Here is a 57,671-nt window from a genome sequence, read left to right as displayed (position 1 = left end):
CCCGGTGGACGGCGAGGTTATCAGCGGCCGCGGCGTCGTGGACATGGGGCCGGTCGGGGGAGTGGATCGCAAGAAGGAGCTCGTGGTCGGCGATCGGATTTACGCCGGGGCGACGAATCACGGGCAGACGCTCAAGGTGCGCGCCTACGCCACTGGCTCGCACACCCGCCTGGCCGCGATGGGGCGCTGGTTCACCCACGCCGCGCAGGACGAGAACCGGATGGCGCAGATCACCAACCGCTCGGCCGGCCTGCTGGTGCCGTGGGCTTTTGCCATCGCGGTGGTGAACTTCTGCATGTGGCTGATCTTCAACGGCTCCCTAGACGCGGCCGTGGCGACCAGTCTTTCTGTCCTCGCGGCGGTGGGTCCGGTGGCGCTGGCACTCTCCGCGCCTCTGGCCCTGCGCCTGGGCCTGGCTCGGGCGGCGAATTACGGCATGTTGCTGCGCGATAGCGCGACGATCCACCGGCTCTCCGGCGTGGACTCGATCATCTTCAACCGGCTGGGCACGCTCACCCGGGCACCGATGAACGTGGTGAACCTGACGGTCGCGCACGGGGAGCACCCGGAGCTGGTGCTGCGCGTCGCGGCCTCGCTGATGATGGAGTCCGAGCACGCGGTCTCCAAGGCGATCGTCCGCGCGGACCGCGAGACCCGCGACGCGAACTCCGGCTTCGACACCATCCCCGTGTGGCTGGAAACCGGCGAGGTGAAGGTGAACGCCGAGGGCACGTTTGTGGGCTCCATCGACGTCCCGGTCCCGCCGAAGGGGAAGAACTATAAGGACGTGGTGCGCCGCGACCGGCACGAGCTGCCGGCCTCCCCGGAGCTGACGGATGACGAGAACGTCCGTCGCGTCACCGCCCGGGTCTGGCGGCCAAAGGACCTGGGCGAGGTGCGCGACCCGCACCTGGCCTCCGCGGCGCTGTCCGGTGGCAGCCCCGTCGTCGTGTCCTGGAAGGGTAAGGACCGCGGCGTCATCAACGTCGCCGATGCTTTTAAGGACGACGCCGCCCTCGCGATCGAGGAGCTGGAATCGATGGGGGTGGAGACGCTGATGATGTCCCGCGACATGTACCCGGTGGCCCGCCACCTGGCGGATTCCATCGGGGCGTCTACCGTGCTGGCCGGCGTGGTGCCGGGTAAGAAGGCCAAGGCCGTGCGCGGCGTGCATGCCCGTGGGCACCGGGTGGCGATGGTTGGCGATCAGGATTCGATCGGCGCGCTGCGGGTGGCGGATGTGGGCATCCTCATGGGCTCCCCGAGCCGGACGGAGGCCGATAGCGCGGACGTGGTCCTGCTTCGGGACGACGTCATGGCGATCCCCACCCTGATTAACTTCGTCCGCCACGTGCGCAACACCGTGGACTGGAATGTGTGGCTGGCCTGGGCGTATAACGCTATCGCGATCACCCTGGCGGTGGCGGGCGTGATGAACCCGATGGCCGCCACGGTGGTCATGCTGCTGAGCTCCACCGTCATCGAGTGGCGCAGCTCCCGCATCCTGCGGCATAACTACAACGCCGCCACGATGCGGCACACGCACACCTGGCAGGGCTGGGTCGAGCGGCTGCGCAGCCGCCGGGAGCGCCGCCGTCGGGCGGAGCAGCGCGAGCAGTTCGTGGAGAGCGCGCGCCTGAACGCCACGGAGGATGGCCGGGAACTGCAGGAACACATCACCGGTCCCGGCGTCGCCGGTCGCTAGGGGTCGAGATGTTCGCGCGCCGGGGTGAACAGCCGCGCCCGGCGCAGTCGGCTTGCTAGGCCAGAAGCCTGCTCGCCAGCCGGCCCCACGGGCCGGCAGGGGTGTCCGGGGCCATCGGTAGGATGAGGGGCATAGTGCATGAAACCCACGAGGATCTTTAAAGAAAGGGCGATGTAGGCGATGGCTTCGACCAACACCAACGTCAACGCGGCAGCCGAGGAGCGCCACCACGAGAGCGCGGCGGCGATGGAGCGGGCACGCCGCTTCATCCCAGGGGGTGTGAACTCCCCGGTGCGCGCCTTCGGCTCGGTCGGTGGAACCTCCCCCTTCATCACCTCCGCCTCCGGCTCCCAGCTGCAGGATGCCGATGGCCTCAGCTACGTGGACCTGGTGTGCTCCTGGGGGCCGATGATCCACGGGCACGCCCACCCGGAGATCGTCGAGGCTGTGAAGTCGACCGCCTCCCGTGGCCTGTCCTTCGGCGCCCCGACCTCCCTGGAGGTCGACCTGGCCGAGGAGATCGTGAACCGCACGAGCGTGGAGAAGGTCCGTCTGGTTAACTCCGGCACCGAGGCCACCATGTCTGCCGTGCGCCTGGCCCGTGGCTTCACCGGTCGCGACAAGATCCTGAAGTTCGAGGGCTGCTACCACGGCCACGTGGACTCCCTGCTCGTTGCCGCCGGCTCTGGCGTGGCCACCTTCGGCCTGCCGGACTCTCCGGGCATCACCAAGGCCGCCGCCAGCGATACCGTCGTGGTGCCGTACCGCGACATCGAGGCCGTCAAGAAGGCATTTGCGGAGAACGAGGGCCAGATCGCCGCCATCATCACCGAGGCCACCCCGGGCAACATGGGCACCGTTTCCTCCATCACCGCGGACGGCACCAGCTTCAACGCCCAGCTCAAGGAGGTCGCGCACGCCAACGGCGCGCTGCTCATCGTCGACGAGGTCATGACTGGCTTCCGCGTGGGCTACCAGGGCTGGTTCGGCAAGGACGGCGTGGCCGGTGACCTCACGACCTTCGGCAAGGTCGTCTCCGGTGGCCTGCCCGCCGCAGCCTTCGGTGGCCGCGCCGAGATCATGGACCACCTGGCCCCGGTCGGCCCGGTGTACCAGGCCGGCACCCTCTCCGGTAACCCGGTCGCGATGGCCAGCGGACTGGCGTCGTTGAAGCTGGCGGATGAGGAGGCCTACCGCACCCTGGACGCCAACGCCGAGCGCCTGATCGGGCTGATCACCGAGGCGCTGGACCGGGAGTCCGTGGAGCACCACATCCAGCGCGCCGGGACGATGTTCTCCGTGCGCTTCGCGGACGGCGAGGGCACCAACTTCGAGGAGATGAAGGCCGCGGAGACCTTCCGTTACCCGGCCTTCTTCCACGAGCTGCTGGACAACGGCATCTTCGCCCCGCCGAGCGTGTTCGAGACCTGGTTCGTCTCCACCGCGCTGACGGACGCGGACTTCGAGCGTTTCGAGGCCGCCCTCGTGCCAGCCGCGAAGGCAGCCGCCGCCGCGGAGGCTTAGGCGCAGGCCGGGTCGGCCGGTAAGCTCGACAAGCATGACAACCATCGTGCATTTGGTTCGCCACGGCGAGGTCCACAACCCGGATCGGATCCTCTACGGTCGCCTCCCCGGCTACCGGCTCTCCGCCCGCGGCGAGAACATGGCTCATGCCACGGCCGCCGACCTGGCCGACCACCACGTCACCCACCTGGTGGCCTCCCCGCTGCAGCGCGCGCAGGAGACGGCCCGGCCCTTCGCCGAGAAACTCGGCCTGGAGATCCAGACCGATGAGCGGGTCATCGAGGCGGGCAACGACCTCGAAGGCCTGCACATCAAGGGGGTGCGCTCCGCGCTGTGGAACCCCAAGCGCTGGCACATGCTGCGCCGCCCGGCCGAGCCGAGCTGGGGCGAGCCCTATACCGAGATCCGCGACCGCATGTGGGAGGCCGTGGAATCCGCCCGCGCTGCTGCCCGCGGTTCCGAGGCCGTGATCGTGAGCCACCAGCTGCCGATCGTGATGATCCAGCGCGACGTGCGCGGCCAGAAGCTGGCCCACAACCCGGCCGCCCGCCAGTGCAACCTCGCCAGCGTGACCTCCCTGATCTTCGAGGGCAAGGAGCTGGTGGACATGATCTACTCCGAGCCCGCAGCCGATATTTAACGGGTCGCAACCCAAGCGAATAGCAGCAGAAAGGTAGGTAGGCCCCATGTCGCGACGAGGCGCCCATCTGAGGAGCACCCGTCCCAACCTCCGGTCACGCAGCCGCGCCGCACTGGCCGCACTGCTCACCGCCGCCGTCTCCCTCGGCGGGCTCACCGCCTGCGGGGAGGGCGCGACCGGCGACGACGCTGTCGCGGTCGGTGGCACCTTCGAATTCGTCTCCCCAGGCGGGCAGACCTCCATCAGCTACCCGCAGGAGGAGCGCAAGGAAGTCGCCAACCTCACCGGCGAGTCCCTCATGGAGGAAGGCGAGCAGATCAACCTGGAGGACTACGCCGGCAAGGCCGTCGTCCTGAACACCTGGGGCCAGTGGTGCGGACCGTGCCGCTCCGAGGCAGATGACCTGGAGCGCGTCCACGAGAAGCTGGTCAAGCGCGGCGACGGCACCGTCCTGGGCATCAACGTCCGCGATCCGTCGCGGGAGAAGCCGAAGAACTTCGTGCGCACCTACGGCATCACCTACCCGTCCATTTACGACCCACCGTTCAAGTCCGCGCTGCGGCTGGGCGGTATCCCGGCGTCCGTCATCCCGACGACGATCGTGCTGGATAAGCAGCACCGTCCGGCCCACATCTTCCTCAAGGAAGTCACCGACGATGAGCTGTGGAATGTCTTGGAGCCCATCCTCGACGAGGAAGACGGCGCCGGGGACGGGGAGGGTGCTTAAGTGCTGAGCCCGGAGCAGGCTGTGTTGACCCTCGCTGCGGGGGATATCGGCCAGCGTTTCGCGGATACGGTCTCCGCCGGTCCGCTGGTTCTTGCGATGCTGGCGGCCGCGCTGGCGGGCCTGGTCTCCTTTGCTTCGCCGTGTGTGATTCCGCTGGTGCCGGGCTATATCTCTTATCTCGCTGGCGTGGTCGGCGCGGACACCGAGTTCACCGAGCAGGGCACGAAGGTCGCGAATAAGAGGGGACGCGTGGGCGCTGCGGCGCTGCTGTTCGTCGCCGGTTTTACCGTGATCTTCCTGCTCGCCGCGGTGACGGTCTTTGGCCTGATCAGCACCCTGATGATCAACCAGCAGCTGCTCATGCGCATCGGTGGCGCGGTGACGATCCTCATGGGCGTGGTCTTCATGGGCTTCATCACCCCGCTGCAGGCCGACACTCGCATGGCGCCGAAGCGTTGGACGACCCTGGCGGGTGCCCCGCTGCTCGGCGGAATCTTCGCTTTGGGTTGGACGCCCTGCCTGGGCCCGACGCTCGCGGCGATCATCTCCGTCTCCACGGGTACCGAGGGCACGACCGCCGCGCGCGGGGTGCTGCTGATCATCGCCTACTGCATCGGCCTGGGGCTGCCTTTCATCTTGCTGGCTCTGGGGTCGCGCCGGGCGCTGGCAGGTGTTGGCTTCCTGCGCCGCCATTCGCGCCGCATCCAGGTGGTCGGCGGCATCTTGCTGGTGATTGTTGGGATTTTGCTGCTCACCGGGCAGTGGGCAATATTTGTGGAGTGGATCCGGGACGCGTTCATCAGTGATACAACGCTGCCGATCTAACGGGTGCGTAGAGCGTGTGCGCGAACAATGTGAAAGGGCATTTTCATGACTGAGCACAAGGCCGGTACGAAGCCAGGCGGCGGGAAGAACCCCGCTCGGCTGATCCTGGCTTTGCCCAAACGTGCCTGGCAGTGGCTCACCAAGATGAAGACGGCGCTGGTGCTGCTCTTCCTGCTCGCCCTCGCCGCGATCCCCGGCGCCCTGCTGCCGCAGCGCTCGCTGAACCAGGACAAGGTGGCCGACTACATCGCCGCCAATGGCAAGACCGCAGAGGTCTTCGACAAGCTGGGCCTATTCGACGTTTTCAGCTCCTCGTGGTTCATGGCGATCTACGTGCTGCTGTTCATCTCGCTGGTGGGCTGCATCCTGCCACGCAGCTGGGATCACTACCAGGCGCTGCGCTCCACCCCGCCACGGGCGCCGAAGGTGCTCAAGCGGATGCCGAATCACATCTCCGGCACCGTGGACACCGAGCCGGAGGCGATGAAGCAGCTGCTGCGCCGCGAGTTCAAGGGCTGGCACATCGCGGAGACGTCCGCTGAGGACGACCGCGCGGGGCGCTGGTCCATCTCGGCGGAGCGCGGCTACCTGCGCGAGTTCGCGAACCTCGTCTTCCACCTCGCCCTGGTGGGCATCCTCGTGGCCGTGGGTGTTGGCCGTCTCACCTACTACGAGGGCCAGGCGATCGTCATCGCCGATACGGAGAACTCCGAGTTCTGTAACTCCGCGGTCGGTAACTTCGACTCCTTCCGTCACGGGCAGCTCTTCGACGGCACCGGCCTGCACCCGTACTGCATCAACGTCAAGAACTTTAAGGCGGAGTACCTGCCCAACGGGCAGGCAGTGGACTTCCAGTCGGACATTGATTACGCCGTCGATGACGCCGCATACGAGCCGCACGAGGAGTGGGAGAAGACCACCCTGAAGGTCAACCACCCGCTGCGCCTGGAAGGTGACCGCATCTACCTGCAGGGCCACGGCTACGCGCCGACGTTCACCATCAAGTGGCCGAACGGCGAGACGGTGACGGAAACCACCCAGTTCCGTCCGGACGACCAGATCAACTTCCTCTCCTCTGGAGCGATGCGCTGGGACCCGCCGGCGGACATGTTCGACACGGAGCTGGAGCGCCGCAATAACCAGGTCGCCATCCAGGGCCTGTTCGCGCCCACTGCGGAGTTCACCGGTGAGAAGGGTGCGCTGCTGACCTCTCGCTACCCGGCGATGACGGACCCGGCGGTGGCCATCGACGTCTACCGCGGCCAGACGGGCCTGGACGCCGGCACCGCGCAGTCCATCTTCTCCCTGCACCCGGAGCAGATGCACAATGGCCTTCTGGAGAAGCTGGACCGCGTGAACCTGCGCGTCGGCGAGAAGGTCACCCTGGACGACGGCACCGAGATCACCTTCGACGGCGCCAAGGAGTTCATCAACATCCAGGTCGCCCACGACCCGAGCCTGTACTGGGTATTCATCTTCTCCATGCTGATGCTGGGATCCCTGGTGGTGTCCCTGGCGATTAAGCGCCGCCGCCTGTGGGTGCGCCTGGCGCCGCGGGAGGACGGCCAGCCGGGGACCGTGGTCGAGATCGCGGGCCTGGCGCGCACCGACTCCGCCGGTTGGGGTACGGAATTCAACCGCACCGCGGAGCGCATCCTGGGCCTCGAGGAGGAGGACCTGGACGATGAGCACAGCGTTTCCAGCGGTAGCTGGGAGGAGGATTTCGGCGACGGACTTGACGAACAGCTCCGCGATCGCTAAATCGTTTTTGCTGGTCGCTCCCACTATCCGGTGCCGCTGGAGTGTTGGATTTCCCGCTAGCCGGGGATAATCTTAGATGTGCAAGAGATGCGCCTTGGTCGGCGCATGCCTTTAGTCCGTTGAGGAATCGAAAATAATCCATGCAGATTAATCAAGATCTCGCGCAGTTTTCTGACCTGGCGTACAAGACCACGGTGGTGCTGTACCTGCTCGCCCTGGCGGTGTCCCTGTTCTACTACGGGCTGGTCCGCCTGGCGAACGACGCCCGCCGCGAGCGCGCCCGGGTGCTGAAGAACGAGGCCACGCCGCAAGAGTCGAAGCGTCGCCAGAAGGTGGCGGTGGGTGCTGGCGCATCCGGTGCGGACGCCACCGACGTCGCTGCCAATGAGGTGGGGGACGACGGCGTGGCCGACGTGTCCGGTATCGCGACCTCCTCCCTGGACGAGGCGGACCTGCCGGATAGCTTGAGCGCCGAGACAATCCTGCAGCGCGTGAACCGCGCGGATACCTTCGGTGGGATTACCCAGGCGCTGGTGTGGCTGGCCATCGCCGTGCACGCCGCATTCCTGGTGCTGCGTGGCATGTCCGCGAACCGCTTCCCGTGGGGCAACCTCTTCGAGTACGTCGCGGTCGTCACCCTGTTCGCCATGGTGGCCGCAGCTGTGGTGATCAACCGCCGCTCGATGCGCGTGATGTGGCCGTGGGTGCTGACCCCGGTGACCCTGCTGCTGTTTTACGGTGGCACGAAGCTCTACGCGGAGACCGCCCCGGTCGTCCCGGCTCTGCAGTCCAATTGGTTCGTCATCCACGTCTCCACCGTCTCCATCGGTGGCGGCATCGGTCTGCTCTCCGGCATGGCTTCCCTGATGTACCTGCTGCGCCGCTGGCACCCGAAGGGTCAGGAAAAGGGCTTCTTCGGAGCCATCGCCTCCCCGCTGCCGGATGCCTCCAAGCTGGACGCCCTGGCCTACCGCAGTGCGATCTGGACCCTGCCGATCTTCGGCCTAGGCATCATCTTCGGTGCGATCTGGGCCGACGCCGCCTGGGGCCGCTTCTGGGGCTGGGACCCGAAGGAGACGGTGTCCTTCATCACCTGGATCCTCTACGCCGCCTACCTGCACGCCCGCGCAACCCCGGGTTGGCGTGGCACCAAGGCTGCCTGGATCAACGTCATCGCTTTCGCGACGATGGTCTTCAACCTCTTCTTCATCAACATGGTGGTCTCCGGTCTGCACTCCTACGCTGGCCTGAACTAAACCACCGACTAGAACCCACGCTTGGAGTGTGACGCTTCCTCGTGACCGCTCAAACCGCTGACCAAGCGGCAGCGCCCCACCGCCGGTTGACCCACGTGCTGGTCACCGGCGGTGCCGGTTTTATTGGGGCGAACTTCGTCCACCGCACGCTAGCCACCCGCCCGGATGTGCACGTGCACGTCGTGGACGCGATGACCTATGCCGCCAATCCGCTGAACCTGCGCTCTACGGACGGCACCCCGTTGGAGGATGCCTATCCGGGGCGGTTCCGATTCACGCAGCTGGACCTCGCGGACCGGGATGCGGTGCTCGCCCTGGTCGACGAGGTCGCCGCCGAGGTTCCGGACGTCGACGGGCTGGCCATCGTCCACTTCGCGGCGGAGTCGCACAACGATAATTCGCTGCTGGACCCGGCGCTGTTCGTTCGCAGCAACGTGGATGGGACGGTGCACCTCGCCGAGGCGGCGGTGCGTCACGGTGTCTACCTGCACCACGTCTCTACGGACGAGGTCTTCGGGGACCTGGCACTGGACGAACCGCAACGCTTCACCCCGACGACCCCCTACCAGCCCTCCTCTCCCTACTCGGCGTCCAAGGCGGCGGCTGACCACATGGTGCGCGCCTTCGTCCGCAGCCTGGGGCTGAAGGCCACGATCAGTAACTGCTCGAATAACTACGGTCCGCGCCAGCACCCGGAGAAGTTCATCCCGCGTCAGATCACCGGCCTGTTGCAGGGGCAGCGGCCGCGGCTGTATGGCAAGGGGGATAACGTCCGCGACTGGATCCACGTCGACGACCACAACGACGCGGTCTGGGCGATTATGGAGCGCGGCGAGCTGGGGCAGACGTACCTCATCGGCGCGGACGGGGAGCGCAATAACCTGCAGGTCGTGCGGGACCTACTGGCGGCCTTCGGCCGGGAGCCGGATGACTTCGACTGGGTGAGCGACCGCCCCGGGCACGACCGCCGCTACGCGATCGACCCGTCCTCGATGCGAGGCCTGGGCTGGCAGCCGCGGTATACCGACTTCGCCGCGGGCCTGGCGGCGACGATCGATTGGTACCGCGAGAACCAGCAGTGGTGGGAGGACACCCGCGCGGCGGCGGAACGCCGCTACGGCCAAACGGAAAAGCTGCTGGGATAGAAAAACCCCGCAAGCTCGTGGCTTGCGGGGCAGGTAGCCGGTGCGCTTTAAAGCTCGGCGTCCGCGAGGTTACGGGGTGTGCGCAGCAGCGCGATCACGGAGATCAGGCAGATCACCATCAGGTAGATTCCGACCGTCCAGATCATCCCGGTGCGGTTGAAGAGCATCTGGGAGATCATCGGTGCGAAGGCACCACCCAGGATGGAGCCCAGGGCATAGGCCACGGACACACCGGAGAAGCGCACTTCGCGGGGGAACATTTCCGCGTAGAGGGCGGACTGCGGGCCGTAGGACAGCGCCAGGCCCGGGATGAACAGCAGCATGCCGATGCCGAAGATCCACAGCGAGCCGGAGTCGATGAGGAACCACACCGGCACCGCGATCACGATGAGCATGCCGTAGCCCCAGAGGAAGGTCTGCACCCGGCCGATGCGGTCGGAAAGCCCGCCGGAGTACATCGTCAGCACGATCCACGCCAGGGCGGCGACGACCACCCAGAGGAACACGCTGACCTGATCGTGGCCCAGCTCCTTCGTGGCATAGGAGCCCATGAAGGCGATGATCATGTAACCGGAAGCGTTGTTACCGGAGAAGATCAGCGCCGCGCGGATCACGAGGCGCCAGTGGTCGCGCAGCAGCACACCCAACGGGGCGCTGGACTCAGCGGCACGCTCCCGCATTTCCTGGAACACCGGGGACTCGGCGACCTTGGCGCGCACGATGACGCCCACGATGACCAGCACGAAGCTCAGCAGGAATGGAATACGCCAACCCCAGTCGAGGTAGGCCTCCTGCCCAATGATCGCGGTGATGGCCAGCAGCACCACGGTGGACAGTGCCAGGCCGGTGGGCACGCCGATCTGCGGATAGGAGCCGAAGTGCCCGCGGCGGCCCTTCGGTGCGTGCTCCACGGCGAGCAGAGCGGCCCCGCCCCACTCGCCGCCCGCGGACAGTCCCTGCAGGATGCGCAGGAAGACAAGCAGCAGGGGAGCGGCGATGCCGATGGCGGCGTAGGTCGGCAGCACGCCGATCAGTGTGGTGGCCATACCCATGAGGATCAGGGTGCCCGCGAGCACCTTCTTGCGCCCGATGCGATCGCCCAGGTGGCCCGCGATGGCGGCGCCGAGCGGGCGGAAGAGGAAGCTGATGCCCAGCGATGCCCAGGCGAAAACCTGCGCGAGGCTGGGGTTATCGCTGCTCGCGGGGGCGAAGAACTGCGTACCGAACACGAGGCCGGCGGCTTGAGCGTAGATGAAGAAGTCGTACCACTCGATGGTCGTGCCGACGAGGGTGGCGCCAAGAATGCGCCGGTCTTCTGAACGGTTGGGAGAATCCATGCGCTGAAAGTTAGCAAAGGCTAAACACTTCGGAGAGGTTATGGAAAAATTCGCGCGTGCGACAACACGGGGGCGCTGCCTGGCGCGCACCGCACCGGCTGTCTGTCCGGGCTGGGCGCTAAAGTATGGGCTATGAGTACCGCAGAGCTGCCTGTTGACTTGCGTCCCCTGGACTCGGCCACCGAGCCAGCCATCGTCGACCTCCCGATCGCCGGCGCCTGGCTCTTCGCCCCGCGGGTTTTCGGGGACGCTCGCGGCAGTTTCCACGAGGGCTTCCGCGCCGCCCAGTTCACCGAGCACCTGGGCTACCCCTTCGACGTCGCGCAGGCGAATGTCTCCCGCAGCAGCCGGGACGTGGTGCGGGGCATCCACCTGGCCGAGGTGCCACCGGGGCAGGCGAAGTTCGTCAGCTGCCTGGCCGGGGAGGTTGTGGACGTGCTGGTGGACCTGCGGGTCGGTTCCCCGACCTTCGGCAAGCACGTCAAGATCACCCTCAGCGAGGAGAATAACTACGCGGTGCACGTGCCGATCGGGGTGGGTCACGGCTTCGCCGCCCGCTCCGAGACCGCGGTGCTGAATTACCTGGTCACCGAGGCCTATAATCCGGATCGGGAGTTCGGGGTGGATCCCTTCGACCCGGAGTTGGGCATCGACTGGGGCGTGGAGCGTGCCGATGCGGTTCTTTCCGATAAGGACGCCGCCGCCCCGGCCCTCGCAGAGGTTCACGCGCGCCTGGCTGATTGGCAGGAGGCACGTGGCTGGGAGCAGCAGCTGCGCCGGGAGTGGTCCGAGGCTCTCGATTTCGCCGATAGCTACGGCGAGCACGGGGAGGGCTAGATAATCATGCGCGGAATCATTCTGGCCGGTGGCACCGGTTCGCGGCTGTGGCCCATCACCTTCAGTGTGTCGAAGCAGCTGGTGCCGGTCTACGACAAGCCGATGATCTACTATCCGCTGTCCACCCTGATCCTTGCGGGGATCACCGAGATTCTCGTGATCACCACGGAGCGCGACGAGCGGGCCTTTCAGGAGCTGCTGGGGGATGGCAGCCGCTTCGGCGTGAGTATCGAGTACGCCACGCAGGAAGCCCCACGCGGGTTGGCGGAGGCCTTCATCATCGGTGAGGAGTTCATCGGCGACGAACCGGTCGCGTTGGTGCTGGGCGACAATATCTTCTACGGCTCCGGCCTGGGCACCCAGCTGCGCCGCTTTAACGAGCCGGATGGCGGCGTGATCTTCGGCTACGCCGTCGCAGACCCCACCGCCTACGGGGTGGTGGATTTCGACGAGACCGGGAAGGCGATCTCCATCGAGGAGAAGCCGGCGAAGCCGCGCTCCCCATACGCGGTGCCGGGGCTGTATTTCTATGGCCCGGACGTGGTGGAGATCGCCAAGCAACTTCAGCCCTCCGAGCGCGGTGAGTTGGAGATCACCGGCATCAACCAGGCCTATCTGGAGCAAGGCCGCCTGCACGTGGAGGTGCTGCCCCGCGGCACGGCCTGGCTGGACACCGGCACGATCGACGACCTCAACGGCGCCAGCGACTTCGTCGGCGCGATCGAGAAGCGGCAGGGCTTGAAGGTCGGCTGCCCAGAGGAGGTCGCGTGGCGCATGGGGCTGATCAGCGACGAGCAGTTGCGGGATAACGCCGACGCGCATGGGGCCAGCCCCTATGGTCAATACCTGAGGCAATTGTGCGCTCAGGCGGAATGGGAAAAGTGAGGCAACGAGAGTGACAGAGCAGCAGGACGGCTTTTCTTCTGGGAACTTCCAGCCCATCGGCAAGCTGAGCGCGGAGGATATCCGCACCGGGAACATCGACCGGACGGAGGTCGCGCACGACTACAGCCGCGAGGACCTGCGCCCGGAGACCCTGCCGATCTTCATCAAGCTGATCTGGCAGGACCTGGCCTGGGAGAACATCCTCCTGCCGAAGCAGGGCATGGACCACGCCGTCATCTTGCTGGAGGGGGTACGCAGCGACGAGGGAGAGTTCGCGGACATGGTCCCGAACCGCGTCATCGTCCGCGCACCCTACACCGAGGCCTACCGCCTGCAGGCCTCCCGGGAGTCCGGGGTGATCGCGGCGCTGGGGCACCGCTCCAACGCCCGCCTGCCGCAGACGGTGCGCCAGGCCCACGTGCCGCGCCGCTTCACTGGCAACCAGCGGCGTATCCGGGTGACTCTGCTCTCCGTCATCGACGGCACCCCGTTGGACGCGAACGTCTGGCAGCAGATGAACGCGGAGCAGCAGGAACTCGTCATCGAACAGCTGGGCAGCCTGCTGGCGGCGATGCACACGATGAACTCCAGCCTCCCGCCGGCCAGCAACCTGGAGAGCTGGTGGGCCGACGGGCCGGGGCAGAGTGACGCGACGGGTGTCCACGAGGTCGGCGGGGTGCCGATCAGCCCGGCCACCGAGGGGGCGCAGCACGGGCTGAACTACACGGAGCGAACCCTGCCGGGCAAGCACGAGGTGATGCGCCACCGCATGGTCGAGGTGCTGAAACCCGAGCTCTCCGCGGCGGAGTACGCCCGCGCCGAAGGCATCATGGCCGAGGTGGACGACATGCTAGCCCGCACGGACCTGCGGCGCTGCTTGACCCACGGTGACCTCTCGCGGGAACACCTGCTGTGGCTACCCGACCAGGGCGTGGGCGTGTTGGACTTCTCCGATATGACGGTGGGGGACCCGGCGCTGGACTACGCCCACTTCGAGACGATCGCGCCGGGGCTGACGAAGCGGATCTTCGACCACGCCGGGGTGGCCGCGGAGGACGTGGCAGATCCGCAGGTGGTCTTCGAGGATGAGGACCTGCTGGAGCGGGCGAAGCTCTACAAGCGCTGGGATAACCTGTTCCTGCTCATCGACCACTACCGCACGGGGCGCTCCCCGCGGGTGGAGATTTAACGCGGCCGGGCCTAGTCCTGGGCGGGCGGGTCCTGCTGGTCCTCGTCCCGCTGGCGGCGGAGGCGCTCCCGCTTCTCGCGCTCGGCCTCTTCTTCGGCCAGGCGTTCCTGCTCGCGGCGCTTCTTGAAGCGTTCCTTCTCGATATTCCACAGGAAGTCCGGGTCGTCGTCCGGCCCCTTCGCCCGAGGCCGCTGCTCGAGCTGCTTATTCTGCCGGCGGCCCAGCTGGCCCACTGAGGAAGAATTGCCGCTGCCCGGCCCGAAGGCCTTCCACAACATCACGATCGTGATGATGACGAGGATCAGGATAATGAGGCGACCCAAGGGTGCGATGCTCCTTCAAGGCATAAAAATCGGCGTAGTTTCTCCCCTCGACTCTAGCCACCTCACGGGCTCGGTGGGTAGGAGAACAGCGGCGGGAATACGGTGGCGGGCCGGAGTGACGTCCTAAAAATAAAGCGCAATTGGTGCCCAGCGAAGCAGTGACCGTAGGCTGGACGGCGTGACTAATAAGCAGAATCCACAAGACCCCTCCCAGGTTGAACCATCGCTGCCGGGGCCGCCCGGGCAGAAGCCGAAGCTCGGCTCGAAGGCCTGGCGGGATGTTTTGCTATACGGATTCCTGCGGCTGGTGCTGTTCCTGGTGCTGACGTTCGTGATCCACTCGATCGTGATTCTGCTGGGGATGGCGAACTTCTTCCCGCTGCTGATGAGCGCGCTGCTGGCGCTCATCCTCGCGCTACCGCTGTCCATGATGATGTTTAAGAACCTGCGGCTGCGCGTGACCGCGCAGATGGCGGAGTGGGATTCCGCGCGGCGCGAGCACAAGCGCCAGCTGCAGGAGCAGCTGCAGGACCGCCTGCACGACTAGAGCGGCGAGAATCAGCGGGGGCGGCCGAGGGACATGTGCTACGGCTGGAGCTGCGCAGGTGAGTGCGCAGCGGGGGAGCAGCGTCGGCGTGAATTAGATGGCTAGATAAACGCTGCGACCAGCATCATCACCGACCACAGCAACATGCCGCGGCCAGTGAGTCCCAGTACCGGGATCAGGCCCTTGCCCTGCGCGCCCTTGCGCACCGGACCGGAGGCCAGCACCCACAGCGGCACTGCCAGCAGGCCCAGCAGGGCAGCGAGCTGACCGAGTGCCAGCGCGATGGTGAGCACCACGGAACCGCCGACCAGGCTCAGCCACAGCGCGCGGGTGCCCGCATCTCCCAAGCGCACGGCGAGGGTGATCTTGCCGGTGACCGAGTCGGTGGGGATGTCGCGGAGGTTATTGGCCAGGTTCACGGACGAGGAGAGCGCGCCGATCGTCACTGCCAGTCCGAGCCCGCGCCAGGTAATCTGCCCGGACTGCGTGAACTCTGTGCCGAGCACCGCGACGAGGCCGAAGAAGATGAAGACCGCAACCTCGCCCAGGCCCCGGTAGCCATAGGGGTTTTCACCGCCGGTGTAGAACCAGGCCCCCGCGATGCAGGCCGCGCCGACGAGGATCAGCCACCAGGCGCTCAGCAGGCTGAGTAGGATTCCGGCGACCCCGGCCACACCGAAGCAGGCGAAGGCGGCGTACTTCACGAGCTTGGGCTCCACCAGGCCGGAGCCGGTGAGGCGTAGCGGGCCGGAGCGGTCGTCGTCGGTGCCACGGATGCCGTCGGAGTAGTCGTTCGCGTAGTTCACGCCGATGATCAGCGCGAGCGCGACAACGAGGGCGAGTAGCGCCCGCGGGAAGGACGCCCCGCCGGTGGTCACCGCGGCTGCTGTTCCGGCCAGCACCGGGGCGATGGCGTTAGCCCAGGTATGCGGGCGGGCGCCCTCGAGCCAATCGGCGGCGGTGGCGGTGTTGGTGGCAGACATACGCGGTGAAAAACCTTCCTTCGGGCAGGGGGCGGATGCAAACTGTTTACTCTACTCGCTTGGGCGCGGGGGCTGAGCAGCCAGGCTTGTCCGGGATAAACCGTAGGGTGGGGCCATGAGCAGTATTGAGCGCAGGATCGCGATCATCGGGGCCGGGCCGCGCGGAATTTCCGTGCTGGAGCGGATCGTGGCCACCTACCGGGAGCTGGCGGAGCAGGGTACCGACCCTGAACGCCTGGCCGTGGCCGTGGTGGACGACGTCCAGCCCGGTGCGGGACGCATCTGGCGCACTGACCAGAACTTCGACCTGTGCATGAACACGCTGGCCGACGCGGTGACCCTGTTCCCGGAGCCCGGCTCCAGCGTGCATGCCCCGGTCCTCGAGGGCCCCACCATGTACGAGTGGATCATGCTGGTTCGTGGTGAGGAGCTGGGTGAGCAGCGCGACCCGCGCGGGGCGAAGGCCGCGCTGTTTTCCCGCCACCCGGTCCAGCCCCTGGGCCACCGGGCGCAGGACATCCAGCAGGCCGAACCGAATACGCACCCGCCGCGGGGCCTGTACGGCGAGTACCTGCGCTGGGCCTTCTCCGCGGTGCTGGGCATGGTTCCCGAGGCCATCGAAGTGACGGTGCACCGCTCGAAGGCGGTGGGCATCGAAGCAGCGGCTGACGGCACGGACGCCATCGAACTTGCGGACGGCACCCGCCTGCGCGCACACGCGACGGTGCTCGCCCTGGGCTGGTTGGACACGGATCTCGCCCCGGAGGAGCAGGAACTCGCGGCTGCCGCGGCCAAGCACGAGCAGCTGGAGTGGGTTGCGCCGAATAACCCGGCTGATCAGGACTTCTCTGCCATCCCCAGCTGGGAGGAGTCCGGCCAGGAGATCCTGATCCGGGGCTTGGGCATGGGATTTTTCGACGCCATGTCCATGCTCACGCTCGGCCGTGGCGGGGCCTTCATTCCGGACGCCACCGCGCCGGCGGGATTGCGCTATCAACCTTCGGGCCGGGAACCGCGGATCCTGGCGATGGCGGGCCGTGGCTACCCGCATCAGCCCCGCCCGGAGTTTTCGGGCATGCCGCCGCGCGCGGAGCTGCGCCGCCTGGACGAGGCGATCTCCCAGCTCGATACTCCACTGCCTGCCAATAGCCTGGACTTCGGGGAAACGCTGTGGCCAGCACTGCTGCGCGACGCGCAAGAGGCCTACTACCGGGTGCTGCTGGCGGCCGAACCTGACGTCCTGAAGAAGGTCACCGAGGTCATCGACGACCCGGCCACCGACCCGCTGAACATGCACGAGGACACCCGCCTGGACGGGCTGGTGGACCCGGAAAAGCGATTCAATATCCCCTGGGAGAACAACCCGGTCGCCCGGCTGGAGGACAAGGCGGAGGCAGCGGGCGAGGAGCTGAGCATCGACTCCTTTACCCGGAGCCTGTTCGAACACCTCCTCGGCGACTGGCGGGAGGCGCAGCGCGGCGAGGAATCCCCGGTGAAGATGGGGCTATTCAGCTTCGGGGCGGCGATGAAGCGGATCGCCCTGGTCGACGAGCCGGGGCGGTTCACGCAGGCCTCCCGCGAGGAGGAATACGCGCTTTTCGGCAGCATCGCCCAGATGGTGAGCGTGGGCCCGCCGGCCTTCCGCACCGCCGAGCTGCTCGCGCTCATCGACGCCGGGCTGGTGCGCTTCCTTGGCGCGAAGCCGGAGCTCACCGTGGACGAGGAGACCCCGGCGTTTCGGGTCAGTTCCGCGACGACGGGGGAGGAGGTGTGCGCGACTGCGCTGATCGAGGCGTTGATCCACGACCCTGATGTGCGGCACACGGACTGCCCGCTGAGTACGCAGCTGCTGGCACAGTCCCGGATGCGGGCTTGGGCCTGGGGCGATGGTTCCCCGTCCGGGGCCCCGGAGGTGGACCGGGAGACCGGCCTGCTGATCGGCGCGAGCGGTCAGCGCGACACTCGGGTGCACATGCTGGGCGTGCCGTTGCGGGAGGTGCGGGCAGATATGACGAACTCACCGAAGGTGGGCGAGGACCCGGTGATCTTCCAGGAGACGGACGCCGCCGCCCGCTCCGCGCTGCGGATCGCCATGTCCCGACCCTAAAGCCCCAGGTTGAACACGCCTTCGCGGTAACGCTGGCCCGGGATGGCCCGCAGCAGCTCCCGGGTGAACTCGTGCTCCGGATCGTTGAAGATCTCCTCAGTGAAGCCCAGCTCCACCTGGCGGCCCTTGCTCATCACGCTGACCGTGTCGCTGATCTCCCGGACGACGGCCAGGTCGTGGGAGATGAACAGGTATGTCAGGTCCAGTTCCTCTTGCAGCTCGTTGAGCAGCTCCAGGATGCGGGCCTGGACGGTGACGTCCAGCGCGGATACGGCCTCGTCGAGAACCAACAGCTCTGGCTCCAGGACCAGCGCGCGGGCGATGGCCACGCGCTGGCGCTGCCCGCCGGAGAGCTCACCGGCACGCCGGTTGGCCAGGGCCTCGGGGAGGCTGACCTGGTCCAACACCTGGGTGACCTTCGCGCGGATCTGGGTCCGCGAGAGCGAGCTGAGGTTTCGCAGTGGCTCGGCGATCGCCGAACCGATGGACTGGCGCGGGTCGAGCGAGCCATAGGGGTTCTGGTAGACCATCTGCAGCCTGCGGCGCAGTTGGCGCGGGTCTTTGTCTACGAGCTCGCTGATGGCAGCGCCCTCGAGGTAGGCGGTGCCCGCGCTGGGCTCCTCGAAGGCGCAGATCATGCGCGCCAGGGTGGACTTGCCGGAACCCGACTGCCCGACGATCGCGTGCGTGGTGCCGCGGGCGACGGAGAAGCTCACGCCGTCGACCGCGGTGAATGCTTCTTGGCCACGGGCGGGGTGGAACTGCTTGCTCATCGAGCTGACGCGCAGCAGCGGGGGAGTGGGCTCCTCGGAGCCGCGTGCCTTAGCGTCGTGTGCCACGGAGCCGCGTGCCGCGCCGGTGGCGGGGCTCTTCCCCTCGGAGTCCACCCCGCTGCCGGGCGCACCCGTCTCGGGGTCAGCGGTCCCAGGGGTGCTGGCTGCCGCATGCTTCCGGGCGCGGGCCGGTTGGCGCACGGGGTTGGTCAGCCCCGGCGCGTCAGCGAGCAGCCGTCGGGTGTAGGGGTGCCGCGGATCGCCGAGGATGCGGCCGGTGAGCCCGGCCTCCTTGACCTGGCCGGATTGCATGACCACCAGCTCGTCGGCCCGGTCGCTGGCTACGGCCAGGTCGTGCGTGATGAGCAGGACGCCAATGCCGCGGTCCTCCCGCAGCTGGTCGATGAGGTCCAGGATCGTCTGCTGCACCGTCACATCCAACGCACTGGTGGGCTCGTCGGCGATGATGAGATCCGGTTCGGTGGCCAGCGCGGCGGCGATGAGGGCACGCTGCCGCATACCGCCGGAGAGCTCGTGCGGATACTGGTCATAGCGCAGCTCGGGGTTGTCGATCCCCACGGCCTCCAGGAGCTCGATGACGGTTGCGCGGCGCTCCTCCTTGCTGGGATTGCCCAGCGCCTGGCGGTGAATGCGCAGCACCTCGCCGACCGAGTCGCCGATGGTTTTCACGGGGTTCAGAGAGGTCCCGGGGTCCTGCGGGATAAGCCCGATCTTCAGGCCGCGGACGCCGCGCCACTGCTGTTGCGTGATTCGGTTCAGGTCCTGCCCATTGAGCTCGATTTTTCCGGACGCCGACGCGTTGGCAGGCAGCAACCCCATGGTTGCCATGGCGGAGGTGGATTTTCCGGAACCGGATTCTCCCACGATGGCGGTAACCCGCCCGGGTGCGACGGAGAAGGACACGTCCGTCACCGCGTGCACGGGGCCGTGCGCGGAGTTGTACGTGACCGCGAGGTCGGTGACCTTCAGCAATGGGGTGGTCATGAGCGGGCTCCTTCCCGGTCGCGGAGGACGGTGCTGAGGTGGTTGGTCGCCAGGACGACGAGGACGATGGCCAGGCCCGGCAGGACGGTCAGCCACCAGGACGTGGCGATGAAGTCCCGGCCCTCGGCGATGATCAGGCCCCACTCGGGCGTCGGTGGTGGGGCGCCGTATCCCAGGAAGCTCAGGGTGGACAGCTGCAGGATGGCGCTGCCGAACTGGAGGGCCGCCAGCGCGAGCACGGGGGTCAGCGAGTTCGGCAAGACGTGGTTCCACAACACGGAAGCGCGGGTGCCGCCGGAGGCGTAGGCAGCCTCGACATAGTCAGAGGAGGCGACGCCCAGCACCTCGGAGCGGGCGAGGCGGGCGAACATCGCGACGTTGGTGACACCCACGGCGATGGCCGCGTTGATCGAGCCGTAACCCAGCACGATGATCACCGAGAGGCTAAGCAGCAGGGCCGGGATGGCGAGCAGGACGTCCACGATGCGCATGATCAGCGTGTCCACCCAGCTGCCCTTGCCGCCTGTGCTGGAGCCGCGCCGGGCGCGGGAGGAGCCGGCGATCACACCCAGCAGGGTACCGATGATCATGCCGAGCAGAACCGCGACAAGCGCCCCGAGCAGCGACTGCCGGGTGCCCCACACCACGCGGGTGTAGAGGTCGCGGCCGACGGCGTCGGTGCCGAACCAGTGCTCGGTGCTGGGCGGCAGCAGCGGGGCGGTGCTACCGGAGTTCACGGGGTCGCCCGAGGCGAACAGCCCCGGCACCAGCGCCCAGGCCAGTGCGATGACAACGATGAGCCCGGAGACCACCGCGCCCCAGCCCGCCTTCCGCGGGCGGGGAAGGTTGCGGCCGGTCAGCCGGGAGCGCAGCGAGGACCGAGGGGTGAGTTTGGTGGTCATGTTTTAGTCCCTCCCATTCGCGGTGGCGGGTTGTGCGCTGCGGCTGCGCAGCCGGGGGTCGAGCACCGGGTAGAGCAGATCGACGGCCAGGTTGACCAGCACGTAGACCGCGGCGCTGATGACGACGACGGCCATGAGCACCGGGGTATCGCGGTTAGATACGGCGTCCACGGTCATCGCGCCGATGCCGGCGCGGCTGAACACGGCCTCGGTGACCACGGCGCCACCGATGAGCTCACCGAAGGTCAGCCCAGCGATGGTCAGTGCGGGGAGCATCGCGTTGCGCAGGACATTGCGCCACAGCACCCAGCGGTGGCTGGCCCCACGGGCCCGCACCACGGTGACGAAGGGCTGGGCCGAGGCGTCCTGAATCCCGCGGAGCAACACCTGCGCCATCGGTGCGGACAGCGGCAGGGCGATGGCGATGGCGGGCAGGATGATCGACTCGGTGGGGGAAGCGTCGATGACGGGGATCCACCCCAACGTGAAGCTGAACACCTGGATCAGGATGATGCCCAGCCAGAACGCGGGCAGCGCGACCAGCAGGGAGGGGACGCTCGCCAGGGCATTGGCCAGCCAGCGGCTGACACGGTTGTTGCGGCCCGGGGCGGCGAGCGTGGCCAGGGCCAGGGCGATCAGGCTGGCGAGCACGAAGGCCACGAACGCCAGCGCCAGCGTGTTTGGCAGGGCAGCGCCCAGGGCGCTGGTCACGGACTCGCCGTTCATTAGGGAGTTACCGAAGTCCCCGCGCAGCGCCCCGGTCAGGGAGTTGATGTAGCGCACGAGGATGGGCTCGTCGGCGCCGTACACATCGCGCATCTGCTGGATCTGCGCCGGGGAGAGCCCGAGCTCGGGGTCGGCGTAGCGGGTGGCCACGGCGTCCCCAGGCAGTGCGGTGAGCAGGATGAATGCGAGGGTGAAGGTGGCCCACAGCACGAGGATCGCCTGGCCGATGCGGGCGAGGATCTGGCGTCCGGTCATGGCTGGGCCTCCTTTCGGGTCAGGTAGAACCAGGGTCGGCCGATGCTCTCGGCGCGGAAGCCGTGGACGTGTGGGTGCACGCCGAAGACCTGCGGTTCCTCGAAGAAGGGCAGGACGTAGGCGTTATCGGTCAGGTGCTTCTGCACCGCCTTGGAGGCCTTGGCACGCTCTGCCTCGGTGGGCGACTGGGCGACGTCGAGCAGGAGCTGCTGGAGTTTCTCATCGCCGATGGATTCGTCGGGGTGCATGTTCAGCAGCGCGTTGCGGTTCTCGGAGTAGTACTGGCTTTTAATGACGTCGTAGTCGGCGCGGCCCACCATCGTGAGGTTGAGCTGCACCTGGTTCTCGTCCGTCTGGGCTGCCTTTTGGGCGGCGACGTCGCCGGGGTGCAGCTGCGCGTCGATGCCGACGGCACGCAGTTGTTGCTGCAGCATCGTGACGACCTCCCGGGTGCGGGGTTGCTGTGGGGCGTCGTTGACGACGAGGCGCAGGCGCTTGCCGTCCTTGGTACGGATGCCGTCGTGCCCGACGGTCCAGCCGGCCTCGTCGAGGAGCGTGCGGGCCTTATCCGGGTTGAACTCGTAGGCACCCTTCTGCGCCTCGTAGCCCTGCGCGGTGTGGGCGAGGGTGGAGGTGGCCAGCGGGTAGGAGTCGGAGAACAGGGTGCGCAGGATCTTCTCGCGGTCCACGCCGGCGATGATCGCCTGGCGCACCCGGATGTCCTGCAGCAGCGGGTGGCGGAAGCGGAAGGCCAGGCCGTTGTTCACGCCGTTGGTCGGTGCTGCGTGGATGTTGATTCCGGCCTTGGCGAGGTGCTTTTCCTCCGGGGCCTCGATTTGGCGGGCGATGTCCGCCTGCCCGGCCTTGAGTCCACCGACGCGGACGCTGTCCTCCTTGGCGACGACGACGCGCACGGTGTCCAGCTCCGGACGCCCGGTGTTCAGGCCGCGCTCGGCGAAGACCGGTGGCGCCCAGTCGTAGTCCTCCCGGGCGCTCAAGGTTAGTTCGCGGTTCCGTTTCTCGCCGGTGATGACGAAGGGGCCGGAGCCGATGACCTTGCGGGCAGAACCAGGGGCGAAACCCTCGTCCGTCATATCCAGGGAGGCGTTGGCCAGCAGCCCGGCGTTGATGGAGCTGGCGGCCTGGGGGAAGCCGGGCTCGGGCTCGCTGAAGTGGAAGCGGACGGTGGAATCGTTGATAACCTCGCCGCGCTCGTAGGAGCTGATCTGTTCGGAGGCGGTGAGCTTGTTCTCCGTGTTCCCGAGGCCGAAGAGGTCGAAGTTCTTGACGACGTTCTCCGCGTCCATCGGGGTGCCGTCGGAGTAGGTGACCCCGTCGCGCAGGCGGAAGGTGAACTCGGTGGCGTCCTCGTTGACTTCCGGCAGGTCGGTGGCGATCCACGGGTGAAGCTCGAGGGTGTCCGGGTCCTGCCACAGCAGCCGGTCGGTGATGTTGTTGACGACCCCGCCGTTGGGGTAGAAGCCCGCGGTCGGCGGGTAGAGGTTATTGAAGGGGAGGGAGTCGAGGTAGGTCAGCTCGGCGGGGTTGTCCTCGGAACCACCGGCGCTGCTGCAGGCGGTGAGTCCGCCGAGGCCAAGGACGACGGCGGTGAGCAGGGTGATCACCGATCTGATGGGGCGCCGGGTGTGGTGCCTGGACGTGCCCTGGGTGCGGGGCAAGCCGGGGGACATAGGTATTCCCTCCTGTGGATAAAAATGAACAGATCTGTCTATAAGGGGTGAGGGCTAGGGTATCACGGGAAAACCTTCACGATAAGATGGCCTACATGACCAGCCCAAGGACCATGACCGATTCAACGCCCACCATCGCGATCATCGGAGGTGGCCCGCGAGGCATTTCCATCCTGGAGCGCCTCGCCGCCGAATACCGCCAGCTCGATCCGAGTAAAACCCCCGCTCACCTGGACATTCATGTGGTTGACGAGGTGCGGCCGGGGGAGGGGAAAGTCTGGCGCACCGACCAGACCAAGACCCTGTGCATGAACACTCTGGCCGATGCGGTCACCCTCTTCACTGAGCCCGGAGCAACCGTTACAGCACCCGTGGTGGAGGGGCCGACCATGCACGAGTGGATCATGCTCATCCGCGGCGAAGAGCTGGACTCAGAGCGGGATCCGGGCGGAAAAAAGACAGATCTGTTCACTCGCCTTCCGCTGAGTGTTGGGGCCGAACGCAACTCGTTGACCTCGGATAATGATGGGGTCCAGGCTGCGGAGCCTCTGCCGGAGGCAACCTCGGAGGCCGGAGAATCCGCCTCAACCGTGGGTGCTGGGTGGTCCCTGGCGGGATACGCCACGGAGATCGCCGAAACCCGGCCCGAATCCCACCCCAGCCGAGCCCTTTACGGCGAGTATCTGCGTTGGGTTTTCAGCGTGGTGTTGGGGCTGCTCCCGGAGGGGATGTCGGTGCACCAGCACCTCGCCCGCGCCACCAAGATCGAGGAGGTGCCGGGAGGGTCCGCAGCCGGGGCCGGCGCCGGAGCGGGAAACGGCGAAGGCCATCCCACCCGTGACCGCATCACGCTGGACAACGGCACCACGATCCTCGCGGATGCCACCGTGCTCGCCATCGGCTGGGCCGACACCACCCCGGATGCGTTGGAGAGCTTCACCGCTTCCGCCGTGGACATGCACCCAGCCCTCACCTGGGTTCGCCCCGGCAACCCCGCCGACCAGCAGGTCAGCCAGATCCCCAGCTGGGAGGAATCCCAGGAGGAGGTACTGGTCCGCGGCCTGGGGATGGGCTTCTTCGACCTCATGGCCATGCTCACCATCGACCGTGGCGGGCGGTTTATTTCGGACGCCGACGCCCGCTCGGGGCTGCGCTACGAGCCCTCTGGCCGGGAGCCGAAGCTCGTGGTCACCTCCCACCACGGCTACCCGTACCAGCCGAAGCCGGTCTTCGGCTCCCTGCCACCAGCGGCCTGGCTGCCTCGCTTCAAGGCCGCCGTCGCGGAGCTGGATCTCGCACAGATTCCGGCGAATAGCCTGGACTTCGGCGAGACCCTGTGGCCGGCGATCCTGCGGGACTCACAAGAGGCCTACTACCGGGTTCTGCTGGCAGCCGAACCTGACGTCCTAAAAAAGGTCGGCGAGATCATCGACGACCCGGACACCGACCCGTGGCGGCTGCACGAGGACACCCGACTGGACGGGCTGGTGGCGCAAGAAAACCGCTTCGACCTGCCGTATCACGCCGACCCCGTCGCGCGTTTCGCGGAGCAGGCCGGGGAGGCGGGCCAGAGCATCGACGAGCTCACCGCGTGCATTGCCGATGGTTTGGCCGCGGATCTTTCCGAGGCTCAGTCCGCGCGCGAGTCGGCGGTGAAGATGGGCCTGCAGGTCATCGGCTCGGCCCGCAAGCCCGCTGCTGTCGTGGACGAGCCCGGCCGGTTCACCACCGAATCTCGCCGAGGTGCCTATGCGGAGCTCAAGCGCGTGGGCCAGATGGTGGGCTCCGGGCCGCCGGCCTTCCGCACCGCAGAGCTGCTGTGCCTGGTGGACGCCGGCTACGTCCGCTTCCTGGGCGCGCACCCGACGATGGTGATCGACCCCGAGACGCCTGCGTTCGTCATGACCTCCCCGGTGACCCGGGAGGAGCCGGTGGAGTCCCGCACCCTGGTGGATGCGTGGCTGCACAAGCCGGACGTGCGCAGCACCGCGGATCCGCTGAGCCAGCAGCTGAAGGACGCCGGCCGGATGCGCACCTGGCTGCGCGGCGATGGCACCGCCTCCCGCGCCCCAGAGGTCGAGCTGGCGACGAGCCGGCTGATCCACGAGGACGGGCAGGTTGATCCGCGGGTGCACATGGTCGGCATCCCGCTGCAGGACATGCGCGCGGATATGACGATTTCCCCCATGCCGCGCACCGACCCGCTGATGCTGCAGGAGACGGACGGTGCGGCAGTCTCCGCGCTGCGGGTGGTGACGGACAACCGCTAGTTCGCGGCGCAGGCCTGGCGGGCGAGCTCCGCGATCGCGATGCGATCCAGCTTGCCCGGGCCGGTCTTCGGCAGCTCCGCGACAGCGAAAGCGCGGCGCGGGATGAGGTAATCCGCGCAACCGGCCTCCCGCATGGAGGAGCGCACGGCGTCGGTGACCTCCACCGGATCGCCGGAAGCCTCAGTACCAGCGGTGCGCAGCACGGCGACCACGGCCTCGCCCCAGTGCTCGTCGGAAACACCAGAGACACAGACCTCGGAGACCGCCTCGCCGTTCACAACAGCGTGGGAGCGGGTGGCGTTCTCTGACTGCTCGGGCAGAACCTTCACGCCACCGGTGTTGATTGCGCCGTCGGCCCGACCCAGCACTTGTAATGTGTCCCCGTCCAGGGCGCCGATGTCGCTGGTGCGGTAGACCCCGAGCTCGGGGAAGCAGTCCTCGTCGTTGTTGCGGTAGCCGCGGGCGACCATCGGGCCTTCGAGGACGATGCGTCCGGCGCCGTTGGCGTCCGCGTCCTCGATGCGCACGCTCGCGCCCGGCAGTGCCTGGCCGTCGTAGACCATCCCGCCGCTGGTCTCGCTGGAACCGTAGGTCAGGACGTAGTTCACGCCCGCCTCGTCCAGCTGGCCGCGGGCCTTATCGCCCAGTGCCGCACCACCGATGAGGACCGCGCCGAAGAGCTTCAGTGCCTCGATACCTTCCTCGGACTCCAGCAGGGAGTGCACCTGCGGTGGGACCAGCGAGGTGTGCAGATCCTCGTGCGGGAAGCGCTTCTTCAGCGCGGCGGCGTCGGCTGCGAAACCGGACACGCTAAAGCCCGTGCCCTCGATCAGCGCGGTGGTCGCGACCGGGGTGAAACCGGCCATCATGCCACGCAGAATCACCTGCAGGCCTGCGATGTGGTGGGCCGGCAGCGCCAGCAGCCACGGGCCCGGCTCCACCTTTAGCTTCTTGCGCAGCACCTGCTCGGTGGCGCGGGCGGAGGAACGCAGGTTCGCGGCGGAGAGCAGCGCGCCCTTCGGGGTGCCCGTGGACCCGGAGGTGGTGGCCACGAGGGTGCCGGCCTCGACCGGCTCGCCTGCCCGCATGACCTTCTTCAGCTCTTCGCTGGCACCCGCGTCCGGGGAGTCGGCGGCGGGGACCGGCAGGATCGAGCTGCGCCCGTCCAGCACCTGGGAGAGCATGCCGCGCGCGGCCTTGAGGTTTGTCGCAGAGACCTCAAATGCCTCGAGCGTTGCCATGCCGGTGCCGTCGTCGATCTTCGCGGGGTAAATGAACTTTGAGTGTCCGTCCCCGCGGTCGCCGAAGCGGCCTAGTTCTTGCGTCTCATTATTAGTACTCACCCGTCCGACTCTACTTGGCTGCGTGGCGGGGGTCTCCCGCCTGCGAGGTGTCGCCCCGCTGACCAGCGGTGTACTGCCGGGGCTCACCGTTGAGCACCGGAGCGTGCGCAATACACTATTGCCCATGCGTCGCCTTGTGTCTTGCCTTGTTTCCCTCCCGCTCGTCGCCGCTGCTGTTGCGGTCCCGCAGGCAAGTGCGAGCCCTATTCAGGACGTCACCCCCACGCCGATCGCGTCCTGCCCAGCCGTGGAGGTCATCACCGCTGCTGGGTCCGGGGACGCCCACCCGGGCGATGACCCGAATGTCCCGCGGGGCTTCGTGGTGGGCACGAATTTCAGCAAGCTTGCCGAGCAGCGCTTCGAGGGCGTGCGGAGCTGGCAGCTGCCCTATTACGGCAGCGCAGGCATCGTGGGCAGCAACGAAAAGATCGGCCTGCCGAGGTTCCCGAACTACGCGGCCTCTGCGGCGGATGGCGTCGAGAAAGTGCGGGCGCGGATCGATGACGTCTCGGCCGCGTGCCCGGATACCGCGTTCGCGCTCGCGGGATTCTCTCAGGGCGCGCACGTCGCTGGCGATGTGTTGATGCATCTTTCCCCGGAGCAGGCGGAGAAGGTGATCGCGGCGTACCTGCTGGCGGATCCGCGCCGTGGCAGCAAGGATGGCGCCACCCTCATCACCACGAACCACGGGCCGATGCCGAAGCAGCACACGGGCCTGTTGGGCTCCCGCCCGGCGGGAACCTTTGACCGCTACGAGGGCAAGGTGCGCAGCATCTGCAGCCAGGGGGATCCGGCCTGTGACATTCCGCCGGGCGGGCTGCTTGCCGCGGTCGGGCAGTGGGCGCAGCAGGCCGACCCGGAGCCCTACGAGGTCACCCCGGTGGTGGCGATGGATTCCATGCTCACCGACGGCAGCTTCCTGATCGCGGTGGCACCGGTGGCCCCGCGGCTGGCGGTCGCCCTGGGGCACAGCGACCCACGTGGCGTCGGCGATGCGCTGCGGGCAGCGGCGGGTAACCCCCGGCTGAACCAGGCACAGCGCAACACGATGAACCTTGCCGCCCACGAGGTGCAGGACATGCTGAGCTACCTGAAGGCGAAGGGCTTCGCCACCCACGAGCCGGGGGCGACGGGCAGCACCGCCGTGGACACGACGATCGGGCTGGTGCGCCTGGCCTTAGACCCCGCGGTCGCGGCGGCCGTCCCTCAGGCGCTCGGGATGTTCGACCGCCACTTCGTCTACCGAGGTGAATCCCGGGCGTTCACCACGATCGACGGGGTGCGGGTGGATGACTGGATCACCGCAGACCTGACCCGCGAGATCGGCAATTACCTGGGCCAGCCAGAGCAGGCGGTGCGCCCGGTTCCTGCCAGCGAGCGCCGGGGCCTAGTTAAGCTCTTCGGGCACGGCCTGTGGAAGCTGCTCGACAAGGTCCTGGGGAACCGCGATCCGGCCTCGCAGCGGGTGTGGGAGCGCTTCGAGCTCTAGCCGCGGGCCGCGGGCCGGCGCTGCGACTATGAGCAGGCGGGTGGGGACGCCCGCCCGATCTGCTACAGATAGAGCCCAGAGCCACCATGAAGCATTCCGAACCTCAGACCCTGATCGTGAGCGACTCCCAGGCGGATCGCCGCCTGGACAAATACATCCGTTCGCAGGTCAAGGGCGTGCCCGCCACGGTGCTGTTCCGCATGATGCGCACCAAGCAGATCACGGTCAACGGCGCGAAGTGCAAGCCCGACCAGCGCACTGTCGCCGGCGATAAGGTCCACCTGCCCGCCCTCGAGGTCGCTGAGGCGAAGCCGAAGCCCGCGGGGGATCGTAAGGCCGCGGAGCAGCTGGCCCGCAGGCTGTCCCGGCACATTGTTTTTGAGGACGATGATCTGCTCATCGTGAATAAACCCGCCAACATCGCCGTGCACGTGGGCAGTGGGGTCAAGGCCGGGGTGATCGAGGCGCTGCGCGTGCTGCGGCCGGAGGACAAGGAGCTGGAGCTGGCGCACCGGCTGGATAAGGAGACCTCTGGCCTGCTGATCGTGGCGAAGAATTCGAAGATGTTGCGCCACCTGCAGTCCCTCCTGCGTGAGGGCGGGGAGGACATCCAGCGCTATTACCTGGCGGTGGTCAGTGGCGCCGTGAAAAAGTCGGGCAAGCAGCCGCGACGGATTGATGCCCCGCTGCGGAAGACGGGGGCGGCCACGGTGGTGGATCGCCGCGCCGGGCAGCAGGCGGAGACGAAGCTGTGGGTGAAGAAGCCCTGGGGACGTGCGGGAACCCTCGTGGAGGCTCAACTACTGACCGGCCGGAAGCACCAGATCCGTGTGCACCTGCAGCATCTGGGCCACCCGATCATCGGGGATTCCCGCTACGGGGATAAGGCAGTGAACCAGGCGGCCGCGGAGAAAGGCGTGCGGATGCTGATGCTGCACGCCTCCCGGCTGGTGATCCCGCTGCCGGGCGGCGAGGAGCTGGATGTGCAGGCCCCGATGCCCCCGGCGTGGAATAAGTTACGCGGTTAGCGCCGACCGGCCACAAGACCTAGTAGTAGTACGGGAACTCGTCCCAGTTCGGCTCGCGCTTCTCCAGGAAGGAGTCGCGGCCCTCCACGGCCTCGTCGGTCATGTAGGCCAGGCGGGTGGCCTCACCAGCGAAGACCTGCTGGCCCATCAGGCCATCGTCGGTCAGGTTGAAGGCGAACTTCAGCATGCGCTGCGCTGTCGGGGACTTCGCGTTGATCTTCCGTGCCCACTCGATCGCGGTGGTCTCCAGGTCGGCGTGGTCCACCACGCGGTTCACGGCACCCATCTGGTGCATCGTCTCGGCGTCGATGGCCTCGCCGAGGAAGAAGATCTCGCGGGCGAACTTCTGGCCCACCTGCTTAGCCAGGTACGCGGAACCATAACCGGCGTCGAAGGACCCCACGTCGGCGTCCGTCTGCTTGAACTTCGCGTGCTCGCGGGACGCCAGGGTCAGGTCGCAGACCACGTGCAGGCTGTGCCCGCCACCGGCGGCCCAGCCGTTGACTAGGCAGATCACGACCTTCGGCATGGTGCGGATCAGCCGCTGGACCTCCAGGATGTGCAGGCGGCCACCCTCGACCTTCGCGCGAGCTTCGTCCACGCCCTCGGCACCAGCGGCGGCGACGTCCGAGTCGTGGCTGGTGGCGTACTGATAACCGGAACGGCCGCGGATGCGCTGGTCACCGCCGGAGCAGAACGCCCAGCCGCCGTCCTTCGGCGACGGGCCGTTTCCGGTCAGCAGGATGGTGCCGACGTCCGGGGTGCGGCGTGCGTGGTCGAGTGCGCGGTACAGCTCGTCGACGGTGTGCGGGCGGAAGGCGTTGCGCACCTCCGGCCGGTCGAAGGCGATGCGGACGATGCCGTTGGCGCGGCCCTCGCCGGTGTGGCGGTGGTAGGTGATGTCGGTGAAGTCGAATCCCTCAACCTCGCGCCAGGCGGTGGGGTCGAAGATCTCGGAAACCTTATTTTCGCTCATGCCTGCCCATATTAGGTGTCCGGCTGCTCGCCTAGGGTGGGTGGCGTGAATATCACTCAACAGCAGCTCGACCAGTTCCTTCGTCACGCCCGCGAGCACGCGCACGTGGTGGCCCTGCCGATGCGCACGCGCTTCCGCGGCATCGATACCCGCGAGGCGATGCTCGTTCCCACCCCTGGCGGGTGGGTGGAGTTCGCGCCCTTCCTGGAATACGGCCCCGCGGAGTCTTCCCGCTGGTTGCGCAGCGCGGTGGTCCATTCCCTTCTTCTTGACGACGACGCCACCGCCCGGCCGCAGGGTGCCTTAGCGGATCATGCCGCGTTGCAGGTCCCGGCGGGGGTCGCGGTGCCGGTGAACGCCACGATGCCCGCTGTGGACGCGCAGGCGAATCCGCAGCAGGTGGGGGAACTGATGGCCCGTTACCCGGGGTGCACGACGGTGAAGGTCAAGGTCGCTGAACCGGCCGTGCTGCGGGAGCAGGGCTTTGATGTTGCTCTGGCTCAGGATGTGGCGCGCGTGCGTGCCGTGCGGGCCTGGTTCGCCGAGCAGGGGGTGACCCGGCCCCGGATCCGGGTGGACGCGAATGCGGGTTGGTCGGTGGAGCAGGCGCTGGCGGTGATCTCGCAGTTGGCGGGCGAAGATGTGGCGGGGGAGGACCTGGATTACGTGGAGCAGCCCTGCGCGACGGTGGCGGAGCTCGCGGAGCTGCGGCAGCGCCTGTCCGATGAGGGGGTTGCGCCGGGTGGTTCGCCGGTGCGGATCGCCGCCGACGAGCTGATCCGCAAGGCCTCGGACCCGCTGGCTGTGGTGGAGGCCGGGGCGTGCGACGTGGCCGTGGTGAAGGTCGCCCCGCTGGGCGGTATCGACCAGGTGGTGGCGGTCGCGCGCCAGGTGGCGGCCCACGGGGTGAGCCTGACGCTCAGCTCCGCGCTGGATACTGCGGTGGGGATTGGCGCGGGACTGCAGGCTGCTGCCCTGGTGGCGCAGGTGGGGAAGGATGCCGGGGTGTTCGGCCAGGATGGGCCGAACGCTGCGGGGCTGGCGACGGGCTCGCTGTTCACTGCGGACGTGGGGGTGCGGGAGATCAGGGATGGCGCGATGCTCACGGGCGCGACCCAGCCGGACTCAGCGGTGCTGGAGCGCTACGCGGTGGACGCGGAGCGTCGGCAGTGGTGGATCCGCAGGATGGAGGCTGCAGCCGCCGAGCTGGGGTCGTGACGCCCGCTAGGAGAGCATCCAAAACAACTAGAAACAACTTTGAAACAACCACCGGAGGCTTCTTGACCTGGGGGAATAATGAGATGAAGGGTCGGGCTGGCCACAATAGTTGTTCGTAAGTTGTTTCAAAGTTGTTTCGCTGGGGTGGGTGGCGTCTCTAAAACAACTTCCTGGGGAAATGTATACTTCACATATGGAATCCCCCATGATTGACGATGCGAAACCGTGGCTGCCTGAGGATGTTGCAGAGGCTCTAGACGCTATTTGGAACGGAGATTCGGCTGACAATGTCGAATCGGAGACCCTAGAGATCAAAGAGGACCCTGCCCGTGTTCAGCACGCGCCTTCGAAGGCCGATAAGCATCGGGCGCAACTTGTAGAAAAGCTCATTGATGAGGCGGTATGCCTGGCTAATGGGGAGTCCGCTATGGGGCACATCATCGTGGGTATCAGTGACAAGCTGACCGGACCTGAAGCGTTTACGGGGACAGACTTGGATACCTTAACCATTGAGAGAAAGATTCTTCATGGTACTCAGCAGCAACTGAGGGTTGAAGCATCTGAACTTGAGTATCACGGTAGTCGCCTTGTTGTGATCCGTATCCCAGAAGCATTGACCATGTATACCCGCACCCAAGGCCAGGCGAAGCGGCGGCGGGGCACGAGTTGTGAGCCGCTGCTGGAGGCAGAACGGCAAGCGTTGGTTCGGGAAAGGGCGAACCCCGATTATTCAAACGGGAGCTCGAGGCTCCAGGTTCAGGACATCGAGCTGCCAGTCCTGGAAGAGGCTCGCCGACTGTTGAGGGGGAAACGGTCCAGGGAAGACGGGTCGGATTATGTGCCGAAAGGTGCCAACGGACTCCTTCGCGAACTGGGGCTCGTGGGCCATGATGGTTCGCTCAAGAGGGCGGCAGAGATCCTCATGCTGCCACCGGACAAGCCCGCCCTGACGGTTCAGTATTTCTGGAGACCCATCGTGGGGGCCGATCCTGAAGTGAGCGAGATCAGTGAACCGCTGTTGACTGCGCTTCCCCGGCTGCGCCGCCTAATCAGGGAGCGCGCAAGTCAAGAAATTGAAAGAGTGCAGTTTGATGATGGGCAGGAAACCGCGATCCCACGCTTCCCTGCCCAGGCGATTGACGAGGCCGTCACGAATGCCTTCATTCATAGGGACTGGCAAATCAGTCGCCCCGTGGTTGTTGACCAGACGCCTCGTGCTCTGAAGATTTGGTCCCCGGGTCCTCTGCCGCCGGGGGTTGATCGGGATCACTTGCTGACGACTCAATCGGTGCCGCGGAATAGTCGCCTTATGGCGGTAATGCGTGGGCTCGGCCTGGCTGAGGAATCGTCGCGCGGTTTTGACCGCATGTGGTCCGCAATGATTGGAACAGGTCGGGAAGTTCCGGAAGTGCGTGCTGAGGAAACCTTCGTTGAGGTGATTCTTTCAGCAGGTAAGCCCGATGTGGGTTTTATCAAGATGCTTCATGAACTGGAGAAGCTACCTGATGGCGAGGCCGTGAGGAGCGTGGGCACTCTCATTGTCTTAAAGCAGCTGTGGAGCGCGCCTCGGATCACGAAGAATCAGGTTGAACGGCTTGCGCAAATTTCTTCAATGGAAGCCGCCGAACTGATGGAGTCGCTCCAAGACATTGGGGTGGTAGCGCGGCTCCAGGGGGCGGATGAATGGGTTTTGGGAAGGGCGGTTCAGCAGGGGACAGCTTCTTCGGGTGGTGCCCAGCCCCAGTTTGCTAGTGCTGCGACGATGCCTACAGAAGAGTGGTTGGAAGAGCAGCTGCGAACTGGCACGGTACGCGCAGCAGAAGCCGCCGAGATTTTGGGTATAGAGCGCTCCGAAGTGACGAAGATCTTGCGGAAACTGCGGGAGCGCGGGGTGGCGCGTATTGACCCGGCCGGCCCGCAGCGTGGGTCAAACACACGCTGGATTGGGGCGTCGGAGTAAATAGCTTGGCAACAATCCTGGAACAATAAAAACAACTTTGAAACAACTTCCGTAGGCTTCGTGACCTGGGGGGAATAATGAGATGAAGGGTCGGGCTGGCCACAATAGTTGTTCGTAAGTTGTTTCAAAGTTGTTTCGGCGTGCCGGAAAACAACTCCGGAACAACTAGTAACAACCCGGCAACACCTCGCAGCAATGCCAATCGCAGCATCAGGTTGACGTCCTGAAGCGAACGCCGGGCTACCGGGACTCGAGATAGCGGACGGCGGCCTGACCGGCGCGCCTGCCGGCGCGAGTCGCGCCCACCGTCGAGGCGGTGGAGCCATAGCCGACCAGCAGCACCCGCGGGTCCTTGGCTACGCGCACTTCGCCGTCCATGAGGATTCCTCCGCCCGGTCCCCGCAGCTTCAGTGGGGCGAGGTGGCGCAGGGAGTGACGGAATCCGGTGTTCCAGAAGATGACGTCGGCATCCACCTCGGTGCCCGGGGGTTGGCCCAGATGGTTTCGCTCACTTCCTGGAGCTCCAGGAGGAACTGAACGGCCGACAGTCCGCCACCGACGACGAGGGTGCGCAGGCCCGCGAAGTCCTCCTTGCGGGTGTAATCCTTCGTGTGCAGCTGGCGGCCGCGGAAGGTTTCGATGCCAGGGATGTGTGGCACGTGCGGGTTGTTCCAGGTGCCGGTGGCGTTGAGGAGGACGTCCGTGGTGATCGTGGTGCTCGTGGCGTCCGGCCCGGTGGCGGTGACGGCGAGCCCGGCCTGGCCTGCACCGATAATGAGCGCGCGGAAGTGGCCCCGATCCAGGGAAGATAGCTCCATAACCTCACCCTAACGATGCTGATGTTTTCGGCCGGAGGCCGACAAGTGTGTTCACTAAAAATGAACGTTCAGTATTAATGAACGTTCATTATTGCTGAACATCAGCTAGAGTGGCGGTATAAACGGGGAAGAAATCAGTCGCTGGAACGACATATTCAACCTTGTAGAGGTGCCTCTCGAGTTCGTGGAGCTAGGTCAGGAGGGCGTCGGGGATGGGGGACTGTTCGTGCGTCACGGTGACGCCTCCGCGAAGTGTATGGCCCGCCAAGTTGAGACGAATGATCCACAAGGGTTACGGGCTTTGGTGGCGGAAAAAGCTGCCGACGAGAGCGACCTCCCAACGCTGCTTCTCGCTCCGAGGGTTACGCCTAAGGTGGCTGATTTCCTACGGGGGGCGGGGGTTATGTTCGCAGATGAGCGAGGAAATTGTTTTATCTCCTTTCCCGGGATGTACCTAGATATCCGTGGCAGGGTGAAGGGTTCTCCGGTTGAACAAGGCGGTAGCGTTTCGCTGAAAAGAGGGGAGCAAGCAACTTCGGCAAGTCCACAGGATAAAGCTGCTCGGCGATTACGAAAGCCAGCAAGGGGTGCTGCATCGCAAGTTAAGGCGCCTACCGGTTCCTTGTTTACGCCACGCCGAGCGCAGGTGAGCGCGGTTATTTTGGATCGCCCGGAACTGCTTGACTCTCCTGTCCGAGAGGTTGCGAGACAGGCGGGGGTCTCCGTTGGTAGCGCTGCGCAGACGCTAGAACTGCTGACGCAAGCTGGCTACCTCAATAAGTCGGGCTTCGGGGGAAGGTATTACTTCGAGCGACCGAAGGCGCTCCTGGATGCGTGGGCGCAGTCCTATGCCACTGGGCTTGGTGCGGATCTGGAAATCTTCCGAGGAGAGGCGGATCTGGGCAGATTTGAGGCCATGGACCCCATGGGCTGGGTAAGCGGCGAGCAGGCTGTGCCGCACTTGGTCCGAGGCGGAACTACCGTTCATCTTTATTTGCGAGACTCGGCTGAACTTAGAGAGTTGTTGAGGAGCGGTCGGATTCGCCGATCAGACAATGGCAATGTCATCGTGCGCACGGCGTTTTGGGGCGCTGGCCAAGGAAGCCGTGATGCGAATCAGACGGATCAGAGTGATCATGCGACCGTGCTTGGTGAATGGCCATGTGCGCCGTGGCCAGTAATCTATGCGGATCTCGTGGGCACTCACGAACCCCGCCTGCTGGGAGTCGCGCAAGAGCTAAGATCGACAATCAATTTCTAGAGCCTCCGGGGGTGGGGTAATGAAATGGTCGGAGAGCAATGAGGATATTGCTGAGGTTCTTGCTGCGCTTGGACGGTATATCGACCTAGATCAGATCATGCTGGTGGGGGCGCGGTGTAGGGATATTCATCAAGAAAAATACCGGCCAGGCCCGCCAGCTCGGGCGACGCGGGACATCGATTTTGCGGTAGCGCTTCGCAGCTGGGCGGATTTCGATCGCCTCAAGGAGCATTTCGCTTATCCGGGGAGAGCTTGGCAAGCGATCAAGGTCAGTGGCTTTGACATTGACTTGGTGCCGTTTGGGGCAGTTGAAAACCCGCCAGATGAAGTTGAGCGCGAAGGGCTAATTCTTAACATGGCTGCCCAGCTACTCGGCAGCGATGTCGCTCAGGTGCTCGGGATAAGAGAAGCGAGCGTATTGGTTAATCGTTTCGCTGAAGAGGGTGATAGGGGGATTGGTCTTGCAGAGCATCTTATTGCCGAGGGGGAGCACCCGACTCCGTTTGAAGCGCGAAAGGAGCAGGTCGAAGCCCTCTTGAAGGGAATATGCGAGGCCTTCGATGGTTAAGTCGCGTGTTCTCCATGTTTTTGGATGGACGTGGGCCCTTCTGAGGCTAAAGGGGTTGGAAACACGTGTTCACTAAAACTGAACGTTCAGCATTAATGAACAATGATTAGGCCGAGCCAGGCTCGTCGCCCCGCCGGGGCATGGTCACGTAGGTTATGGGGTGTGAAAAACAGCATCTCCCAGAGCACGCCCGAGACCCTTGATCAGCCCTCACCCGCCGTACTGCTTGGCGCGGTACTGGTTGACGAGCTGATTCGCAACGGAGTTCGGGAGGCCGTGGTGTGCCCGGGCTCGCGCTCGGCCCCACTGGCCTTGGCTTTCGCGGAGGCTAGCCGCACCGGGCGGCTGCGGCTGCACGTGCGCACCGACGAGCGCTCCGCGGCCTTCCTGGCCCTGGGCCTGGCGAAGTACTCGGACACTCCGGTGCCGGTCGTGATGACCTCCGGCACGGCGGTGGCCAATTGCCTGCCCGCCATGGTGGAGGCCACGGCGACGAACGTCCCGCTGCTGATCCTTTCTGCCAACCGGCCGTGGTCGATGGTGGGGACGGGGGCTAATCAGACCATCCAGCAGCGCGAGATCTTCGGCGCCCACGCGGTCGCCACCCTGGAGTTGGACGCCGCGATCGACACCGTGACCGCAGGCGCCGCTGCGCCGTCCGCCAGCGCCAACACCGCGGCCGGTGCCGACGAGGCAGCCCCAGCCGCAGCCCTAGATTCCACAAACCCGCTGGTCCGCCGCGTCCGGGTCAAGGTTGACGAGCTGGTCCGCGCCGCCACCCACCCCACCCGGGGCGGTGGGGCGCACCTCGACATCCCGCTGCGGGAACCACTGGTGCCGGAGTCCATCACCCAGCTGAGCCTCCGGGCCCGCCAGCTCGCGGAGGGGCCCGCTCGCGCGACGGCGGCTAAGCAGCCGACCGCGCCGGCCCGAACCTACGTCCTACCGAAGCAGGCCGCGCGCCTGCCCTACGGCGAGGCGACGGTGGACGCGTCCAAGCGAACCCTCGTCATCGCGGGGTCGGTCAGCGATCGGGCGTGGGCCCGCGAGCAACTGGAGGAGCTCGGCGACCTGCCTGTCCTGGCTGAGCCCGCCAGCCCCGCCCCGGACTTCCCGGTGCACCCGGCAGCCGCTGCCATGTTCACCACGGGCCTGGTTTCCCACGGGGAGTACTCCGCGGCCACGCGCCCGGAGCAGGTCATCGTGCTTGGTCGGCCGACCCTGCACCGCCCGGTGACCCAGCTGCTGGCCAGCGAGGACATTTCCATCACGGTGCTCACTGAGGTCGAACAGCCCACGGACGTGGCGCTGACCGCCGACCAGATCGCGAGCACGGTGCGCGTGACCGGTGAGTCGCCGCAGTCCTGGCTGCAGGTCTGCCGCGGTGTGTCCGAGCTGGGCGCGGAGGCGGTGCGCGACGGCATCGCTCAGGCCACAGAGGACGGGGCGTTCACCGGGCTGCACGTGGCTGCGGTGCTGGCAGATTCCCTGCGGGACGGGGACGCGCTGTTCGTCGGCGCCTCTTCGCCGATCCGCGATATCGCCCGGGTGGGCCTGCCCTTCGACGGGGTGCGCACGGTCGCGAACCGTGGTGCCGCGGGCATCGACGGCCTGGTGTCCACCGCGGTGGGTACGGCCCTGGCGCATGCCTCCGCCGATCCGACGGCGATCCGCGCCCCGCGGACGTTTGCCCTGCTGGGGGACCTTTCCTTTCTTCATGACGTCAACGGGCTGCACTTTGGTCCGGACGAGCCCAGCCCGGAAAACCTGGTGATTGTGGTCGCCAACGACGACGGCGGCGCGATCTTCGAGACCCTCGAGCCGGGTGGGGATAGCCTGCGGAGCTTCGACGACGGCACCCCGGCCTTCGAGAGGGTCTTCGGCACCGGCACGGGCGCGAAGCTGGCTGGGCTGTGCGAGTCCGCTGGCGTGGACTGGGTGGGGGTGCACAACCCGGCGGAGCTCGCCGAGGTGTTGGATGCGCTGGAACACAGCGACCTGGAGGGCGAAGCCGGCGAGAAGCTGGGCCTGGTGCCGGGTCGTCGGGGCGGCGGGGTGCTGGTTGTGGAGGCCTTCGTGGACCGGGGTGCGCGCGTGGCGCTGGAGAAGTTGATCCGGGGCAAGGTGACCCCGGGTGAGTAAGCCGGTGGACCGCGAGCAGGGGGCCGCGCCAACGGACGCGGCGGGTCCGGCGAACGTAGAGCAGCCCGGGGCCGCCGAGCAGGCCACCGAGCAGGCCACGGAACAGTCAGCGGTGGGGAAGGAACCGGCCGTTGAGCAGCCGACCCCGACCCGCTTCCGGCGCGGCAAGCAACTCGTCGCGGCCTTCACGGCCTTCGCCGCGGCCGTCTGCCTGGGGATGGTGGCGACCGCCGCGCTGAACGACTACCGCATCGGTAGGGACCAGGCGTTCGCCACGGCGGACGTCGTCAACGTCGGGGTACTGCGGACCACCGTGCGCTTCCCGGACGAGTACGGGGTCTACCACCAGCCGGACCGGGGCTTGCTGTACCCGATCGGCCTGGAGGCGGGCCAGCGGGTGCGGGTGGAGTATCAGAAGTCCGAGCCCCGCAATGTGAAGGTGCAAGGCCGTGGCTGGACCTTGGCCTGGATACCCGCGCTCTCCTCGCTCGTCGTGGCGATGGTGCTGAGCGGGGGTCTGTGGCTGCTGGTCCGGTGGCGAGAAAACTCATGGAAGGCGCAGCAGGGAGAACAATGAGGGTTGCGATCATCGCGGAGAGCTTCATCCCCATCGTCAATGGGGTTTCCAATTCGGTGTTGCGGGTGCTGGAGCACCTGCGGCGGGAAGGGCACGACGCGATGGTCATCGCGCCGCGCCCGCCGGGCTGGCAACCACCGGCCGGTGATGCTCCCGCCGGGGATGCGTCCGTAACCAGTACCAGCGAACCAGGTCCCGGCGATACCTACGCGGGCTTTCCGATCCACCGGGTGCCCGCGGTGAACCTCCCGCCCATCAACTCCCTGCCCATCGGCGTGCCCCTGCCGCGGGTCTATAAGCTGCTGAAGCAGTTCCAGCCGGATGTGGTGCACCTGGCCAGCCCATTCGTCCTCGGTGGGGCTGGCGTATTCGCCGCGAAGGCACTGAAGGTGCCGTGCGTGGCGGTCTATCAGACGGACGTGCCTGGCTTCACGGAGCACTACAAGCTCACCTTCCTGCTGAACATGTCCTGGCGCTGGGTGCGCGCGATGCACAACAACTCTTGCCTGACCCTCGCGCCGAGCTCGCCGACGATCGAGCAGCTGCGGGAGCACGGCGTGCAGCGGGTGCACCACTGGGGCCGGGGCGTGGATACGCAGCGCTTCCATCCCGCCAAGCGCAGCGCGGAGCTGCGCGGCCAGTGGTGGGAGGAAGGCCAGGCCAAGCGCAGCACCGCCGCCCCGGCCGAGCCACGCAAGCTGGTGGGCTTCGTGGGCCGCCTGGCCGCAGAGAAGGATGTGGCGAACCTGGCGTCCTTAAACGACCGCGAGGACGCGCAGCTGGTGATCGTCGGCGACGGGCCGGAACGCGAGGAGCTGGAAAAGCTCATGCCGACCGCGGTGTTCACCGGCGCGCTCTACGGGGAGGATCTGGCCGTGGCCTTCGCGTCCCTGGACGTGTTCGTCCATCCCGGGCGCTTCGAGACCTTCTGCCAGGCGATCCAGGAGGCGCAGGCCTCGGGCCTGCCGGTGGTCGCGCCACGGGCCGGTGGGCCGGTGGACCTCGTCGAGGACGGGGTGAGCGGCTTCCTGCTCGACCCGGAACGCTTCGCCGAGCAGCTGCCCGAGGCCGTGGGGGACATCATCGCGGACGGGGCGCTCGAACAGTTCGCCGCCGCAGCGCTGAACCGCGTGCAGGGCAAGACCTGGCCCGCGCTGTGCGAGCAGCTGATGGGCTACTACCAGCAGGCCATTACTGCGTGATGGTGCTGGCCGGTGCGCCGGGTAGCATGAGAATTTATGTCTAGGGCAAGTCTGGAAAAAGATCCGCGCGAAGTGGCCACGATGTTCGATGCCGTGGGGAAGAACTACGACATCACGAATACGGTGCTGAGCTTCGGCCAGGACCGGCTGTGGCGAAAGCGCACGCGCCGCCGCCTGGATCTCGCGCCGGGGGATAAGGTGCTGGACCTTGCCGCGGGCACGGGCGTGTCCACCGAGGAGCTGGCGGAGTCCGGCGCGTACTGCGTGGCCGCGGACTTCTCGCTGGGCATGCTGCGGGCGGGTTCCCACCGCGACGTGCCGATGATCTGCGCCGATGGCCTGAATCTGCCGTTCGCGGATAATACTTTCGACGCCGTGACGATCAGTTACGGTCTGCGTAATTTGGTGGACTTCCGCGCCGGGTTGCGGGAGATGGCCCGGGTGACGAAGCCGGGTGGCAAGCTCGCGATCGCGGAGTTTTCGACGCCGGTCATCCCCGGTTTCGCGACCGTGTACAAGGAGTACCTGATGCGCGCGCTGCCCGCGGTGGCGAAGGTGGTCAGCTCCAACCCGGAGTCTTATATCTACCTCGCGGAATCCATCCGCGCGTGGCCGGATCAGGAGGAGCTGGCCCGCGAGATCCGCGCCAATGGTTGGGAGAATGTCGGCTGGCAGAATCTCACCGGCGGCATCGTTGCGCTGCACAGCGGGACGAAGCCGTTGGACTAGCTCGCTGGCGTAGTTTCGGGGCACGGTTCCCTGCTCTGCCACTTTGCTCGGGCATGTTGCTTGGCCACGTCGCTCGGGTGCGCCGGAGACAACGAAAGCCCACGGGAAACCGTGGGCTTTCGTGCTGTCCGGGTTTATTGGCGCCCGAAGAGGGGGCGGGAGTCCGCGGCGAGGAGCTTATCCACGCCGCGGGAGAGCTTGCCGGCGCCGAGCCACAGCTTTGCCGTGAGGTCCCGGTCCTGTGGGGTGACGAGGTTGCCCATCAGGCGGGCCGCGGAGTTCATCACCGTGTGGGCCAAAGGTCCGCGCATGCCCACCGGGCCGATCGCGGCCAGCAGGCCCGGCATGGTCAGCAGCATGCCCAGGCGGCGGGCCAGAGCGAAGGCGTCGCCGTACTCCTGGCGCAGCCGGGCGGGCCAGGAATAACGCAGACCGTCGGGGTTGCGGCGGGCGTCGCCCAGCAGTTCGACGAGGAAGCGGGCGGACTCCAGCCCGTAGTCGATGCCCTCGCCGTTCAGCGGGTTGACCAGGGCGGCGGAGTCGCCGATCACGGCCCAGTTTCGGCCCGCCACTCGCGTGACGGCCCCACCCATCGGCAGCAGGGCGCTGGTGATGCGTTGCGGGGTGCCGAGCTCCCACTCCTCGCGGACCTGGTCGGCGTAGTGGACGAGCAGCTTCTTGGTGTTCACCTTCGCTGGCCGCTGCGTGGTGGTCAGCGCCCCGCAGCCCAGGTTTACCTGCGGGGTCGGGTCGGCATCTGCCCCGTTGCCCGCCTGCCCGCCAGTCGTGGGGGTGCCGAGGGGGAAGATCCAGCCGTAGCCGGGCTGCGCGGTGCCCTCGTGGTCCCGCAGCTCCAGGTGGGAGTGGATCCATGGTTCGTCGGCGTGCGGGGTTTCCACGTAGCTGCGGGCGGCGATGCCGTGGACGATGCCGCGTTCCCACTGCACGCCCAGCTGCCGGGCGATGGCGGAGCGCACGCCCTCGGCGAGGACGAGGAACTCCGTGCGGATCTCCGTACTCTGTACCTCGCGGTTGGTCCCCGCCGCCTTTCCAGCGCGTTCGCCGACGGCCTGGCAGGTCACGGTCTGCCCGTCTTCCGAGACCTCCACGGCCTTCAGCCCGCCGTGGAAGCGAGCCCCGGCGTCGATGGCGTGGCGCAGCAGGGCGGCGTCGAAATCACTACGCGGGATCGCGGACCCCCGGGCGGGGAACTTCTCGTGCTTCGGCCACGGCGCGGTGATCGATCCGCCGAAGCCGTGCAGCTTCAGGCCTTTGATCCGCGGGTGACCATCCAGCAGGTGGCCTGCCCCCATCGCCTCCAGGGCGCCGACGGCGCGTGGGGTCAGGCCGTCCCCACAGGTCTTATCGCGCGGCTGGGTGGCGTGGTCCGCCATATCGATCACCAGGGTGTCCCACCCCGCTCGGGCGGCGTGGTACGCCGCCGCAGCACCCGCCGGGCCGCCGCCGATGATCAGCACCTCGGCGCGCAGCTGATCTTGCGGTACCCGTTGCGGGGCGGCGGACTCGCCTCGCGTCGCCGAATCGTGCGTGGTGGAAGAAGAGGGGCTCATGAGGCTCAAGGTTAGCCGGGGTGACGTCCTAAAAAGAACCGGAGGACCCACCGCGAGCAATACGGCGACCGGAAAACCTGCGCCACGGAAGCAATCCCGCGTGGCGAGGGGTGAATCCATTACTACGCGCCCGAGTAGATCGGCTAACCTATCGAATGGCTAGCTATAGCTCACGCACAATCACAATCTAGATCGAGGCAGACGCAGGGACATGGCAGTACGCGACAACGCCAGGCCGGTAGCTCCGGACCTGGGGAATGCCGAGCTCAACGACCGCATCACGGCGGGGCTGCAGGAGGCGGAGGACTTCCTGCGCTGGCGCCTCAGCCAGGGCGAGAGCTTCATCACCGATAAGATCAGCCACCTCGCGCTGGCTGGCGGCAAGCGCTTTCGCGTGGTGTTTGCGCTGCTCGCCGCGCAGTACGGCAAGAACCCGACGGCCCGCGAGGTGCGCGACGCCGCCGTGGTCGTGGAGCTGACGCATCTCGCGACGCTCTACCACGACGACGTCATGGACGAGGCCGACCGCCGCCGTGGCGCGGAGTCCGCGAATGCGCGCTGGGGCAACTCGATGGCGATCCTCGCCGGCGATTACCTGTTCGCGGTGGCCTCGGAGATCCTCTCCGGGCTGGGTTCCCAGACGGTTCGCCACTTCGCGGACACCTTCGGCGAGCTGGTCACCGGCCAGATGCGCGAGACCGTGGGCGCGGCTGATGGCGAGGATGCGATCGAGCACTACATGAAGGTCATCCAGGAGAAGACCGGCGTGCTGATCGCCTCCGCGGGTTACCTGGGCGCGCTGCATTCCGGTGCGGAGCAGGAGCACGTGGACGCGCTGGCGCAGTTCGGCCGCCACATGGGGCAGATCTTCCAGATCGTGGACGACATCATCGACATCTGGGCCGATCCGGAGGAGTCCGGCAAGACGCCGGGCACGGACCTGCGTGAGGGCGTGTTCACCCTGCCGGTGTTGCACGCGATGCGCCAGGAGGACGAGGTCGGCGCGCGCCTGCGCGAGCTGCTGACCGGCCCGGTGACCGACGACGCGGTGGTCGAGGAGTGCCTGGAGCTTATCCAGCGTTCCAACGGCCGTGAGCTCGCGGAGCGGGACGTGGAGCACTACCGTGGCCTGGCTGACGAGGAGTTGGCGAAGCTACCGGATAATGAGGTCACTGAGGCGCTGCGCCACTTGCTCGCCTTCTCTTTGGACCGCCTGGGCTAGTTCGGCTGCGGTTGGGCGGTTGCCCACCGTCTCCCGGTTGTTCCGCCTCCCTTTTAAGGACGTCAATACCTGGCCTGAGCAGCGCGTTTAGGGAATTTTCGAGGCGCGTAGTAGGGTATTGAGCGCACCAGATGGTGTACGCCAGATTGTCCGAGCGGCCAAAGGAAGCGGACTGTAAATCCGCCGGCTTATGCCTTCGTTGGTTCAAATCCAACATCTGGCACAGACGAACTCCGTCAGGGAAAACCCTGGCGGAGTTTTTGCGTTGGTGGGGTGTGGCGCTGATTCGGGGGTGGGGGTTAGGTCAGTCGTGAGGCAACGCGACGGCTGTGCCAACAGCTGGGATGATACGTAGTAGGGACGAGTTGCTCAGCTTAAAATGAGCGGCCCGGTGCTTGGTATTCATTGACCCACTGCTGGCTCCGATGGTTCCACCACCCGGTGCCGCGTTGGTCGCTGAGAATTTCGTTCAGACATGTTCCAGCGAACTCGAGGGAGGCCGTAAGAGAGTGAAGATTGGGAGGGAGCCCGTAAAAGTCCTTGGCCTTCTTTTCGTAACCACGTTCCCACTCCGGACCCGGTGAAGCTAAAACTTCCGGTAGCTGGATATTACGCCGGCGTGTTTCGTGTAACAGTGTGGTCTGCAATTTCTGAGCTGAGAAGTCTTGCGTAAGAATGATTTGAATGATGTCCGCAAGATCGTGGTATCGAGTGCTTGTGCGGCCGTGGTGGGTTTCCCGCATCGCACAGATCTTGTCGGCTAGATGCGCTTCGATAGGTGTGACGAGGACGGTGAAGGATTCGTAGAGCCTGTCCTGCTGCAACGTATTGAGTAGGGGATCTACCTCAACGTGCTCAGGTGGTGCCTGTGTGTGGCGCGAGAGGGATACATCAATTTTAAAGGTGTGAAACTGTAGTGTTCCGAGTCGAGCTTCGATCGATACAGTGGCGGTCGGGGTGGCGTACTCTCCACGGGCCGTGTTGTCTCGAGAGTGGATATCTTTCACTTCGAAGGTGAAGGGGTCGCCATTTTTGCCCTGGACGAGTTCTTTCAGGTCGTTAGTGAGTTCTTCGCCGGAGTCCCAGCGTTTTGAACGCGCCAGATCCAGATCCCTGGTGAAGCGCCCCTTCCCGTTACGCATGAGAAGTGCGGTCCCTCCCTTGAGCGTCCACCCAGGGGAAGGATTGCGGAAGATGAGCCTGAGCATGCTTTCGAAAACCAGCTGGAACCGGATGCTGTCCCTCGATCTGCCCTGGGTCTTCGCTTCGTTGGAAATGCGCATGTTGAGGCTCTTCTGGAGATTTCGGGCCTCCCTCGTGGTGAGCGGTTGATTCATCGCTGCTGTGCCCCTTTCGACTCTTGGTGGCCCTCTGTCTCGGGTGTTGCCTGAGCTTTAGGAGTTATCGCAGATGCCGTCAAGTCAAGCTCCCTGAGTGCTTTTGCGGCGGGATTGCTAGGCGGTAGGTCGGCTGAGGGGAGAAGATTCGCAATACCGGGGTACTGGAGGAAAACCTTCCTGATTTGTTTATTGATCTGTTCAGTCTGCGTGGCGTGTGCCTCTTCAAGAACGGAGCCGCCGGCGAGGGAGCCTGCTCTCTTGCTCAAGGCTTCAAGTGTCTCGGCGAGCGTGGTTGAGATTCCCTTGAACCCCAGGTCGACAGCGAGGCTGGTTGCAAAGCGGTGCGCAATTTCTTCACGATCTTCATCTGACCGGGCTTCCGCCTGGCACGCCTCAATGAACGCTTGGCCATTCGCATAGCCATAGGCAGGTGCGCTTGCGTCGAGGCATTCAGCCAATGCTGCTATGCGAACACCTTCTTTTCTTAAGGCATCCGTCACGATGACTGCGAGGTAGTTGAACTCAATCTTCTCGTCGGCAAGGTCTGCGATGGTGCGTTCTATCGACGTTACGGGTAGACCATCGACGAGGAGGACGTCCTCCTCGTTCGCGTTGCGATAGTTGTAGATCAGAATGTCCTCATGTCGCGTTTGCTTTCGCGCGCGCGTAGAAAATGTGTGCTTGTGAGGGATGAGGTCACCAATTTGATGGATGATCGCTGCTGATTCGTGAGAGACAAACACGTCATTTTCTTCGCTCAGTCGCTCCCCGGGGAAGAAGCTAGGGCGAAGCGCTACCCAGGCTTCGCGAATATCGGTGAGGGGGCCAAATGATGCGGAGGGGAGGTGGTAGAGGCCCTGCCGAGTGCGCGTGAGTACACCTCGTTCGGAGAGTCGGCTCAGCTGTAGGCGGCTAATTCCTTCGCTTTTGGCTTGGGCCGTGGTGATGATGCCCCACTGGTCTGCGGCTAGGGATTCGAGCAGCTCGAGAGTTTTAGTCGATGACATAACGCCTACCTCCCTCACTCAGGTGACATATGAACTACGTATGTATCACCCTAGATGATACAAACGTAGATGTCATGGGGTGGTTCAATCTGGAATTTCTGCCTTCGCGCTCTAGATTTCCTCGCCAGGGTGCCCTGGTGTTCGGGGAAGTGAGGGTGTTGCTCGCCGGGTTTCGCTGGCACCATGGAGGTCTACGTTCTTGAGAAAGGAGCGACACATGGCAAAGCTAGATGGCAAGCGCATTGGTGTTCTCGCGACGAATGGGTTCGAGGACAGTGAGTTCAGCTCCCCGATTGAGGCTGTCCGTCAGGCAGGCGGTGCAGTGACTGTCCTCAGCCCTGGTGGCGAGAAGATTGAGGGCAAGAACGGTTCTACCTCTGAGGCGGATGCCTCTACCGAAAGCTCCCGCGACGCTGAGTTCGACGGGATTGTCCTTCCGGGCGGTACCGGAAACGCCGACCAGCTGCGCATGGACGAGGCAGCGGTCGAGATCGTGAAGAAGCACGTCGAGGCTGGAAAGCCGCTGGCGGTGATTTGCCACGGTGCGTGGATCCTGACCGACGCGGACGTCCTCCGCGGCCGTACCTTGACCTCGTATCCGTCGTTGAAGACTGACCTCCAGAACGCTGGGGCAACGTGGGTCGACGAGGAGGTCCACGTGGACAACGGCCTGGTCTCTTCCCGCACTCCGGCCGACCTTGAGGCCTTCAACGCGAAGCTGGTGGAGGAGTTCGCCGAGGGGCAGCACTAAAACCTGCTGAATCGGCAGCCGGGTCCCACATGGGGCTCGGCTCCTCTTTCTTTTGGGGCGAGAAAACTCCACCGGGATACGGGATAGCGGGGCGGTCCCCGCGAGCAGCTAGGGGCAGCTAGCTGTCGAGTTCGCCCCGGTCCCGTGGTTCCTGTAGCTGATCCGGCGACTCCAGCGACCGGTCGCGCAGCTCCAGGGTGGTGCCCGGCGGCAGGGCCTCCAGCAGGCGAATCTTCGCCAGCAGCGGGTTCTGCTCCAGCACCTTCGCCGTGCCCATGCGAGCGCGGGTGATCTTCACCTCGGTGCGCGCCCGCTCCAGCTCGCTAGCAGCGGTGAGCTTATCCACCTCCGCCTGGCTCAGTGCCTCGGCCACGCCGTGCGGCAGGGAGAGATCCTTGAGGTGAACATCTCCCAGCACCTCGACGCCGACCGCCGCGCCGGCCTCCCGCGCAGCCTCCGCGACGGGGGAGAGGTCGATGCGCTGCCCGATGAACTCGGCTAGGGGTTTCGTCGCCACCAGTTCTCGCAGGGCGATTTGGGCGGCCAGGTAGACCTCCCGATCCGGCTCGTCAGCGGCGGTGAGGAAAGCCACCGGATCACTGACCCGCACGGTCAGCACGAAGGTCAGGGTGACGTCCTGCCCCTCGGCGGTGGGGATCCGCTGCGGGGCGAAGGAAAGCTGGCGGCGGCGTTGATCGACCTGCACGAAACGGTCGGTGGGCAGCGCAAACCCCGGACGGGACAGCGCGGTCACCTCGCCGTCGCGGGAGCGCAGCACAATGTGTCCGGGCAGCGGGATCGGGCTGCGTGGGAAGGATGGGCGCCACGACAGCGGCGTGTCGGTCTCGACGTACTCCATCCAGGAGCCAAAGTCGCGGTTGCGATTGAAGAACATGTGTCACCACCTGAATCGCCAGCATGCAAGGTGCAGGCGAATGTGAAGTTGAAAATTCCGCGCCGCGTGGGATTCGCAGACGGCGGGGCGTCGGCGCGTCGGAACGCTCGCAGGCGCTCGTCGGGGCCGGGCCGCAGGCCGCAAGCGAAGGGCTCCCGGGCGGCGCGGAATAAAAGATTGAGAGGACTCGAACCTCCTTGCCCCGTGAGGGGTGTGCCATGCGCCGCCGGTGCATTATCCGGAAAGCGCCTGAATTAAAACCCCAGGACACCCCTTAACACCCGATAACGGCGCAACTAGAAACTATAAAACAGCTGGCCCGCCCAGCGGAAGAGGCAATCGCGCGATCCACCGCCTAATGCCACCCAAGACGCACCCATACCGACCTCGGAAACCGGCTACGACGTGCAGATTTGTGCTTCTCATTAGAAACTGGTTATGCTACTTCAGGCTTCGATCAACGGGCCACAGCGAATTACTTCGCGAGGTTCGGTCGATTTAAGTTGCGCCCCCTTAGCTCAGTCGGCAGAGCGTTTCCATGGTAAGGAAAAGGTCGACGGTTCGATTCCGTCAGGGGGCTCTGTCATTTTATATGGCCGTCACGTGACCTGTTTACGCTGGCCGTGGCTGGTCGTGTAAGTGGCTGTGGCGGTGTAGCTCAGCTGGTTAGAGCGCACGACTCATAATCGTGAGGTCCCGGGATCGAGTCCCGGCACCGCTACTAATTTAGGACCCCGTGGTTTTTCCGCGGGGTCTATTTTTTTTATTGACGACGCCACCGCCCTCACCGCCGCCTTGGCTCGCCGCGTCCCACAGGGGAGTGGGTTCACCGGGTGGTCCTGCCGCAAGTCATGCCAGCCCTGAGCATGTCCCACCGGGGAGCGAGGCCACCGGGTGAGGCTATTGCGCGCCCAGCCTCCCGTGTTCACCCCACTTCGAGTGGTGGAGTGCTGCGGAAAACGTGGCAAGTTGTCTAACTGAATGGAAAGTTGCTAGGCTACTCCCGTGTTGCACGCATGGTGCGTTGTCTGCGGGTAAAATCGCGGCCATCAACCCGGCGTTGCCACAGTTTTAGGGGTGTAGCTCAATTGGTAGAGCAACGGTCTCCAAAACCGTAGGTTGCGGGTTCAAGTCCTGTCACCCCTGCAAAGTACGCCCGCCCCCGCGGGCGCCCGAAGGAGTAACCACGTGAGCGAAGATAGCAACAGGGCCGAAGGCTCCGGAGCGAACGCTTCCGGAGGCTCCATGCGCCCCAGCGGTAAGCGTCAGGTCGCTGGCCAGGCCACCACGGCTCGCGCGACCAGCGCTTCGACCACCCCCGAGGTTGTCGAAACCAGGAGCAACCCCTTCACCGCCATCGCGGACTACATCCGTGGCGTGATCTCCGAGATGCGCAAGGTCATCTGGCCGACCGGCCGCGAGATGGTGACCTACTCCATCGTCGTGCTGGTCTTCCTCATCCTGATGACCGCTCTGGTTGCTGGCGTGGACTACGTCACTGGCCTCGGTGTTCGCTGGGTCTTCGGCGTCTAGCCTTAGCTGGTTCCCCCAAGCGCAGCGACATGCTCCAAGCCCTCCCTCGTGGAGGGCTTTTTTGCGTCTCCTCTCGCCGCACCGGCCTGCTCATGGCCATAAATCCTGCCCGCATGCTAAACTCGTCAACAGAAAACATCCCGCCTCGCCGACCAACGGTAGGGGCGGATTTTTATTGCCGATCGTGCCTAAAACGACCCAGGCTCACCCGACAAGGAGCATCACATGAGCGCAGATAAGAACCTCAGCGCAGCGGACCTCGCCGCCGCGGCACAGGAGGACATCCACCAGGAAGTCGCAGCCCACAAGGAGTCCGAGGCCGACCAGGCCGCGGCAGCCCTGGGCGACGCGGCAGAGGACACCGCCGCGGAGCTGGCGGAGGGCACCGAGGCCGCCCCAGAGGCTTCCGAGGCTGAGCAGCCGGAGAAGACCGCCGAAGAGGCCGCGATGGAGGCCTACAAGACCCGCCTGCGCGAGTTCATGCGCGCCCTGAAGAAGCTGCCGGGCGAGTGGTACATCATCCAGTGCTACTCCGGCTACGAGAACAAGGTGAAGACCAACCTCGAGATGCGCGCCCAGACCCTGGGTGTGGACGAGCAGATCCACGAGGTCGTCGTCCCGATCGAGGAAGTCACCGAGCTGAAGGACGGCAAGCGCAAGCAGGTCAAGCGCAAGCTGCTGCCGGGCTACGTCCTCGTCCGCATCGAGCTCGACGACGCCTCCTGGTCCGTCGTCCGTGACACCCCGGGTGTCACCTCCTTCGTGGGTAACGAGGGCAAGCCGACCCCGGTGAAGATCCGCGAGGTCGCGAAGTTCCTGCTGCCACCGGAGACCGCAACCGCCGCGGCGGAGGATCAGGGCCAGGACGCCGCCGACGTCGACGTCTCCGCCACCGGCGTGGCCGTCCCGCCGAAGCCGGCCTCCGAGACCGTCGAGGTGGACTACGAGGTGGGCGAGTCCGTCACCATCCTCTCCGGCCCGTTCGCATCCGTTGCCGCGACCGTCTCCGAGATCGATACCGTCCAGAACCGCCTCAAGGCCATGGTCTCCATCTTCGGCCGTGAGACCCCGGTTGAGCTGGAATTTGATCAGGTCGCGAAGCTCGATTAATGTAACTCTGTCTGCTATTCAGTGGCGCGCCTTCGGCGTGCCCGGGTGGCAGTGAAACTATTCATCTCCGGTGGCTGGCTAAGAACCGGCATCCGGTCGGGGAGCGGTACGCCCGCTTCCTGATAACAGAAAGAGGTATAGCGATGGCCAAGAAGAAGAAGGTCCAGGCGCTCATCAAGCTGCAGATCCAGGCTGGTGCAGCAACCCCAGCTCCGCCGGTTGGTCCGGCACTGGGTGCTCACGGCGTGAACATCGTTGAGTTCACCAAGGCCTACAACGCTGCAACCGAGTCCCAGCGCGGCAACATCGTGCCGGTCGAGATCACGGTCTACGAGGACCGCTCCTTCGACTTCAAGCTGAAGACCCCGCCGGCTTCCAAGCTGCTGCTGAAGGCCGCTGGCCTGCAGAAGGGCTCCGGCGTCCCGCACACCGACAAGGTCGGTAAGGTCACCTGGGATCAGTGCAAGGAAATTGCAAAGACCAAGGAGCCGGACCTGAACGCGAACGACATCGAGGCTGGTGCGGCCATCATCGCCGGTACCGCTCGCTCGATGGGTATCGACGTCGAGGGTCGCCCGTCTGCTTAAGTGCGCCACCCCGGTGGGTTCGCCGCCGGGGTTTCATCGCGTGGCAGGGTCGCTTGCTGACCCACTAGACCACAACTCCAACACCTAAACCCAGATTGGAATTTTCATGAGCAAGGTTTCTAAGGCTTACCGCGAGGCGGCCGCTAAGGTCGACCGCGATAACAAGTACACCCCGCTGCAGGCTGCGAAGCTGGCCAAGGCGACGTCCTCCAAGAACTACGACGCAACCATCGACGTTGCGATCCGCCTGGGCGTCGACCCGCGCAAGGCTGACCAGCTGGTCCGCGGCACCGTCGCGCTGCCGAACGGCACCGGTAAGGACGTCCGCGTGGTCGTCTTCGCCGAGGGCCCGAACGCCACCGCTGCCGAGGAGGCAGGCGCAGACTTCGTCGGCTCCGCTGAGCTGATCGAGAAGATCCAGGGCGGCTGGACCGACTTCGACGCTGCGATCGCTACCCCGGACCAGATGGCTAAGGTCGGCCGCGTTGCTCGCGTGCTCGGCCCGCGTGGTCTGATGCCGAACCCGAAGACCGGCACCGTCACCACCGACGTTGCTAAGGCTGTCTCCGAGATCAAGGGCGGCAAGATCTCCTTCCGCGTGGACAAGGCGTCCAACCTGCACGCCCTGATCGGTAAGGCTTCCTTCGACGAGAAGAAGCTGGCCGAGAACTACGGTGCCCTGATCGACGAGCTGCTGCGCATCAAGCCGTCCTCCTCGAAGGGTAAGTACATCAAGAAGGTCACCCTGTCCTCCACCAATGGTCCGGGTGTCCCGGTCGACGAGACCATCCAGAAGAACTACGCAGACGAGGCTGAGGCTTAAGCCCTAGCGTCACTGACGTAGCTGCCCCGATCCCGCAAGGGTCGGGGCATCTTTGCGTTGTGGGGGTAAAACGCGAGGGAGCGGGGGAGGGGACCCTGAGCGCTTGTTAAAATGCTCCTGATTAAAACTGCAGTCCCCGCTGCATCGCTGGCTGCCGAGAGTTGTTAAGGAGCGAGCCATCACTACGAGAGAAGAAATGTCGCGCCGTTATGCCGACATGACGAGTGCGGTGAACCAGTCCACCGCGATGCAACGCGAGATGGTTTCCCAGCAGCGCCTGGGCAACATGATTAACGCGACGGCCGCGATCGTCGCCCACGCGGATGCGAAGAAGACCCACGGCCTGCTCGGCAAGTCGCTGGCCAACCAGAGGGAATCCATCGCGCTGCAGCAGGAGGCTATTCGGCAGAGCGCTGCGCAGCACCGGGAAGTGGTTCAGGGCTTCTACCAGCTGGATCAGACGATCACCAGCATCGGGGACCAGCTGCACACTGACCTCGACGACATCAAGCACGGGACGTTCGCGAACTGGCGCGATGGCGTGGGCGCCGATTACTTCTACAAGTACCGCCCGCAGGCGATGAAGCACCTGGACGATTACTCCAATATCAGCCGCATGTGGCTCCAGGTGCTGGCCGACCGCTTCGCGGGCATCATCGCGGACTACCCGCGGTGGAAGAAGTCGGATTGGGCGGACGACGCGCTGCGCACCGGGGTCTTCGTGGCGCCCCCTGTGGTGGAGCAGCCGCCAGAGATCCAGGATCTGCCGGTCAAGCCGAAGACGCCCTTCGTGCCGCCGAGCTTCCTGGTGTGGATCCTCGCCGGGATCATGTTCTTCGTCGGCATCATCGGGGTCGGCGCGATCCTCCTCGGTGCGATGTCTTGGCGTGCGGAGTCCGAAGGCCAAACGCTGAAGCAGAACATGTTCGAGCAGATTGGCCCCGAGGCGATCGAGCAAGCAGAGGAAAAGGATTTCCGGTTCCTGGACGAAGAACTCGCAGCGTCGGGCGGTAAGAACTACTCTTGCAACCCTGGCGAACTGCGTGCACAGGCAGAAGGGGTGAACGTCGGGGACCTCGACTTCGATGGCTTCTGCCAGTCCCTGGAAAAGATCAACAAAACCATGAACACCGGCCCCAAAATCGTGATCGCCGGGAGCCTGCTCAGTGGTGTTCTCGGAGCAGGCGCGATTGTCTTCTGGGCCTACCGGCGGGAAGGCAAGGCCGAAGCCGTGGACGATGCGTACGTTGCGGCCGTCAATAAGCAGGTGGCGGAGAACCAGGCTCGCGTCGACGGCTGGAATCAGCATTTCGAAGCCCAGCTGTCGGACTACCAGCGGCGAAACAAGCAAGCGTTCAATGCCGCGCGCTCGTACATCGAATCGGCGATGGGGATCTCCATGAACGGGGACCTGGGCGACCGCTGGGCATCCACCGCGGACCGCACGCGCAAGGAGCAGCTCACCTCGTTGATCGAAAACGAGGTGCGGCGCCCGCCGTCGCGCTTCGACTGGATCGAGTTGGAGCCCTTCGTCGCGAACCGGAGCCTGCCTGAAGACCTGAAGGCGATCGCGGTGCGTCTCATCGAGATCCAGACCGGTGGTAGCACCCACACCAGCAAGTTGGAGCAATAGCTTGAGGCCATAAGGAAGCCCGGACCCTGAATGGGTCCGGGCTTCCTTGCGTTGCGCAGGCGCGGCAGCGGCTGGGGTATGGCACCCGCCGCAGAAGTGTTGGGCTTAGGCTGCCTTCTTGTTCTGCTTCGAGATGCTCCAGAACATGAACACCAGCAGCGCGATCGTGATCCACATGGCGTAGCGGTTGACCTGCTCCACGATGGAGATCACCTGCTCGCCGTAGGTCACACCCAGGTAGGCGAAGAAGGCGTTGGTGACCAGCACGCCGAAGGCGTTGAGTCCCAGGACCGTCCAGAAACTCATGCGGCGGATGCCGGCCAGCAGGTTGGCGATGACGATGGTGGGCACGAAGGGGATGTAGGAGAGCACGATCGCAGCTCCCAGCACGCCGGGGCGCGCGTTTTCCAGTCGCGCGGTCCAGCGTTGCAGCCTGGGGGAGTGGGCGACCGACATGCGCAGGTACTCCAGGCCCCACTTGTTGCCGACCAGCCACCACAGGGGGACGGTCTTCAGCGCACCGACCAGGGTCATCACAACGATCGCGACCGCCGAGATTCCACCGGTGGTGGACTCTGCCCCGCCCACGATTGAGGAGGTATAGCCGCCCACCATGAGCGCGTAGGGCACGGGGTTGTTGAGCAGCCACACTCGCAGCGGGATCATCGCGAAGCCGAAGATCGTCGCAGCTATCAGGTAAACCCAGATCCACTTGTCCAGCCGGTCGGGCTGGGAGATGAAGGCCGGGATCTGTTCTTCCTGGCTCCCGGGCTCTTTGGTCCGCTCCTCGCTCGTTTCTTCTGCGCTACGCCATGGTGCGTCGTGATCGGCGGGCTGATTGGGGTCTGGGTTCGCGTTCATCGTTGGTTATGTTAGGCCACCCGCGGCACGTTTGTTGCCTTGCGTGGGGGACGTGTCCGTCCCTGATAGGGCGGCCGAGCTGTGGCAACCGAGGGTGAGAATCCCTGGCTCACGTCATACCGGGGATCAGGATATCAGCGAGGCACCCCCGAAAAGGAAAACCATTTCCAACTAGGTCGAGTTTCCGCTATTTTAAACCGAGCGTCACGACTTGAAAATGGCTGTCATTATCATTCCTGGTCGCTGGGTTTTCCGCCAAGCAGCCAGGCGTGTTCGCAAGAAGAAAGCCCTGTTATCGCCGTCAGGAGAACTATGTCTCGCTTGATTGCGCCTGCCCTCTCGCAAGCGTCACTACCCGCCCCATCACGCGCGCAGCGCAGCGCGCCGTCCTCCCCTTCGTTCAGCACCGCCCGTCGCGCGGCCTTTCGTCTCGGCATAGCGCTGCTCCTTGCCATTGCTGCGCCCCTGGCCGCGGCGGGCCTGCACCCGAGTGCCCTCGGGAAAGCTGCCGCGCAGAGCGCCATCGATCACGGCCACGTCGACGCTTTCAACGTCACTGCAGAGGGAGGCAAGCTGCGCCTGGATCTCAAGGAGGACGTCACCGGCCAGCACGTCCGTCGCTCGCCGGAGTCTGTTGTGCTCAAGGTCAAGCAGCAGGCGTACACCGAGAAGGTGAAGTCGGTGAAGGGGGTCGGCGAGGCTGGCTACTACCTGCCCATCACTCAGGATCCGAACCTGCTCTGGCCGGGCTGGGATACCCAAGCTCTGGCGGGCACGCCGTTCTCGAGCGTGAACATCGTTTTCGAGCAGGTCAGCGGCCCCGGCAATGTGTACCTCTTCAGCACCTCCGGGTTTGGCGAGGTGCAGTCGCTACTGAACAACGGATCTACCCGGCTGACGAGCGGGGCTGCGATCCCACAGAACCGTCCGGCGCACACCCACGCCAACTGGGTTTTCTCCCAGCCGGGCACGTACAAGATGCGGGTCTACGCGCAGGGTAAGGACTCTCGCGGCAACGTGAGCAAGTCGAACGTCGCCACCTACACCTGGTCGGTGGGGGATGGCTCGGCGCCGAAGGGGTCGAAGAAGCCTGGTGCTACGGGCAAGAGCACCTCGAAGGCGACCTCAGGGGCGAACTCCGCCACCACTGAGTCCGGTAAGTCCGGCGCATCCACCTCAGGGACGTCGGGCGCGAACGGTAGCGCGTCGGAATCCAGCCCGCAGGGGGAAGCAGCGGAACCCGGCACCTCGGAGGATTCGAGCTCCGATGAGCTGCCGACCATGGCCGCCGATAGTGGTTCGGGCGGCAGCGCAACGGGTTCTGGTGAGCTCGCCAATACGGGCGTGGAGCCGGCTACCGCCGCACTCATCGCCCTCGGTGTGGGCCTCACCGTGTTCGGTGCGGGCTGGGTGCTGCTCAACCGAAGCGCGCTGCGGGTCGCCAATGGCGGCGCGTCCGGGCAGGCGCGCGGCCCCCGGGATTCGCAGAAGTAGTCACTCAAGCCGCAAGAAGTAGCGAAGAAGGAAATAGACGCTTTCATGGCTCAACCAGCCGATCACCGCACAGCCCATAAGGCGAGGGCGAAACAGGTCACGGGCGCCGTCGTCGCGGCGGGGGTCGTGGCCCTCAGCGCGAGCGCGTGCAGCAACTCTGAGCAGGTCATGCCACCCACCGCCGCGCATTTTGCGCAGGCATCGCATGCCAATGGTGGACGCTCCGATGGTGGGCACTCCCACCACACGAACACGGACGAGGACAGTAACACCGACGGGGCGCGCTCCGGTGAGCAGCACGATGCTGGCCTCAACGTCGTCACGACGACTCCGATCCTCGGCGACATCGTCAGCAACGTGCTTGGCTACGAAGGCCGGGTGACGTCCCTCATCCCGGTGGGCGCGGATCCGCACACCTTCGAGCCGACCCTGCGAGCAGTGCGCAACGTCGCGAACGCGGACGCCATTTTCACCAACGGCCTGCTGCTGGAACCGCAGGCCATCACGGAGATGGTTAATAACTCTTCGCCGGAAACGACGCCCGTCGTGCCAGTAGGGGAGGAGTTCGTCGCGAACAAGGGGCTCGCGCGCCGGCTGGTGGAAAACCAGGCTCTGGATTCGGTGTGGCTCGGGCTGCGCACCCGGAACGTGGAGAACATCAAGGACCCGGTGCGATTCCAGGTCACCAAAGTTGATGGCCCGGGCCGGGCCGCTGCGTTCATCACGGGAACCTTTGGCACCCCGGAAATCTTCTTCTCCAGCCACGATGGCCTGGACAATAAAGACGCCGCCGAGCTCCCCGCCGGTGCGCACACCCACATGAGCTGGGCATTCAGCGAACCGGGGGTGTACAAAATCCACCTGCGCGCCGGTACGGGCAAGAAGCAGGTCGAGGACGTCCTCACCGTCGCCGTTGGTGTTCCAGCAACCAGTCCGGAACTCGCCGGACGCACCATCGTCGATCGCGGTCACCAGGACGTCACGCTAGACGGCGCGAACAACGCGCTGCGCATCACCGGTGACGCGGGCAATGTCCCGCTGGACAAGGCCGTCATTGAGGTCCCCACCCGCGTTCTCAACAACGTGCCCGCCAACCGCGAGTACCGATTCCTGGGTAAGCCGGACGAGGAAACCTACCTGCTGCCACAGGCCGTGCTGGGCAAGCACATTCACGGCGAACTCGACCCGCACATCTGGCACGACGCCGGGCTGATGAAGAACGTGGTCGAGGGCATCCGCGACCAGCTGATCCAGATCGACCCCGCCCACCAGAAGGCTTATACCGATAACGCGCGGGCCTACCTCGCCGAGTTGACCGACCTCGACCAGGAAGTCCGCGGCACGGTTGCTGCCATCCCGGCCGGTCAGCGGAAGCTGGTGACCGCTCACGATAGCTTCGGCTACCTCTCGCAGGCCTATGGCCTGGACTCAGCGGGCTTCATCACCCCGAACCCGAACGTGGAACCGAGCACCCGCCAGCTGGTTCGACTGTCCCGGACTTTGGAGAATCAGAAGGTTCCGGCGGTGTTTGTGGAGCCCTCCCAGGCCGGCACCGCGCCCGACCTGATCCGCATCGCCGAAGGCCTGGACATCGACGTCTGCACCCTCAACGGCGACACTCTCGCACCTGGTGAGAAGAGCTACGTCGGCACGATGCGGGCCAATGCTCAGCAACTCACCGAGTGCCTCGGCGGCGCCGACGATGCGGGGGACGGTCGCGACCAGGTGGCCTCCCCGCAGATCGAGATGACGGCCAACACCTTCGGCGACGAAGAGTCCGCGTTGAAGCAGACCGTCACCGACGACGAGGACGTCGCCGCGCCGGGGACTGCAGCCACCGCCGAGCGCGGCCACTACGACCTCGGCATTCAGTGGACGCCTGAGGGCCAACTGGGAATGAAGCTGCGCGATGATTCTGCGGCGAAGCCGATCTGGCGGAACACCGAGGATGTTGTTTTTGATGTTTCGGACGCCAGCCAGCTGACGCTCCCCGCCGATTCCGGCGATGCGTACTCCTTCACGGGGGCTGTGGGTTAAGGGTCAAAAAGTGTGTCCGGAATCGCCGATTTTCAGGGGTTGACCTGTAGGTTTCAGGAAAGTATATGCTCCGGGAGCATATA

Annotated in this window: 47 protein-coding genes, 4 tRNA genes and 1 pseudogene (1 of these 52 running past the window's edge); 37 read left to right on the top strand and 15 right to left on the bottom strand. The window is 65.6% G+C overall.

Annotated features, from left to right (window positions below):
* From QP997_RS04505 to rfbB, 8 genes are all read left to right on the top strand, one after another.
* Positions 1-1,705, top strand: partial view of a heavy metal translocating P-type ATPase gene (locus QP997_RS04505; protein WP_148811576.1) — the 3' portion only. Its footprint begins 1,103 nt before the window's first position; the window shows 1,705 of its 2,808 coding nt (coding positions 1,104-2,808); its start codon lies off the left edge, out of view; its stop codon occupies positions 1,703-1,705.
* A gap of 180 nt (positions 1,706-1,885) precedes the next feature.
* Positions 1,886-3,229 (top strand): glutamate-1-semialdehyde 2,1-aminomutase, encoded by a 1,344-nt coding sequence (gene hemL / locus QP997_RS04500; protein WP_284846355.1) that lies wholly within the window; start codon positions 1,886-1,888, stop codon positions 3,227-3,229.
* A gap of 34 nt (positions 3,230-3,263) precedes the next feature.
* Positions 3,264-3,869, top strand: a complete 606-nt coding sequence (locus tag QP997_RS04495; RefSeq protein ID WP_070758566.1) for a histidine phosphatase family protein — start codon at positions 3,264-3,266, stop codon at positions 3,867-3,869.
* A 46-nt stretch (positions 3,870-3,915) separates the two neighbouring features.
* Entirely contained in the window at positions 3,916-4,596 is a 681-nt protein-coding gene (locus tag QP997_RS04490; RefSeq protein ID WP_284846354.1) for a TlpA family protein disulfide reductase, read from the top strand.
* Complete coding sequence (locus tag QP997_RS04485; protein ID WP_284780580.1) at positions 4,597-5,421, top strand: cytochrome c biogenesis CcdA family protein; 825 nt, start codon at positions 4,597-4,599, stop codon at positions 5,419-5,421.
* 45 nt (positions 5,422-5,466) lie between these two features.
* The gene (locus tag QP997_RS04480; RefSeq protein ID WP_284780579.1) at positions 5,467-7,182 is read left to right on the top strand and encodes a cytochrome c biogenesis protein ResB; all 1,716 of its coding nucleotides are present in this window, start codon (positions 5,467-5,469) and stop codon (positions 7,180-7,182) included.
* A gap of 140 nt (positions 7,183-7,322) precedes the next feature.
* A complete protein-coding gene (ccsB, locus tag QP997_RS04475) occupies positions 7,323-8,438 on the top strand; it encodes a c-type cytochrome biogenesis protein CcsB (protein WP_284846353.1) in 1,116 nt (371 codons plus the stop codon).
* A 41-nt stretch (positions 8,439-8,479) separates the two neighbouring features.
* On the top strand, positions 8,480-9,583 hold the full coding sequence (rfbB, locus tag QP997_RS04470; RefSeq protein ID WP_284846352.1) for a dTDP-glucose 4,6-dehydratase: 1,104 nt from the start codon (positions 8,480-8,482) through the stop codon (positions 9,581-9,583).
* A gap of 47 nt (positions 9,584-9,630) precedes the next feature.
* On the opposite strand, the gene QP997_RS04465 is transcribed toward rfbB, so the two are convergent.
* Positions 9,631-11,010 carry an MFS transporter gene (locus tag QP997_RS04465; RefSeq protein WP_070761113.1) on the bottom strand — a complete coding sequence of 460 codons (1,380 nt, stop codon included), beginning with the start codon at positions 11,008-11,010 and terminating at the stop codon, positions 9,631-9,633.
* Positions 11,011-11,052: 42 nt separating this feature from the next.
* On the opposite strand from QP997_RS04465, the gene rfbC reads away from it, so the two are divergent.
* Genes rfbC through QP997_RS04450 form a run of 3 tightly spaced genes read left to right on the top strand, consistent with a single transcriptional unit; the run spans position 11,053 to position 13,831 of the window.
* Positions 11,053-11,757, top strand: coding sequence for a dTDP-4-dehydrorhamnose 3,5-epimerase (gene rfbC, locus QP997_RS04460; protein WP_284758350.1), 705 nt, complete (start codon positions 11,053-11,055; stop codon positions 11,755-11,757).
* A 6-nt stretch (positions 11,758-11,763) separates the two neighbouring features.
* The gene (gene rfbA, locus QP997_RS04455; protein ID WP_070761109.1) at positions 11,764-12,642 is read left to right on the top strand and encodes a glucose-1-phosphate thymidylyltransferase RfbA; all 879 of its coding nucleotides are present in this window, start codon (positions 11,764-11,766) and stop codon (positions 12,640-12,642) included.
* A 10-nt stretch (positions 12,643-12,652) separates the two neighbouring features.
* Positions 12,653-13,831: a phosphotransferase family protein gene (locus QP997_RS04450; RefSeq protein WP_284846351.1), complete on the top strand. Its 1,179-nt coding sequence runs from the start codon at positions 12,653-12,655 to the stop codon at positions 13,829-13,831.
* Between the two features lie 11 nt (positions 13,832-13,842).
* Here the strand turns inward: QP997_RS04450 and QP997_RS04445 are convergent, their stop codons facing one another.
* The gene (locus QP997_RS04445) at positions 13,843-14,154 is read right to left on the bottom strand and encodes a hypothetical protein (RefSeq protein ID WP_284846350.1); all 312 of its coding nucleotides are present in this window, start codon (positions 14,152-14,154) and stop codon (positions 13,843-13,845) included.
* A gap of 178 nt (positions 14,155-14,332) precedes the next feature.
* On the opposite strand from QP997_RS04445, the gene QP997_RS04440 reads away from it, so the two are divergent.
* A complete protein-coding gene (locus tag QP997_RS04440) occupies positions 14,333-14,701 on the top strand; it encodes a DUF4229 domain-containing protein (RefSeq protein WP_083317319.1) in 369 nt (122 codons plus the stop codon).
* Between the two features lie 101 nt (positions 14,702-14,802).
* On the opposite strand, the gene QP997_RS04435 is transcribed toward QP997_RS04440, so the two are convergent.
* On the bottom strand, positions 14,803-15,684 hold the full coding sequence (locus QP997_RS04435) for a 1,4-dihydroxy-2-naphthoate polyprenyltransferase (RefSeq protein WP_284780567.1): 882 nt from the start codon (positions 15,682-15,684) through the stop codon (positions 14,803-14,805).
* A gap of 115 nt (positions 15,685-15,799) precedes the next feature.
* Here QP997_RS04435 and QP997_RS04430 point away from each other — a divergent pair, with 115 nt between their 5' ends.
* Positions 15,800-17,791, top strand: coding sequence for an FAD/NAD(P)-binding protein (locus tag QP997_RS04430; protein WP_284846349.1), 1,992 nt, complete (start codon positions 15,800-15,802; stop codon positions 17,789-17,791).
* On the opposite strand, the gene QP997_RS04425 is transcribed toward QP997_RS04430, so the two are convergent.
* The 4 genes from QP997_RS04425 to QP997_RS04410 are packed head-to-tail and all read right to left on the bottom strand — an operon-like array spanning position 17,788 to position 23,143.
* On the bottom strand, positions 17,788-19,569 hold the full coding sequence (locus QP997_RS04425; RefSeq protein WP_284846348.1) for a dipeptide ABC transporter ATP-binding protein: 1,782 nt from the start codon (positions 19,567-19,569) through the stop codon (positions 17,788-17,790). The genes QP997_RS04430 and QP997_RS04425 overlap by 4 nt on opposite strands.
* Positions 19,566-20,471, bottom strand: a complete 906-nt coding sequence (locus QP997_RS04420) for an ABC transporter permease (RefSeq protein WP_284846347.1) — start codon at positions 20,469-20,471, stop codon at positions 19,566-19,568. The genes QP997_RS04425 and QP997_RS04420 overlap by 4 nt, the downstream gene beginning before the upstream one ends.
* A gap of 3 nt (positions 20,472-20,474) precedes the next feature.
* The gene (locus tag QP997_RS04415; protein WP_284846346.1) at positions 20,475-21,452 is read right to left on the bottom strand and encodes an ABC transporter permease; all 978 of its coding nucleotides are present in this window, start codon (positions 21,450-21,452) and stop codon (positions 20,475-20,477) included.
* Positions 21,449-23,143: a TIGR04028 family ABC transporter substrate-binding protein gene (locus QP997_RS04410; RefSeq protein WP_284846345.1), complete on the bottom strand. Its 1,695-nt coding sequence runs from the start codon at positions 23,141-23,143 to the stop codon at positions 21,449-21,451. Before QP997_RS04410 ends, QP997_RS04415 begins: the two co-directional genes overlap by 4 nt.
* An 86-nt stretch (positions 23,144-23,229) precedes the next feature.
* On the opposite strand from QP997_RS04410, the gene QP997_RS04405 reads away from it, so the two are divergent.
* On the top strand, positions 23,230-25,413 hold the full coding sequence (locus tag QP997_RS04405; protein ID WP_284846344.1) for an FAD/NAD(P)-binding protein: 2,184 nt from the start codon (positions 23,230-23,232) through the stop codon (positions 25,411-25,413).
* On the opposite strand, the gene QP997_RS04400 is transcribed toward QP997_RS04405, so the two are convergent.
* Positions 25,410-26,756, bottom strand: a complete 1,347-nt coding sequence (locus tag QP997_RS04400) for an AMP-binding protein (RefSeq protein WP_284846343.1) — start codon at positions 26,754-26,756, stop codon at positions 25,410-25,412. The genes QP997_RS04405 and QP997_RS04400 overlap by 4 nt on opposite strands.
* A gap of 124 nt (positions 26,757-26,880) precedes the next feature.
* Here QP997_RS04400 and QP997_RS04395 point away from each other — a divergent pair, with 124 nt between their 5' ends.
* Together QP997_RS04395 and QP997_RS04390 are read left to right on the top strand one after the other, a co-directional pair.
* Entirely contained in the window at positions 26,881-28,245 is a 1,365-nt protein-coding gene (locus QP997_RS04395) for a cutinase family protein (RefSeq protein ID WP_284846342.1), read from the top strand.
* Positions 28,246-28,331: 86 nt separating this feature from the next.
* Entirely contained in the window at positions 28,332-29,273 is a 942-nt protein-coding gene (locus QP997_RS04390) for an RluA family pseudouridine synthase (protein WP_284846341.1), read from the top strand.
* A 19-nt stretch (positions 29,274-29,292) separates the two neighbouring features.
* On the opposite strand, the gene QP997_RS04385 is transcribed toward QP997_RS04390, so the two are convergent.
* Positions 29,293-30,249 carry a 1,4-dihydroxy-2-naphthoyl-CoA synthase gene (locus QP997_RS04385; protein ID WP_284846340.1) on the bottom strand — a complete coding sequence of 319 codons (957 nt, stop codon included), beginning with the start codon at positions 30,247-30,249 and terminating at the stop codon, positions 29,293-29,295.
* Positions 30,250-30,294: 45 nt separating this feature from the next.
* Here QP997_RS04385 and QP997_RS04380 point away from each other — a divergent pair, with 45 nt between their 5' ends.
* Together QP997_RS04380 and QP997_RS04375 are read left to right on the top strand one after the other, a co-directional pair.
* A complete protein-coding gene (locus QP997_RS04380) occupies positions 30,295-31,467 on the top strand; it encodes an o-succinylbenzoate synthase (RefSeq protein WP_284846339.1) in 1,173 nt (390 codons plus the stop codon).
* Positions 31,468-31,660: 193 nt separating this feature from the next.
* Positions 31,661-33,427, top strand: coding sequence for an ATP-binding protein (locus QP997_RS04375; RefSeq protein WP_284846338.1), 1,767 nt, complete (start codon positions 31,661-31,663; stop codon positions 33,425-33,427).
* Positions 33,428-33,667: 240 nt separating this feature from the next.
* Here QP997_RS04375 and QP997_RS04370 read toward each other — a convergent pair.
* Positions 33,668-34,131 (bottom strand): annotated as a pseudogene (locus tag QP997_RS04370) (NAD(P)/FAD-dependent oxidoreductase); the annotation flags it as partial.
* A 370-nt stretch (positions 34,132-34,501) separates the two neighbouring features.
* On the opposite strand from QP997_RS04370, the gene QP997_RS09885 reads away from it, so the two are divergent.
* The 6 genes from QP997_RS09885 to QP997_RS04345 all read left to right on the top strand — a co-directional run bounded on the left by QP997_RS09885 (position 34,502) and on the right by QP997_RS04345 (position 40,724).
* Positions 34,502-35,506, top strand: a complete 1,005-nt coding sequence (locus QP997_RS09885; RefSeq protein WP_350309546.1) for a type IV toxin-antitoxin system AbiEi family antitoxin — start codon at positions 34,502-34,504, stop codon at positions 35,504-35,506.
* Between the two features lie 19 nt (positions 35,507-35,525).
* Positions 35,526-36,074, top strand: coding sequence for a hypothetical protein (locus QP997_RS04365; RefSeq protein WP_284846337.1), 549 nt, complete (start codon positions 35,526-35,528; stop codon positions 36,072-36,074).
* 162 nt (positions 36,075-36,236) lie between these two features.
* Positions 36,237-38,216: a 2-succinyl-5-enolpyruvyl-6-hydroxy-3-cyclohexene-1-carboxylate synthase gene (gene menD / locus QP997_RS04360; RefSeq protein WP_284846336.1), complete on the top strand. Its 1,980-nt coding sequence runs from the start codon at positions 36,237-36,239 to the stop codon at positions 38,214-38,216.
* The gene (locus tag QP997_RS04355; protein WP_284846335.1) at positions 38,209-38,793 is read left to right on the top strand and encodes a hypothetical protein; all 585 of its coding nucleotides are present in this window, start codon (positions 38,209-38,211) and stop codon (positions 38,791-38,793) included. The genes menD and QP997_RS04355 overlap by 8 nt, the downstream gene beginning before the upstream one ends.
* Entirely contained in the window at positions 38,790-39,995 is a 1,206-nt protein-coding gene (locus QP997_RS04350) for a glycosyltransferase family 4 protein (protein ID WP_284846334.1), read from the top strand. The genes QP997_RS04355 and QP997_RS04350 overlap by 4 nt, the downstream gene beginning before the upstream one ends.
* 36 nt (positions 39,996-40,031) lie before the next feature.
* Entirely contained in the window at positions 40,032-40,724 is a 693-nt protein-coding gene (locus QP997_RS04345; protein ID WP_284846333.1) for a demethylmenaquinone methyltransferase, read from the top strand.
* A 134-nt stretch (positions 40,725-40,858) separates the two neighbouring features.
* Here QP997_RS04345 and QP997_RS04340 read toward each other — a convergent pair whose 3' ends face one another.
* The gene (locus QP997_RS04340; RefSeq protein WP_284846332.1) at positions 40,859-42,295 is read right to left on the bottom strand and encodes a geranylgeranyl reductase family protein; all 1,437 of its coding nucleotides are present in this window, start codon (positions 42,293-42,295) and stop codon (positions 40,859-40,861) included.
* Positions 42,296-42,506: 211 nt separating this feature from the next.
* On the opposite strand from QP997_RS04340, the gene QP997_RS04335 reads away from it, so the two are divergent.
* Positions 42,507-43,517: a polyprenyl synthetase family protein gene (locus QP997_RS04335; protein ID WP_284846331.1), complete on the top strand. Its 1,011-nt coding sequence runs from the start codon at positions 42,507-42,509 to the stop codon at positions 43,515-43,517.
* 140 nt (positions 43,518-43,657) lie between these two features.
* Positions 43,658-43,740, top strand: a tRNA-Tyr gene (locus QP997_RS04330).
* Positions 43,741-43,891: 151 nt separating this feature from the next.
* Here QP997_RS04330 and QP997_RS04325 read toward each other — a convergent pair.
* Together QP997_RS04325 and QP997_RS04320 are read right to left on the bottom strand one after the other, a co-directional pair.
* Positions 43,892-44,800, bottom strand: a complete 909-nt coding sequence (locus tag QP997_RS04325) for a nucleotidyl transferase AbiEii/AbiGii toxin family protein (protein WP_284846330.1) — start codon at positions 44,798-44,800, stop codon at positions 43,892-43,894.
* A 50-nt stretch (positions 44,801-44,850) separates the two neighbouring features.
* Positions 44,851-45,864 (bottom strand): type IV toxin-antitoxin system AbiEi family antitoxin domain-containing protein, encoded by a 1,014-nt coding sequence (locus QP997_RS04320; protein ID WP_284846329.1) that lies wholly within the window; start codon positions 45,862-45,864, stop codon positions 44,851-44,853.
* A gap of 217 nt (positions 45,865-46,081) precedes the next feature.
* Here QP997_RS04320 and QP997_RS04315 point away from each other — a divergent pair, with 217 nt between their 5' ends.
* On the top strand, positions 46,082-46,615 hold the full coding sequence (locus tag QP997_RS04315) for a type 1 glutamine amidotransferase domain-containing protein (RefSeq protein WP_284846328.1): 534 nt from the start codon (positions 46,082-46,084) through the stop codon (positions 46,613-46,615).
* Between the two features lie 118 nt (positions 46,616-46,733).
* Here QP997_RS04315 and QP997_RS04310 read toward each other — a convergent pair whose 3' ends face one another.
* Positions 46,734-47,510, bottom strand: coding sequence for an SPFH domain-containing protein (locus QP997_RS04310; RefSeq protein ID WP_284846327.1), 777 nt, complete (start codon positions 47,508-47,510; stop codon positions 46,734-46,736).
* 507 nt (positions 47,511-48,017) lie between these two features.
* Here QP997_RS04310 and QP997_RS04305 point away from each other — a divergent pair.
* From QP997_RS04305 to QP997_RS04270, 8 genes are all read left to right on the top strand, one after another.
* A tRNA-Thr gene (locus QP997_RS04305) sits at positions 48,018-48,090 on the top strand.
* A 67-nt stretch (positions 48,091-48,157) separates the two neighbouring features.
* A tRNA-Met gene (locus QP997_RS04300) sits at positions 48,158-48,231 on the top strand.
* A gap of 352 nt (positions 48,232-48,583) precedes the next feature.
* Positions 48,584-48,656 (top strand) — tRNA-Trp (locus tag QP997_RS04295).
* Positions 48,657-48,698: 42 nt separating this feature from the next.
* Positions 48,699-49,043 (top strand): preprotein translocase subunit SecE, encoded by a 345-nt coding sequence (gene secE / locus QP997_RS04290; RefSeq protein ID WP_284846326.1) that lies wholly within the window; start codon positions 48,699-48,701, stop codon positions 49,041-49,043.
* A 225-nt stretch (positions 49,044-49,268) separates the two neighbouring features.
* Positions 49,269-50,153: a transcription termination/antitermination protein NusG gene (nusG, locus tag QP997_RS04285; protein ID WP_284846325.1), complete on the top strand. Its 885-nt coding sequence runs from the start codon at positions 49,269-49,271 to the stop codon at positions 50,151-50,153.
* A gap of 143 nt (positions 50,154-50,296) precedes the next feature.
* Entirely contained in the window at positions 50,297-50,740 is a 444-nt protein-coding gene (gene rplK, locus QP997_RS04280) for a 50S ribosomal protein L11 (protein WP_012359548.1), read from the top strand.
* Between the two features lie 106 nt (positions 50,741-50,846).
* Positions 50,847-51,563, top strand: coding sequence for a 50S ribosomal protein L1 (rplA, locus tag QP997_RS04275; protein WP_070759795.1), 717 nt, complete (start codon positions 50,847-50,849; stop codon positions 51,561-51,563).
* Positions 51,564-51,759: 196 nt separating this feature from the next.
* On the top strand, positions 51,760-53,196 hold the full coding sequence (locus QP997_RS04270) for a tetratricopeptide repeat protein (RefSeq protein WP_284846324.1): 1,437 nt from the start codon (positions 51,760-51,762) through the stop codon (positions 53,194-53,196).
* Positions 53,197-53,301: 105 nt separating this feature from the next.
* On the opposite strand, the gene QP997_RS04265 is transcribed toward QP997_RS04270, so the two are convergent.
* Positions 53,302-54,057, bottom strand: coding sequence for a DedA family protein (locus QP997_RS04265; RefSeq protein ID WP_284846323.1), 756 nt, complete (start codon positions 54,055-54,057; stop codon positions 53,302-53,304).
* A gap of 312 nt (positions 54,058-54,369) precedes the next feature.
* On the opposite strand from QP997_RS04265, the gene QP997_RS04260 reads away from it, so the two are divergent.
* Both QP997_RS04260 and QP997_RS04255 read left to right on the top strand, forming a co-directional pair.
* Positions 54,370-55,551 (top strand): choice-of-anchor M domain-containing protein, encoded by a 1,182-nt coding sequence (locus QP997_RS04260; RefSeq protein ID WP_284846322.1) that lies wholly within the window; start codon positions 54,370-54,372, stop codon positions 55,549-55,551.
* Positions 55,552-55,596: 45 nt separating this feature from the next.
* Positions 55,597-57,588 (top strand): anchored repeat ABC transporter, substrate-binding protein, encoded by a 1,992-nt coding sequence (locus QP997_RS04255; RefSeq protein WP_284846321.1) that lies wholly within the window; start codon positions 55,597-55,599, stop codon positions 57,586-57,588.
* The last annotated feature ends 83 nt before the right edge of the window (positions 57,589-57,671 follow it).

Origin of the sequence: Corynebacterium sp. MSK039 (assembly GCF_030232315.1) — a bacterium.
Lineage (GTDB): Bacteria > Actinomycetota > Actinomycetes > Mycobacteriales > Mycobacteriaceae > Corynebacterium.
Note: the sequence above shows the minus strand (reverse complement) of the source record. Positions and strands in the feature narration are given on the sequence as shown.

Coding starts and splice junctions, on each gene's coding strand:
- hemL (WP_284846355.1), top strand. CDS start 1,886: ATGGCTTCGACCAACACCAACGTCAACGCGGCAGCCGAGGAGCGCCAC.
- QP997_RS04495 (WP_070758566.1), top strand. CDS start 3,264: ATGACAACCATCGTGCATTTGGTTCGCCACGGCGAGGTCCACAACCCG.
- QP997_RS04490 (WP_284846354.1), top strand. CDS start 3,916: ATGTCGCGACGAGGCGCCCATCTGAGGAGCACCCGTCCCAACCTCCGG.
- QP997_RS04480 (WP_284780579.1), top strand. CDS start 5,467: ATGACTGAGCACAAGGCCGGTACGAAGCCAGGCGGCGGGAAGAACCCC.
- ccsB (WP_284846353.1), top strand. CDS start 7,323: ATGCAGATTAATCAAGATCTCGCGCAGTTTTCTGACCTGGCGTACAAG.
- rfbC (WP_284758350.1), top strand. CDS start 11,053: ATGAGTACCGCAGAGCTGCCTGTTGACTTGCGTCCCCTGGACTCGGCC.
- rfbA (WP_070761109.1), top strand. CDS start 11,764: ATGCGCGGAATCATTCTGGCCGGTGGCACCGGTTCGCGGCTGTGGCCC.
- QP997_RS04435 (WP_284780567.1), bottom strand. CDS start 15,684: ATGTCTGCCACCAACACCGCCACCGCCGCCGATTGGCTCGAGGGCGCC.
- QP997_RS04430 (WP_284846349.1), top strand. CDS start 15,800: ATGAGCAGTATTGAGCGCAGGATCGCGATCATCGGGGCCGGGCCGCGC.
- QP997_RS04425 (WP_284846348.1), bottom strand. CDS start 19,569: ATGACCACCCCATTGCTGAAGGTCACCGACCTCGCGGTCACGTACAAC.
- QP997_RS04420 (WP_284846347.1), bottom strand. CDS start 20,471: ATGACCACCAAACTCACCCCTCGGTCCTCGCTGCGCTCCCGGCTGACC.
- QP997_RS04415 (WP_284846346.1), bottom strand. CDS start 21,452: ATGACCGGACGCCAGATCCTCGCCCGCATCGGCCAGGCGATCCTCGTG.
- QP997_RS04410 (WP_284846345.1), bottom strand. CDS start 23,143: ATGTCCCCCGGCTTGCCCCGCACCCAGGGCACGTCCAGGCACCACACC.
- QP997_RS04405 (WP_284846344.1), top strand. CDS start 23,230: ATGGCCTACATGACCAGCCCAAGGACCATGACCGATTCAACGCCCACC.
- QP997_RS04395 (WP_284846342.1), top strand. CDS start 26,881: ATGCGTCGCCTTGTGTCTTGCCTTGTTTCCCTCCCGCTCGTCGCCGCT.
- QP997_RS04390 (WP_284846341.1), top strand. CDS start 28,332: ATGAAGCATTCCGAACCTCAGACCCTGATCGTGAGCGACTCCCAGGCG.
- QP997_RS04385 (WP_284846340.1), bottom strand. CDS start 30,249: ATGAGCGAAAATAAGGTTTCCGAGATCTTCGACCCCACCGCCTGGCGC.
- QP997_RS04375 (WP_284846338.1), top strand. CDS start 31,661: ATGGAATCCCCCATGATTGACGATGCGAAACCGTGGCTGCCTGAGGAT.
- QP997_RS09885 (WP_350309546.1), top strand. CDS start 34,502: ATGGCCCGCCAAGTTGAGACGAATGATCCACAAGGGTTACGGGCTTTG.
- QP997_RS04365 (WP_284846337.1), top strand. CDS start 35,526: ATGAAATGGTCGGAGAGCAATGAGGATATTGCTGAGGTTCTTGCTGCG.
- QP997_RS04350 (WP_284846334.1), top strand. CDS start 38,790: ATGAGGGTTGCGATCATCGCGGAGAGCTTCATCCCCATCGTCAATGGG.
- QP997_RS04345 (WP_284846333.1), top strand. CDS start 40,032: ATGTCTAGGGCAAGTCTGGAAAAAGATCCGCGCGAAGTGGCCACGATG.
- QP997_RS04340 (WP_284846332.1), bottom strand. CDS start 42,295: ATGAGCCCCTCTTCTTCCACCACGCACGATTCGGCGACGCGAGGCGAG.
- QP997_RS04335 (WP_284846331.1), top strand. CDS start 42,507: ATGGCAGTACGCGACAACGCCAGGCCGGTAGCTCCGGACCTGGGGAAT.
- QP997_RS04325 (WP_284846330.1), bottom strand. CDS start 44,800: ATGCGCATTTCCAACGAAGCGAAGACCCAGGGCAGATCGAGGGACAGC.
- QP997_RS04320 (WP_284846329.1), bottom strand. CDS start 45,864: ATGTCATCGACTAAAACTCTCGAGCTGCTCGAATCCCTAGCCGCAGAC.
- QP997_RS04315 (WP_284846328.1), top strand. CDS start 46,082: ATGGCAAAGCTAGATGGCAAGCGCATTGGTGTTCTCGCGACGAATGGG.
- QP997_RS04310 (WP_284846327.1), bottom strand. CDS start 47,510: ATGTTCTTCAATCGCAACCGCGACTTTGGCTCCTGGATGGAGTACGTC.
- nusG (WP_284846325.1), top strand. CDS start 49,269: ATGAGCGCAGATAAGAACCTCAGCGCAGCGGACCTCGCCGCCGCGGCA.
- rplK (WP_012359548.1), top strand. CDS start 50,297: ATGGCCAAGAAGAAGAAGGTCCAGGCGCTCATCAAGCTGCAGATCCAG.
- rplA (WP_070759795.1), top strand. CDS start 50,847: ATGAGCAAGGTTTCTAAGGCTTACCGCGAGGCGGCCGCTAAGGTCGAC.
- QP997_RS04270 (WP_284846324.1), top strand. CDS start 51,760: ATGTCGCGCCGTTATGCCGACATGACGAGTGCGGTGAACCAGTCCACC.
- QP997_RS04265 (WP_284846323.1), bottom strand. CDS start 54,057: ATGAACGCGAACCCAGACCCCAATCAGCCCGCCGATCACGACGCACCA.
- QP997_RS04260 (WP_284846322.1), top strand. CDS start 54,370: ATGTCTCGCTTGATTGCGCCTGCCCTCTCGCAAGCGTCACTACCCGCC.
- QP997_RS04255 (WP_284846321.1), top strand. CDS start 55,597: ATGGCTCAACCAGCCGATCACCGCACAGCCCATAAGGCGAGGGCGAAA.